The organism is Candidatus Neomarinimicrobiota bacterium, from assembly GCA_021157965.1.
Taxonomy (GTDB): domain Bacteria; phylum Fidelibacterota; class Fidelibacteria; order Fidelibacterales; family Fidelibacteraceae; genus Fidelibacter.
In genome coordinates this window covers 1-57,671 of record JAGGVO010000034.1, presented here as the reverse complement: position 1 = coordinate 57,671, position 57,671 = coordinate 1, and the positions used below count along the sequence as shown (strand labels likewise).

Sequence of the window (57,671 nt, the reverse complement as noted above, 5' to 3'; positions counted from 1 at the left end):
TTGACCAGCCGCCTGATTGTGGATATTGATCCAGTGACAGCCCTGACACGCCTGAGTATTTTAATTATCTCCATTTTCCTTCTGAAAAACTTCTTTCTCATTATCAAACGAATACTCTTCGGCCGGATGGAACTGAAGATCATTGTGGATACCCGGAATAAACTGTACAGCCACATTACCCGACAAACTATGTCCTACTATGATAATCACAAACAGGGTGATTTTATGTCCATCATCATGAATGATGTACTCATCTTTCGCCAAGCCATCAAAGTCATTTTTGATAAAACGTTAACCGAGCCGGCGAATATCATTATTACCATCAGCCTGCTTTTTATCATCAGCTGGAAATTTACTCTCTATGTTTTGATTATGTTTCCCATCTCCATTTTCATTTTTTGGATCGTGGGATCATCCATCCGCCGTAAAGGCCGCCGTACGCTGCGACAGATGAGTGTTATTACCTCTTTTCTGCAACAAATGCTGGGAGCATTCCGTCTGATTAAATCATACCACAAAGAATCGGATGAAATTCAAAATTTCAAAGACCGGAACCACAAGTTCTTCAAAATTCAGATGCGCCAACTTCGATTGACAGCCATTAATTCACCTCTTTCTGAAATGGTGGGTGTTATTACAGGTGCGATACTTTTTATGATTGGTGGCCAAATGGTGGTTACCGGGTCAGCCATGGATTCAGAGGATTTCCTCCGATATATCATTCTCCTTTTTTCAATTCTGAGTCCAATCAAAAGTTTAACATCTGTCAACGCCATCATACAAAATGGACTGGCAGCCGCAGAACGTATTTTTAATGTTTTGGAAACTCCCATTCAAAATCTGGAATCTCCCGATGCAGTTGAGAAAAACGACTTCAAAAAAGAAATTGAATTCAGAAATGTCTCCTTTGGTTATGAATCTCACAATGTATTAAAAAATATCAATTTGGTAATACCCAAGGGGAAATCTTATGCCATTGTAGGTGCCAGTGGCTCAGGGAAATCCACCCTGGCCGATTTATTGTGTCGGTTTTATTTGCCGAGAGAAGGCCAAATTCTCATAGACGGCACAGATATCCGGAATATCAAAGCGGAATCTCTGTATAAACTTATTGGAACTGTTTCGCAGGATGTCCAGATGCTGAATGAAACGATCCGGGACAATTTAACTTACGGATCCGACGGGACAGATGAGGACTCGATTGAACAGGCAGTTGAAATTGCCAATGCCGGGTTTATTCATGATCTTGAAAACGGATGGAACACCATTGCCGGAGATCAGGGAGTACGTTTATCAGGAGGACAAAAACAGCGGATTGCCATTGCCCGGGCCGTATTACGGAATCCGCCTATTCTAATTCTGGATGAAGCCACTTCTTCCCTGGATACTGAATCGGAACGCCTTGTCCAGAATTCCCTGAACCGCCTGATGAAAGGACGCACATCCCTTATCATTGCTCACCGCCTGTCCACTATTTTAGATGCAGATCAGATCGTCGTACTCAAGAATGGACAGATTGTTTGCCAGGGAACCCATCCCGAACTCTTACAATCCTGTCCGGACTACAAAAAACTGTACAAACAACAGATCCGGAATGATCTTGAAAAGGATTAAGCAGATTCTCATCCTTTTTGCTTTAACAGGATGTCTGATGTTGAATCCTTTGGAAGGCAGCGAGTATCTTTTTGATATATACTTTCGCGGAATCCCCGGAGGTAATGCAAGTTTAGTTGTTGATTATCAGGCAGATAGAGTATTTGCTTCATTTATAATACACTCATCAGGTTTTGTGGATACCTTTTACAAGGTCCGGGATACAACGACAATTATTGCTTCATACCCCGCTTTCCACACCCTTTATTATAATAAACGTATTCATGAAGGAAAATATCACAGCCGGCGTGAATTCGATGTACAACAGATCGAGACAGAAAAACTGAAGCATCCTGTTCGTGATGAATATACAACGATGATCATGTTGATGGATTCCCTCTATTTTTCCGTGGACTCGGTGACTGTGAGTCTTTGGAACCGGAAAGACAGTGTAGCCGTTCCGTTCCGGTTGTACAAGGGGAAAACAGATATTATTAACAGCCCTGCAGGAACCTACCCAACGCTGGTTTATAAGCCGGACAAACATTTTCGGGAGGTATTTGAAGACGAATCAAATCTTGTTATCTGGATAACGGAAACAATCCCGTCACTACCGGTCCAAATGCAAATAAGGCTTAAATATGGTCCTCTTTTATGTGTTTTAAAAAAGGTTATCCCGTGAATACGATCAATGCTCTTTTACGGGATTTTTCTGATATCCCCTACGAAAACCTTTCAAAAATACTCAGACTTTCTTTGGAAAGACATCAAAGGCCAAGGTCCCCGGAAACTCTTATATCCGAATTTCTTCAACACGGCCGGGGTGGAACCTGCTTTTCATTGAATTATGCTGTCATGAAATCTTTACGTCTGAACGGATACCCGGCCTGGCCTGTATCGGTGCATACCGGGAGGAATTCTTTTCCCCACTATGCCGTCATTTTCTCACTTAGGGATCAATCATATCTGGTTGATCCGGGATATTTGTTATACACCCCCTTATGTTTGAAAGACAAGGGTAGTGATTACGGAACAAACGGGGTTCTGGATTACGAATTATCTAAACAGAATGGGGAATATATTTTGTATTCTTTAGACTCGCGAAACCGTAAAAAGCGCTATACTTTTGCACCCGAACCGGTTAGTGACCGTCTTTTTATTCATCATTGGATCCGTTCATTCGATTACATTTCAGCCCTCGTTGCCTCCAGGATTGTAGACAACAGCATTTTATATATCAATGACGATTATGTCCGTTTTACCGATGCCCACAGCGTTCAGAAAAGCTACGATATTGACAAGGCAAATAGATATTTATCACAATATTTTGGATTTACACAAGAAGAAATTCTGGCGACAAGAAAAAAAATTACGACTCATCCCTCTCAACCCTAAACTCCTCAAGCATAACTTTTAACCTTTCCACCCGCCGGTCCGGTCGTCCGCCCCGACTCAGCCCATGGGATTCTTCCGGAAAAAGTACAAGTCTGACCGGTTTTTTATCGTGTTTCAGGCGAACGAAGAGCTGTTCTGCCTGTTCGACGGGGCAGCGGAGATCATTTTCGGAGTGGATAATGCAAAGGGGGGTTTCAATTTTATCTGCATAAGTTATGGGAGACCATTTCGCATAGAGTTCCGGGTTTTTCCAGGGGACATCGTGAAAATCGGCTTCCAAATCCCATCCCGTGTCGGATGTGCCGAAGAAAGATGACAGATCACAAATAGATCTTTGGGTCACTGCTGCTTTAAACCGATTCGTATGTGTAATGACCCAGTTGGTCATGTACCCTCCATAACTTCCTCCTGTAACAAAACATTGTTTCGGATCGACAAATCCCAGTTCAAGAATATAATCCACGGCGGCCATCAAATCATTCATGGCCGGTTCGGCCCATTTGCCGGTTATGGCATCGGCAAAAGTGTGGCCATATCCCTGGCTCCCCTGGGGATTGGTATACAATACAACAAATCCGGCTGCTGCAAAGACATGCATTTCATGAAACCAGGTATAGCCGTATTGTGCCCGAGGTCCGCCATGAATCTGCAATAACAGGGGATACTTATTCTTTGAACTGAATCCCGGTGGTTTTAAGAGCCAGCTTTGAATAACTGCATGATCTGATGGAATATAGTATTCTTCCGGAACATTGCAGGAAACGGAATTCATATAATCGTCATTCAGAAAAGTAATCCGTCGGAAATGTTTTTCACTATTCAGCTCTAATAGCCAGATTTCATCGGGTCTTTCCATTTGAGCGAGATGTACGGCGATTTTTTTTCCGTCACGGGACATGCTAAAAGACACAACACATTCAGGTCCGTCTAAAAGGGGTGTGATTTCTCCGGAAGGTACATTGCATTTCATCAAGGGATTGGCACCTTCTGAAGATACAGTAAACAAAAAGTCTTCGGGCGTTTGAAAAAGAGCCCTTTGTTTCACAAAGGAGGGCGTGATATCCCCCAGAGTAACCATATCCGTGGTCCTGTCCAAAGAAGCCGTAAGAGAATGGATTTCCCCGGTTTTCAGATTAAGTTGCTGTATTTCCGAATTGACGGCTCCCCAGCTGTGTCCGGGCTTAAAATGACCGGAAAAATAGAGGTGTTGACCTATGGAATCTGCCTGGACCCATCCCACGGGTCCGGCCGGCTTTTCGATTCTGACATGATGTTTTTCCTTTAGTGAATAAAAGAAAATGGAATCCTCGTCCATATGTCTGTCCGGATCTTCACGATCGTTTGTCACATAATATATGCCTGTCCCATCGTGACTCCAGACAAAGTCAGTCACATCCCGGGGAACATCGGTAATGGGAATTAGTCTTCCTCCCCTGCTTTTTACAATATATAGCTGAACAGCTCTTTTTTGGCGAAATCCTTCCCCATCAAGACGATAAAAGAGTCTGTCAATGTCCCGTTTCAGTGGTTTCTTTTTTCTGTCTTCTCCTGATACATCATATTTTTGAATGAGGACAGCCACCCATTTATCATCCGGTGAGAATGCAATATCTTGTATTTCACCGTCTTCCAGGCTGACCAATGGCATGGGTTCACCCAATCCGCCATAAAAGGATAACAATTCAGATTTATCTTTGGTGGAACGGATAAAAAGCAGTTGTTTTCCGTTCCGGTTCCAACGTGGTTTTGTATCATTTTGTTCACCCCGGGTGAATTGCACCACCGTGCCTCTCGCGGTATCCACGGAATACAGATTGGAATAGTATTTTTGATCTTTCTTATGAATCCACTTTTTGACAAAAACAACTTTTTTCCCATCCGGAGATATTTGCGGATCAGATGGAAACTGAAGATCATATATATCCTCAGGGCGAACAGTTTTTCCAAGTTTACTCATGGTATTATTCCTTCTTTAGAATTCCTGGTAATAAATGCGGGATGGCTTACCGGAGAAAAGATCAATACCATTTTCCACGCGAATCCACCCGTATTTTTCATAGTAATTGTCCGGATCCATGGTTATTGTGAAAACCAGTGATTCCGGCACATTGTGCTCCATGTTCAAGTAACAGGTTCCTGTATATATTTCCACATACTTCGTGAATGCAGTGGATTCCAACTTCAAACCCTTTTTTAACCTTTTTTACATTGATAATGTCAACCATCTATTTTTTTTCACCTATACTACTTTAAAAGAATCATTTTTTTGGATAAAACATGTTCCGGGGTACGTATCTGACAGATATAGACACCGGAACCTGCCGGAGAACCATCCTGACTAAAACCGTCCCAATTCAGTGTATGGACACCCCGGCTAAGTTCGGAAAACCGCCAGGAACAGACCTCACGGCCCCTCAGATCAAAGATCGTCAAATAAACGGGGGTTGTCATGGATAGGGTAAATTCTATTGTTGTAGAGGCGTTAAAGGGGTTTGGATAGTTTTTCAACCCAAAGTCATCCGGAAAAATTATGTGTTGATTCGTCAGACTTGTTGTACCTGCCTTGTTTTCATAATAACTGAATGTTCCTTCATAACATCCCAAAACCAGGTCCTGATCTCCGTCACCATCCATATCGATTAAAGCCGGCGACGTATTTTGTCCACCGGCAATTCCGGTAAAAAAAGTTGTATCTTCCTGCCACACACTGTCCTGAAAGGTAAAAAAATTCAATTCCCGCCACATATTTCCCGTCAGGACATCCAATCTGCCATTTCCGGTAAAATCTGCAACAGACGGAACACAGTTGGATCCCACATCAATACCGTTAAAATAGTCCGCAATTTCCACCCAGTCGGGATTATCCGGTGTCCCCTGATTCTCAAAATAAAACAGATTTCCCGCTTCATTTCCGGTAACCAGATCCAGATCGCCGTCACCGTCCATATCCACCAGTCGCGGTACAGACCAGCCGCCAAGAGAGATATGTGACAGGACATCGCTTTGGAGAATAAAGCCGCTTCCGGTATTTTTATGGAAATAGAGATTGCCGCTTAAATCACCTACGATGGCATCGGGCAGACTATCCTGATTGACGTCGCCGATTGTCACGGCAGCATAGATAGAATGCTTTAAGCCCGCAAAAGAACTGCTTTTCTCTTTCCATGCAGGAGAATAAGCGGTCCCGGTATTTTCATAATATTTGATATCACCCAGATTGCTTCCACTGAATAAATCCTGATCTCCGTCAAAATCATAGTCGTAAAAAACGGGGTTAGAGGCCCCTCCTACGTCTAAAGTACCGCCAAAAAGAGTTGTATTCCGTGTCCAGGCGGGTGTTTGTGCCGTACCTGTATTCCGAAAATAATTCAGAGGTCCCGATCCTGAACCATATACAAGGTCCAATTTGCCGTCTCCGTTTAAATCTGCAACCCCCGGTGAGTTAAAATACGTATCGCTCCCGATACCGTCAAAAGGGATAGCATCGGGATGCCAGACACCATTTGCAGCATCCCCTGTATTTCTATAATAGGCAAACCCGTGTCCGTCACGGCCTGTCAGGATATCCAAATTTCCATCGGTATCCATATCGCAAAAAACCGGATAAGCATAGAGTCCCACATCCCCGATAAAAAGGGTATTATTGTCTGAAAACCGGGCCACGGAATCATTCCCCGTGTTAAAATATATTTTTACCGAACCGTCTTCGCTGAATCCCAATACCAAATCCAAATCACCGTCGTTATCAACATCTCCCAAATCCGGTACAGGATAAGATCCGGCATTTATTCCGGAGAAATATCCTTCTTCTTTCACAAAAATGGGAAATTCAGGAACACCTGCATTTTTATAGAGATGCAGCCCGGTATATCCACCTGTAATAAAATCAGGTTTCCCATCTCCGTTTATATCGGCCATTACACCTGCTTCTGCGTCTAACGAAGATACAAGGGAAAAAATATCATCTGAACCGACCTGAAATTTCGGAGACGATGCCGTCCCAACATTCTCCAGGAAAAGAGGTTTATCACTCATATTCCCCAATATCATATCAAAATCCCCATCCTCATCCAAGTCGGCAAAACGGGGATGGGAAAACATCAGACTGGGTACGCCACTGGGATTGAAAATAGCATCATTCTGTTGCCATGGTTGTGCAATAAGCATAACATGCAAAAGCAGGATGAACGATAATGTTTTGAAGAAATGCTGCAAAGTTGTCCCTTTTTTGTTGTTGAAGACTGTAGAACCGTGTGTCCCTGGTGATGCCGGAAACCATGTGCGAAGTGGATGAAATTTTCAAAAGCAAGAAAACAATGATGAATTTTAGGACTTCAATTGATGCACCCAAGCAAACTCACAATTCAAAACTCTTACTCATTGCCCATCACTCAAAACACCCCGGCAATTCTTATTAATGCTTTTTCCAGTATTTTCCGTGGTGTGGGTACACACAAACGCTGAAAATACTCTGAACCGGCCCCAAACATCTTTCCGTCTTCAAGAAAGACATTGGCCCGGTTGTAAATCCGATTATGAATTTCCTCCGGTGACAGACCGGTTCCTGAAAAATCCAGCCATGCAATGTAAGTCCCTTCAGGACGGCGAAACCGTACATCCGGCAAATGTTTTTCTAAAAATGCTTCTAAAAAATCGAAGTTGCTGTCCAGGTATTCTTTCAGCTGTTCCAGCCACTCCTCCCCTTCATTGTAGGCAGCAATAAGTGCGGAAATGGCAAAAGGAGAAGGGCTTTGGATGCCCATCTCATTCATAAAGGCTTTCCGTAATTCAGGATTATCTATAATAATATTTGAACAATGGAGTCCGGCTGTATTGAAAGTTTTATTAATCGCCGTGCAAATAATGGCATTATCTGTATCTGTCACTTGTGCAAGGGGATAAAAGACAGCATTTTTCCGAATCAAATCCCCGTGAATTTCATCACTGACCAGTAAAACCCCGTTTTTTTGGCAAATGTCATCCATTTTCTGAAGTTCTTCAGGCGTCCAGATACGGCCAACAGGATTATGGGGACTGCACAGGATCATCATGGTTGTTGAGGGATCAGAAGCCAGGGTTTCCAACTGCTTAAAATTGATCCGATAATATCCCTTATCATTAATCAGTTCATTATTGGCGATAACCCGTCCGTTTTGCTCTACAGCCGATGTAAACGGCGCATAGACCGGACGTTGGATAATAACCTTATCTCCCGGACGGGTGAAAGCCCGGACGGCAACATGGAGGGCAAAAACGGTCCCGGGAGAATACACAACCGATTCGGGGTGTATTTGCCACCCATGCCGCCGTTTGAACCATCCCTGTAAAGCTTTGATATACCTGTCATCTGATAGATGGTAAGTATAGCCGAACATTTTTTGTTCCACTCTTGCATGCAGGGCAGCCAGAACCGGTTTGGGACATGTAAAATCCATATCCGCCAAAAAAAGAGGAATGGTTTCATCATCATACCGTTCTGTAAATCCAAGATTGATTAGCAATTTCCGGCTATCCCATTTCAGGGAGTTCGTACCGTGGCGGTCAATGATTTCATCAAAGTTATATTTCATGGCATTTCGACGTTTAACGGAATTTTACAGCTGATGGGCTGTATCCCTTATTATTTAATTTTAACTATGTTAGAAAATAATAACATAACTGACAAGTATCAAAAGCGTATATTGTATCAACCTCTCATGAGTTTACTCTTGCTTATCTTGATCGTAGATTATTTTATCGATGGTGAGTTTCAGCCATGTCCAGTCCCCATCCTCCAGTTTCCAGGTTGCATCCATTTCGACGGGAATTTTAACACCATCCATCACGGCATATTTCCGGACGGATATAATCCATTCATACCGCCTGGTATCTGATGTATTTTCCTTGTAACGCATGGCACTGAACCTGATAAAATCGCCCTTTTCATTAAAGTAAAATGTCCCGCTTCCTTCCGTTCCATTGTATCGCATTGTTGCTTTTGCCGAAAACTCATCGATGCTCTCCCAAGTGATATACGGACTCAGGGCTGCCGTAGGATACCAGACAATTTCTCCAAGATAGCGTTGAAGTGTCCCTTCATCAATCTTCTCTCCCGTCTCATGTACTACATTGATGAGGGAATTCATACGGATGCGCATTTCCCCTTTGCCATTTATAAATTTATCCCTGCCTTTAATTGAGATCAGAGGGTTCATCTTCATTCTCACAGTCCAGAGAAACGCAGGCGGATCCGTCGTAAAAAGCTGTTTTGCCTTTGCCGTATACCATTTTTTCTGATCCGGTTTCATTGTCATCTGTGCCGATTGACTGAGCCACCCCCGTCGGATTTCAGGTCTGCCCACAATTCCCGTGGTTTTCAGCCATTTTTTGACGGGTTCCGGCAAAGATTGAATGCGTTCTTCTGTAACAATTGGTGCTTCGCCTTCCTTAACGGAAGATAAGATCTCCGCTTTTTCCTGCTCTATCATCTTATGCATACTGCAGGACGCGAACAATAAAAGGAGGAATAAGGGATATTTCATGAAGAATCCTTTATAAATTTTGTGGTACGGCACATTTAAAACCGGAAACCTATAAAAAAGAGTGGCGGAAAATAGAAGAATGGATTCTCTTCAGCCCGTTCCTTAAAAGATTCAGGCTTCCCATCGGGATCCGAATAGAGTGCAAATCCAAAAGGCCACTGGACATTCAGAAAAAGGGGAATCTTTTTGACTTTAAAATCAAACGAATACCCCAGGCGGAATTCATTCCACAAATCAAAACCCACAGGATACGTTTTACTCTCTTCTTCAGAATAATAGCGATCCCACATAGGCATCAACTGGTAATCGATATGTAAATTTTTCCATAAATATCTGCGGTATCCTACAATGAATCCGGGAGCATCGGTATGCCCCACATCCTCATACTCAATGTTCATATAAGACGGAGCAATAATGAATTCACTTTCACGCGAGAACCGGTATGTGTAGTGGATTGCATAAATGCCCATTACCGGTGACAGGGGACAAAAATCAACTGCATGTTTATATTCAATAACGTCATCACTTTCCGATACTGTTTGACCGTATCCCGAGGATACAGCTGTTATCATGAGAAAAACAAGAACAAGAATCATACTCTTCATACGTATTTTCCCTTTTCTCCCTGTCTTTTATTCAACATCTTACATTCGTTTCCGAAAATTATGGGTTTAGATATGCAATTTCAAACAAAAGCTGTAGGGGTAATTCTTGAATTGCCCCCACGGTGGATATATCGGATTCATTGATGATAATAATACCGTGCACATGATTGGGCATGACGACGAATGCATCCACATCGATGCCTGGGTAATACACGGGGATTTCATCCCATACGGTTTGAATCATCCGTCCTACATCATTCAACATTATTTTTCCCATCAACAATTTCCCCAAACAAACATTCCCGGTTTTGGGTGCACATGGTTACAAAATACGCCCCGGCCTGTGAATAATCGTATCCCTTCAACCGGATGGAACGGCGGTGATGGTATTCGGGGTTGTTTTTTGTTGGTGTCATTCACCAAAATTATCGTCTGTTTTCCAATGTAACGGATTGTTGATGATGTAATGCCGAATACGGTTTAATTCATTTTCATTTCGGATAATGTGTTCGTAATAATTGCGTTGCCAAACGGATATTCCTGGTGTTTGACGTATTCTATTGATGGGTTTGGCAACATTCATTTTGAATCGTCCAATGATTTTCGGCAATAACATATTACGGCGTTGTTCACGTGAATGGGGCAATTCATGACGTAGGGGCAATTCATGCCGTAGGGGCAATTCATGAATTGCCCCTACGGTGGATATATCGGATTCATTGATGATAATAATACCATGCACATGATTCGGCATGACCACATATTCATCCAATTGTACATTTTGATAATGTTGCGGGATTTCCATCCAACATTGTTGGACAATTTGCCCGTATTCATTTAATCGCATTTTCCCATTCACAATTTCCCCAAATAAACATTCCCGGTTTTGGGTACACATGGTCACATAATACGCCCCGGCCTGTGAATAATCGTATCCCTTCAACCGGATGGAACGGCGGTGGTATTTTTCCCGATCGTATTTTCTCATGTCCGGCCCCTGATAAATTAACAGAAAACCCAATTCGCATACTATGATAATTTATACATACAAATACAAATTATCATTAAAAATATACATCATTAAATAGAGTGTTTGTGCAAAAAAAATATATTTTTAGCTTTTGACCCTCTAATAATAGTATACCGAATTTTTAGAACTTGTGCAAAAATAGTTCATACGAAATTTAATTATCACTTCATGAAATTCATTTTTAATTCATGATTAAGGGCTATTCAGGAATGTTTTTTAATAGCAGTGGCTTTATTACAGAAAGAATAATACGCTATCGATTTTACAAGGTTATATAAAACTGTCACCGATTTCCAACCTGATCAATAGTTTTTCGGATTGGATTAAATTAGGATAAAATTTTAAAAATTAACATTTCATCCATGTTGCTAAAAACACCATATCATAGTATTATATTTTTATCATACCCGTATTTATCCCGTTACTTCTATAAAAAATAGATACAAATATAACAAAGCCCCGGCCGTATCGACAGGGGCTTTATGTTTTGCCTGATTCTCATACGTGATTGATTGTCAGGACTTTACTTGTGTACCGAAGGCCGGACTTGAACCGGCACGGAGATAATCTCCGAGGGATTTTAAGTCCCTTGCGTCTGCCAATTCCGCCACTTCGGCAAACAAGAGGTGACGGCCGGATTCGAACCGGCGAATAAAGGTTTTGCAGACCTCCCCCTTAGCCACTTGGGTACGTCACCAACTTTTCAAAAGCTTGATAGCTTAACATTTCCTATCCTGAAAATCAATCTTTTATGAATTCTTTAAAAGCCATTTTTGACCTTTTGCAAAATCTATCTTTCTTTTTTTCTTCATGAAATGCTTCCATAAATTTGTCTGACTATCAGGAGATTCCATGGAAAAAAAACTCATACCTAAAATCATTCTTGAAGGCACCCGCCTGACATTCAAAACCGACATTGCCTTTCTTCTTAACGAACATCCTGAAATTGTCGGTCCAAGAAAATACAGATATCATAGTCCTCTTATTTCTGCCGAATGGTGCGCCTTTACCAATTTCCCCTGGGGACGCGGTCTTATTAATTTTTTACCCGAAGAGGCATCAAAAGCGATGGAAACCTATCAAACCTGGATCAGGCTTTTTGAACTTCAAAAGTATTACTCGTGGATCATCGACCGTTTTCACATATCTACACAGGTGTACCAGAAAATTCATCATGGAATTGACTATGATTTTAGCAACCTTGAAAAGCGACTGAATGCTTTGGGTTTTCACATGGTATTTCTTACCCGCTCTCCGGAATCTTTTGAATCAGCCAGAAAAGAACGGCTGACTGTTTCCGGTAATCCAAAACAATATGATGACCTCTCTGTTTTTCAAAAGGAACAGATGATTATGAAATCTTATATTGAAAGATCCATCCTTCCGGTGTTGACCCTGGATATTTCGGATAATGATAAAACCCGGGCGGTTGAATCTATCGCACAATGGCTAAAAGAAACCGGCGGCTTGTATAATCCTGAATAGCAAGGATACTTTTGTAACAAAAATGACAGAGATCTAATTTTTCAGAATAAATGTTATGTATTTTAATGTTTATCTGATCGATTTATTAATATTCGCTCTGAATACAGATATCTCTGATTAGTATATTGGCAATTTATTATAATCTTTCCCGAGAATGATTACCGTATTTGCTTTATCCCGTTCCTCTTTCAGCGGCTTAACGGTTTTGGCATTAACACCGATTAAATCAAGCCAGATATGGTCATCCGGATTATCGGACGTTGAAAAGATAACGGTTGAGGGATAATTGAAGTTATCCGCGTTCCTGCTGTCTACAACACGGATACCGTTGCGGGTGAGATAATCTTCCAACTTAGCGGCAATCCCTGGTACGCCGCACCCGTTTAGGATCAACACCCTGGGGACAAATATTTCAATAAGTTCCTGTGTTTGTGGGATATTTTCCGTTTGAGTCGTTTGGACTTCGTCCGGAACAACCGTCTGTGATGGCGTTTCTTCAACAGGCGCCATCTTATCCAGTTTTTCCTCTATCTGAGTTTGTATTTCCTCCTGATATGGGCGTCCCTGTGAACGATCATCCGACGGAGTGTCCAGAGATTCATAAATACCCGGTACACCTACAGGTTCCTCATTCCAGCGACTTTCCAAAAATCCGGTGATCCAGCGGTTGGCAATGAAAAAAGCAACCGCCAGCAGTGCAACAATACCAATAATTTTCCCGACTTTCGACGGAGCAGGCTCCATCGGTCCTTTCCTGCTCCTCTTCCCTTTTATATTCTCATCCTCTTGCTCAAGAAGATCTTCCAGGTTGTTGATACCGACTTTCAGTCCGGAAATCTGTTGCTGAAGAACGGTGAGAACTTTATGGGATGAGGCCTGGCGCTTGGTCAGTTCATCAATTTTGACCTCGAGGCCCCGGATTTTTTCCTCAATCTCACCATATCCATCCACATCCTGTGCATAAGGATCTTTATTTTTTAAATCTCGTTCCATTTCATTGAGTTTCTTCTTGATCTCAGAAAGTTCCTTTTGTTCAAAATTTTCCATTACTCACCTTTTCACTGCCTCTTTAGCCAGATGGTCCGCCCGTTCGTTCCACAGGTTCCCCGAATGACTTTTTACCTTGTTCCAGGTTATTTCCAGGGGAAGTTTTTGCACATATTCCCCATATTTCTGTGTCAGTTCTTTTTTTGCCCTCCAGGCTCCCGTCGCCCACTTTTCAATGCCTTCATAATCATAATGGATGGTACACCGGGATATATTATTTTTTATACACCACTGGAAAAATTTTACTGCCGCTGCCAATTCACCCCCCACCTGATGATGCTGATGATATTCAGGACGATTCACAACACCATTTATTTCCTTTAGCACCAGTCCTTTCTGAAGAATGACGAGTCCATAACCGACCTTCCCATTTATATAGCTTCCGTCAACAAAAGCATGAATATCCCCATTTTCCAGCTGATCTCCGTGATGAAATCCATGCCAGGCCATGAGGATTCTCTCTTTCTGTGCCGGATCCTGGCAGCGGACAATGGTAATTTTAGAGGATTTTCGTTTGGGACTGTACCACAGGGTGAAACGGAGGTTCATGGATTGCACATCTAAGGAGACGCAATAATCGCGAAAACTGTCCGGATCCAATTCCGCCCGAATGTTCAATTTATTTTTCAGATAACTTTGAAACTGACGGGCAACATGCTCCACTTCTTTCCGGTATTTTGTCATTTAACCCTTTCCATCCTTCAGAATACTCCGGTATATATCGTGTAATTTACTCTCTTCAAGCTCCCATGTAAACCGGTTTAAAAATGTTTCCCGGGCTGCTTTTTTCATGTCATTAAGTAACTCTCTGTCCGGAAAAGAAGATTGGATCAGGGTTGCAATTCCTTCGGCTTTTTCATCCTGAAAAATGAGTGCTGCCGGATTTTTCCAAAAGAGATGACGAATATTATAGAGGTCTGAAGAGACAAATGGGAGTCCGCAAGCCAGATATTCAAAGATTTTATTCGGCAGGCTGATGTTAAAAGGCGATATATCCGGTAATACCGACCATCCAATATGGGCTTCCTGCAGACAGGAAGGAATGTCCTGGTGGGGGATCTGTCCAAGATGCAGCATCTGTCCCCGGCTGTTGCGACAGCAATCCACCCAGTTTTCCACATCGCTTTTTTCTCCTTTTCCCAGTGTGACACCTACACAGGAGTAACCCCTTTTATTTAAAGCAGCTACCGTGTCGGCAAATAAAAAGAGATTCCTGTGGCGGGAAATATCCCCTGCATAGATGAGGACGATCCGGTTCCGGGCTAAATCCCGAATCTTCAGCGCTGTCTCTCCCCCCCCTGTCTGCCTGTTTTCAAACAGCTCCCTCCGTGGATAATTCCGGATTTCCGTCACCTGCTTGTTCCAGCGGGAAAACCGAGAAGTTAATTGCGGCACCACAGTGATGATATGACTGGCTTTACGGCTCAGGTGTTTTTCACGGAATGCCAGAGTGGTTCTGTGAATCTGCTTCTTCACCCATGATCCCGGCAAATAACATTTCACCAGAAGGGGAAAATGCTCATGAACATCATATATGAGAGGAATTTCAAGGTCATGAGCATATCGAAGCGCCTCTTTGAGAATAAACAAATCGTGGACATGCACCATTGCCGGTTTGAACTTCCGGGCTTCATTCATAATCGCCCGGATATTTGCCTTGTATCCCCCATCTTTCACGCCGATGGTTAATATATCCTGCAGAGTTTCCCGTTTGGCTGTACCAGATACACCGATGATGATTAAAGAATATGCTTTCTTCAAACTCAGACATTCCCGGTATAAAATCCGGTCATCATCCGGTGAATGGGTACATGAAATATGGAGAACCAAATCTGTGCTATTCACGTGTCAGTACCCTCCTGATTTGATTAAAGTCACCGATTTTAAAGAAGAAAAGTGAACCGGTGTACACAAGAAAGAGTCCGGCTTTTTCCGGAAGTGCCGTCAGATTTCCCAGATAATATGCCAACAGCACAATGATCAGCAATCCATAGGTTATGAATACTTTTTTCCAGTTATAGGGTATAGGATACCAGCGACGCACAACGAAATAGGTCAGCCCTGCCATCCACAAGTAAGATAAAAATGTTGCCCAGGCAGCACCGGTCATTCCAAAGAACTGTATAAGATAATAATTCAGAATAACATTCATTAAAGCGGCAGAACCGCTGATCAATGGAATCACACCGGTTTTTTCGGAAAAATAGATTGAAGGTAAAAAATTTATATACATTCCCAGAAAAATATAGGCTCCCAGAATGATAGGGACAATATGTTCAGATTGCCAATAATTTTGTCCAAAAATCGTGATTCCGAAAACCTTCAGTGTAATAAAATCATGGATAAAGAGGGTTACGCCCAGAAAAACGAGTGCCATCATCACATTGAAAACGGTGAAAATCCGCCCAAAGGTTTCCGGTGCCTGAGGATCATCTGCTTTATTAAGAAAAAAAGGCTGCCAGGCAAATTTATATCCCATCACTACAATGAGCATGAAAATACCTAATTTATAGCCTGCCGAATAGAGTCCCACCGTTTCATAATCCATCATAATTCGGAGCATATACCGGTCGATGAGTTCCAAAACCATGGAGGCTATACCGCCCGGTACAAAAGGCAGACCAAAGCGAAGCATTTTACGAAAGAGACGGGTATTAAAGACTGCCTTTAAATTCTTTTTCAGGACCGGTAAAAGCAGGATAAAACTCAATGTTGAAGCAGCAATATTCGCCCAGAAAATGCCTTCGAGTCCCATTCCTCTGAATCGTATGAGCCAAATATTCAAACTCATATTCAATACGACATTGGCCAGATTGATCAACGTAAATGAAACCGCTTTATCGTTCATTCTCAGGGTATGGAGTGGGATATTCACCAGGGTATCCATGAGGAGGATACCGGAAGACAGGCGAATTAGCTGCTCATACTGAGGGGAACCAAGAAATATCCGGCTTATCCACGTACTATTAAAAAAAAGGAAAAGAGAAAGTACAATCCCGGTGCACAGGAGAGATAAAAAGGCGGAAGTAAAGGCTTCTCCCCGGTCATAATCTCCTTTTTTGGTATAAAACCGGAGGAATGCGCTGTCCAGACCATAATGGTAGATAATATTCAAAAAAGCAATCCCGGAAAAAACGAGAGATGCCACTCCGTAAACCGAGGGGAGAAACAGGTGACTATAAAAGGGCAGAAGAAAAAAATTAAGCATACGGGTTACAATATAACCCGTCCCGTATATCAGGGTCTGACTTCCCAATTTTCGTATATCACCGGCCATTATTTCAAATCAAGGTAAAAGGTATCCCGGAAGATTCCGCCTGCTCCGAAAGACTCCTTAAAGCGGGCGAGTCCCAGGTTGGGTTCCATATTCACGGTAAAAATCCCGTAATCAAGATATGTAAATCCCCGGCGTATACTGTCCTCAATCACTTCCTTGAACAAGAGATTCACACCGCGGTATTCCTGATAGGCTTCATCATGGGAAATATAAAAAGCGAGTGTTACCCGCTCATTGGCATCAAACAGGACAATCCCGGCAATCATGGTTTCCTTTATAAAAGCTGCATACAGGCGGACACGGTCAGGATAGCGTTGTTTGATATCTTCCAGTTCTTTGAGTGTATGGGTAGGTTGGACATTATGCCGGATTTTCAGGTTCTTTTTGAGGATCTCATAAAATGATGCATAATCATCCGATTCACGGACCGTTACCCCTTTCTTCAGTGCTTTTCTAAAAGCGGTGCGTGTTGTCTGGCGAAATTTTGCAATATTTTTTTCGACAGAGTCCTCCAGGTACAATACAGAAGAAATATCCCGTTTCAGATATCGGAAGTGATTTCTGAATAAAGCAAATTCGGCATAATTGGACAGGCGTTTGTTATAAATAATGGGGGGTATGGTAATGATGACACGGCTGAAATTTGCCTGTTGAAGATAATGGATAAAGGATTCCGTGATTTTCAGGTGCAAATCCAGGGACATATCATGTGGCTGGACAAAACCACCATAACTGGAGCCCCGGTGCGAATGGAGAATTTTCATGCCGGCTTGTTCGTATTCCACAGCCGGAAGCAATGATACAGGTTTCTGGTCGTTCAGGAAAACCAGGGAGTGATCCGTAAAACGGTCTTTCGGATGATAATTCAGAAATGTGCGTTCATGAAAGAGAGTGCCATTATTGGAGTCAGCAACAAAAGAATCCCAAAAAGGGTGTTCGTCAGGATTAAAGCGTTCAACGGTAACGGCATATCTACCAGTCTTCATAAAATATACTTCCCCCCTTCTTTCGGTCATAGGGTTTAAAACTGCTTTCTCCCAGGAGTTCCACCATCTGAGTAATCATTTTCGGATGGCCGCAAAGAAAAACAGCTGTATTCACCGGAGTAATTTCAGAATGCCACAGATCATCAACTATACCTTCATTCCAAATATCCTGAACAAAACCGGTTCTGCCGTTCCAGGGGATTTTTTCACGATCCTGGTGACTTATGACGGGTACATAGGAAAAATTTTCACACAGGCGTTCCAAATGTTCCAGTTCGGCACGGAATCCCAAATCTCCGGAATTCAGGGCTCCGTGAATTACCGCGATTTTTCGTTTGTTACAGGGTGCGTCTGAACGAATCATGCTCATGTAGGGAGCCAGACCGGTTCCAGTGGCGATAAAGAGTATATTTTTATCGTCATCTACCGTATCCAGTGTGAGCATTCCCCGGAGCTTGGGGAACATATAGAGTTTATCTCCTGTTTTCAGAGCAAAAAGTCGAGGTGTCAGTTCACCGGAATAAACCAGGCGAATATAGAATTCAATATATTGCTCTTGATCTGCACTGGAGGATGCTGAATAGGGTCTACGGATCCACGCATCGGGGTTATCATTTTCAGGTGGTTCGGCTTCGGGGATACAGGGGGCTTTACCGGGCAGGGCCAGTATGGTAAACTGGCCGGGCGTAAAAGGGGACAACTCCCACCCTACGGGAACAACCCGCAGAATCATCAGAGAAGGGGATATATTGATTTTCTGGTCGACAACGGCATTATATTCCGTTTTCATCCTTAAAACCTCATGAGGCCTTGATACATTTTAATATAATTTTGTGCTGCTTTTTCCCATGAAAAATCCATGGACATTCCGGATTTCTGAATGCAGACCCACTCTTCTTTATTCAAAAAGGTCTGATATGCTCTGTCCAGTGTTCTTAAAAATGCCTGACAATGGTAGGACTCAAAGAGAAAACCGGTTTGCAGACCAGAAGTGTCGATGATAGTGTCAGCCAATCCACCGGTCCTGTGGGCTAAAGGTGGTGTACCATATTTCAAAGAATATATCTGGCTTAACCCGCAGGGCTCAAATGTGGACGGCATGAGAAACAAATCCACACCGGCCTGGATTTTATGTGACAGTTCCTCGTTGAAGGAGGTATTCAGGTAAAGGCGATCGTAATCCTTCCTGGCCAGAGATTCCCACAGTTTCTGTAATTCTTTATCACCGCTGGCAAGAATAATCAGTTTCACAGGGCGCTTTTTTATCTCTTCCCAACACTCCAGTAAAAGTTTAAACCCCTTTTGTTCTGTCATCCGGGCCACCATGCCGCAAATCATGGTTTTATCATCTGCTTCCATTCCCACCCGTTTCAAAAGCCCTTCCCGGTTGACAGCTTTATCCTCAAGGGTTTCAACCGTGTAATTTTTATAAATCAGAGTATCGGTCTCAGGATTCCAGTAGCTGTAGTCAGCCCCGTTCAGGATACCTTTAAATTTATAGCTTACTGCCTGAAGGACATCAAAGAGTCCATACGAATACTCGGGATTTTCCAGTAGTTCCTTTGTGTATTTTGGGCTTACCGTATTAATCACATCCGAAAATTCCATCCCGGTTTTGACAAAATTCGTTTTCCCGTAAAACTCAAAGGGACTCAGTGCATAGAAAGCATTTTCGCTGATGCCGCCTTTAAACAGGACCGATGCGTCGTAAACGCCCTGAAACAGAAAATTATGGAGTGTCAGGACGCATTTTGAATAGCTGAAATAAGGTGACATTTTAAAATTGGTACGTATCAGGGCAGGGATCAGGGCCGTATGATAATCGTGGACATGAACAATATCGGGATAAAGTTCAAGGCTTTCGACGGAACAAATGACTGCCAGCTGAAAAAACATCCACATTTCCCCTTCATCTTCAAAGGGAACATTGTTGGGGTGGGAATAAATACCGTCCCGGTTGAAATATCGGGGACAGTTCACTAAATAGACTATTGTAGAGGGAGTATCTGGAAGAACGTATTTATAAAGAGTAAAAGGGATAACATCATTCCCAAGGTGAATCCGGAGATCCTGATCCTGTAAAACCTGTTCGGAGGGGAATTGCATTTTATCGATACGGCTGTAAAAAGGAAGGAAAAGACAAATTTCATTGTCATAGAGAGGTAAATGACGTAATAACCCCCCGACCACATCCGCCAAACCTCCGACTTTGATAAATGGAACGGCTTCTGCACTGGCCATTACAATTTTCAAGAGTCAGACCTCCTGATTGGTTTTTAAAGATTATTAACTGAAAAGGAAAATGAGAGTTTTTGTGTTTTACCCGGTTCAATGCGAACATTCCAGAGAGGCAGAATGGTGGTACTCTGAAATATTTTTTCTTTGCCGGATGGTTTCTGAAGCATGGAATAGACCGGGTAGGTCATAAGACGGATAGGGCTGTCAAAAATAAACCGGACTTCAATACCGATGGCCTTGTTTACAATTCTCAGAGACTGAATGCCGTTTTCGTCGAGAATATCTTCAAGACCTATATTCTGCAATTTTTTATTCACTTCAAGGAAACGGTCTTCCGGAGTTCCTACATTCAGTGCCAGATTGAATTCAGGACCGAAGAGGAAAGAATTATCGGCAAAACCAATATTTGAAATGTTATAATTGGTTTGAAAACCGTTTTCATTCATCTGAATACTTTTTTTCAGGCTGCAGCGTTGCCAGTTGATCCATCCTTTACGGGCAAAAATCACCGTATCGGAATCAGCATCCTTTCGCAAATCCACTGGTTCGTTCAGGAAATCGCTGGCTTCCTCGTAGGCATTGTTCATGAGTCCCCGGGGATTGATTTCAAAATCAAAATACCGCTCAACCAGTGAGTGCCGGGGATAGGTATCATAGACATCATGGTCATCGGTATGACAATCATACTCCTTATAGCGGGCAATTGTATTGCAAATGTTGTAATTCATGGGCCTGTAGTCAAATTCCACAAGTGCTCCGGCATATTTGGCACTGAAAACAGCGTTTAAATTTCGGGATGAAAGGGATACTTCTACAAATCCGTTACGGTCAATATCCGATTCCTCCCGAAGAAAAGAATTATTCTCCTGATTGTACAGCCGTTTATCAATTTCTTTCTCCGCCCGGATCAAATAGGTCCACAAAGCAGTCCGCAAATGAGGCAGATATATTCCTCCTGAAATATTGTACCAATACCCGTTATTGCACATACTTTTCCACAAGTCTTCACGAATCTTGCGAAGACAGTCATTCCGTTTATACTTAGTGGACAGCAGATAGTATTTACGGCTCACCTGCTGCATGCGCTTCTGAAGCCAGTTGGATTCGGGATATTTTGTCAGGGAATTCCGCCAGACACCACCCTTTACAAAAGGACGGGCCAGATTATCAATCTTAATTTCCTCAAGGGTTTTCAGGACCTTTTCAAAGTCCTTACGGACCTGACAATTCAAGGACTGCCGTCCCAGGTCAAAATAACTGCAGGAGGGTAAATAAATGAGTCCCCTGGGTGGAAAGGATTTCCAGTACTCTTTCACGGTCTTTGTCGTGATGAACGGTGTTTCTTCCAGCAAAGTCATCAAACAATCCAGCCAGCCCTTTTCATAAACCCGCTCATAAGATCCGGCATGGAGTCCCAATTTTTCTCCGTCATCCATGACCGTTACGACATCCTGGGAATTGTCCGTCAGCAGGGATTTCAGATAATCAATAACGTCTTCCGGTTCGGCCCAGGGGATCATGGAACGAAGTTGATAGGAAATGGGAAATATTCCCAGGGTATGACCATCCTCTTCCGTATTGTAGTACCCTTTCAGTGGTTTTTCATATATGCCGGTAGACATAAAATTGAATTCATCAATAAAAGTATAATTCAGTCCCGATTGTTCGATACACCCGGCCAAATGGGGTTCCCAGACCCGTTCTGTCAGCCAGAGTCCGCGCGGTTCATACCCAAAATGGTTCCGGATGAACTGGTTTTGTTTGACAATCTGGCCGATACGGTCTTTTTCGGGAATTGCTGTTAAAACCGGTTCATAAAAACCACCTGAGATCAGTTCAACATTCCCTCTTCGGACCAGCTTTTTCATCATATTAATAAATTCCGGTTTTCGTTTCATCAACCATTCCAGCAAGGAACCGCTGTAATGGAGTGAAACGGCAACACGGGGATGTTTTTCCAGAACTTTTAAAAAGGGATAATAACTCTTTTCACAGGCTTCTTCAAAAACCGAATCGAAATTACCGACAGGCTGATGATTGTGTACGCCGAAAATGAACTGAATATTTTTTGTCATAGGATAAAACGGGGAGAGAGAGTTGTCTCTCTCCCCTGTTTATAAACGATTTATATTTTTGCCATTTTTTCAAGCAGGTCAACAACGCGGACGCTGTATCCCCATTCATTATCATACCAGGACAGGACTTTCACCATATTGCCAGCCATCATGGTTGATTTGGCATCAAAAATGGATGAGTGGGAATTTCCAATCACATCTACAGAAACAATGGGATCTTCCGTATATTCCAAAATGCCCTTCATGGAACCTTCTGAAGCCTTTTTCATTGCTGCGTTCACTTCTTCAATCGTGACTTCTTTTTTCAGTTCCACAGTTAAATCCACCAGAGAACCGTCCGGTGTAGGTACCCGAAGGGCCATACCATCCAGTTTCCCATCCAGATCGGGAATTACCTTGCCCACGGCTTTTGCCGCACCGGTTGTTGTGGGAATGATAGACATTGCGGCAGCTCTGCCCCGGCGAAGATCCTTATGGGGAAGATCCAGGATCTGCTGGTCATTTGTATAACTGTGGACCGTGGTCATTAATCCTTTAACGATTCCGAACTCATCATTCAGAACCTTGGCAACAGGTGCCAGACAGTTGGTTGTACAGGAAGCATTGGACACGATCTTATCATCGGGACGTAAAGAATCGTCATTCACACCCAAAACAACCATGTTGTCAATCTTATCTTTAGCCGGGACTGTAAGGATCACCTTCTTTGCACCGGCTTCAAGATGCTTGGCAATCAGATCTCTTTTGCGGAAAACACCAGTAGATTCAACGATATATTCCACACCCAGCTCTTTCCAGGGAAGATTGGCCGGATCTTTTTCAGCATAAATCTTAATCTCTTTTCCATTAACGACAATTGAATCCTCTTTGGCTTCAACAGTCCCCTGGAATTTCTTATGAACCGAATCATATTTCAGCAGATGAGCCAGTGTTTTGGCATCTGTCAAATCGTTAATACCCAGCACTTCAAAATCATCACGATTCAGCATTTCACGAAATACCAGTCTTCCGATTCGACCAAAACCATTGATACCTACTTTTACGCTCATGTATTCCTCCTTTATTTCTATATTCGAGCATCTTAATAATATACTTTTTTATCTCTTTTTCTGCTACCTTTTTATCCTGTCAGTCCTCCTTTTCTCCATATTCATTGACCACATTTTGAACATTTCCATAACTGAAGCCTTTTCGTGTGAGAATCCCCAAAACAGTTTCCCTTACATTGCCGGAATTCCGATTGAGTTTTTGCCTCTTTTTATGAAGGATTTCCCGTGCAATTTGTTCCCATTCTCCCGACGAAACAGTGTTTAGTTTGGCATCTGCAACTTGTCCCTCAACCCCTTTTTCCATCATCTTCTTTTTGATCATAAGGGGGCCATATTTCCGTTGGCGCATCAGTTCACTGAAATAGAGGGAAGCAAAACGTTCGTCATTCAGATAGCCGTTGGCAATCATTTGCTTCAGGATATCCTGAGCCAGAGAAGAAGAAAAGCCTTTCCGGATGAGTTTCGTTCTCAACTCATGGGAACTGTGTTCCCTGTAAGAGAGTAATTCAATGGCCTTTTCAAAGGCGGATTGACGTTCGGCTTCATTTTTCAGAGTTAAAAATCGGTCTTCCCCAATGTCCAATGCCGGTTGCAGGCCATATTTTGTTTTCAGTTCATCACTAACGGAGAGCGTTTTCCCGTTATCGAAGATAAGCAGCCATTCTTTCCGGCGTTTTTGGTATTTCAGAGATTGAAGAATCATGATTCCTTTTCAGGCGGAAGCGGTGGTGTCATCCCCAGTGCAGATTTCACTTCATCTGCAATGGTTTTAAGCACTTCCGGATGTTCTGTAAGATAGGCTTTGGCATTTTCCCTGCCCTGCCCGATGCGTTCATCCCCATAGCTGTACCAGGAACCGGATTTTGTTACGATATCCAAGGTTGCCGCCAGATCCAGCACATCACCCTCATAGGATATTCCTTTTCCGTACATGATATCAAATTCACAGCTTTTGAAGGGTGGTGCCACTTTATTTTTCACGATTTTAACCTTGGTCCGGTTACCCAGCACATCTTCACCGCTTTTTATGGAACCGATACGGCGGACATCTATACGGACACTTGTATAAAATTTCAAAGCCCGGCCGCCGGTGGTGGTTTCAGGATTTCCGAACATCACGCCAATCTTTTCCCGAATCTGGTTAATAAAAATAACCGCTATGTTTGATTTACTGACAGCACCTGTCAGTTTCCGCAGAGCCTGACTCATGAGCCGAGCCTGTAATCCCACGTGGCTATCCCCCATTTCTCCTTCAATTTCCGCCCGGGGAACCAGGGCTGCAACCGAATCCACCACAATAATATCCAGAGCATTACTCCTGACAAGAGTTTCCGTGATTTCCAGGGCCTGTTCTCCATTGTCGGGCTGGGATACCAGGAGATTATTGATGTTGATGCCCAGATTCTGGGCATAAGTAATATCCAATGCGTGTTCCGCATCAATAAAGGCAGCATATCCACCGTTTTTCTGTGCTTCAGCAATACACTGCAGAGCGAGTGTTGTCTTGCCGGATGATTCAGGTCCGAAAATTTCCGTGATTCTTCCACGGGGAATACCACCTACACCAATGGCTGCATCAAGGCTCAGTGAACCGGTGGATATGACAGATACAGGTATAATAACCCTGTCTTCTCCCATTTTCATAATGGATCCCTTCCCGAACTGCCGATCAATCTGGGAAATGGCCATTTCCAATGCTTTTTCTCTGTCTTGAGAACCCATTTTACCTTCCTTTCTCCATGTTTAAAGGAATTCGCATTCGTTCTATATACTCTGGACCTGCTGACGATAATTGACTTTCATACCAAACAATATCTTTTGCCTGTAAAATCATGTCTTTGCATTTTAGATGGATAAACCGTTCAATGCATTCCTCCGTTGCCTTACCCTTAACCCGTGCGAGGGTCACATGGGGCTTGAACCTCCTTTCTTCCCGGGCATATCCATACGCTTTGAAAAGCAAATTCAGCTGTAGAACTATCTGTCGCAACGGTAGGGGAATGTGTCGGTTACCTATCCATAAAATTCTTGGATGGTTCCCTCGTGGAAATACCCCTGTCGTGTTTAATATAAGGGAGAAAGACGGGATTTGTCCAATACTCTGATGAAGATTTTCTTCTGTTTTTTCCAATAAATCCACCGGCGTTTTTCCCAGGAATTTTAATGTTATATGATATTCATGAGACAGGGTGGGTTTTATACCGGGACAGGCTTCCAGAAAGCTGAAATCATCTGCCAGTCTCCGGGAAAGATCTTCACCGCAGGAAAGGGCAAAAAACGACCGGATTTGGGGAATCTCATTCATGGCAGCAACATCCTCAGAAGATTCAGGGCAGCCTGAGATGCAAAAAGTTTATTCAAGTGCCGCCCTTTATTAAAAATGAGCCTGTACGTTTCTTCTTTTTCCGGTGTCAAGGCACAGATCCATACGGTACCGACTGGCTTTTCCCGAGTCCCTCCTGCCGGTCCGGCAATACCGCTTACACTCACGGCGGTATCCGTACCCGATCTCTGACGGATACCACGGGCCATTTCAATCACCGTCTCTTTACTTACGGCACCAAATTCTTTCAACGTATCGGCAGAAACACCCAGAAGACGCATCTTGGCTTCATTACTGTATGTAACCAGCCCTTCAGTAAAAACCTGTGAAATCCCCGGAACTTCCGTTATACGGTGACTTATAAGGCCTCCGGTACATGATTCGGCGACAGAAAGGGTCCATCCCCGGGCTATCAGCTTTTCAGCGATTATTTCCGTGATATCCCTATCCCCCTCAGCATAAATGTAATCGCCTAACCGGGAGTATAAAAAATCTCTTAAACGGGATTCCACTGCCCCGGCCTCGTTTTCTTTCACCGTCATTTTTAAATTGACACCATAAACGGATGGATAATATCCTACTTTCACTGTGGGGAAATCTTGCAATCCTTCGTCAATCCTATCAACAATTTCCGATTCCATAATTCCGGTGGTTTTATAGATATAAACCCGGATTTTTTCGCCGGATATTTTTGTCAATTCGGAGCGTATCGATTCCCTGAAGATACTTTTCATCTCTTCAGGAACCCCCGGCATCAGATAAATGAGTTTACCTTTATCCTCAAAACACAAACCGGCAGCCGTCCCCATGGGATTTGGAAAAATTCTGGCATTGTCGGGAATCAGGGCCTGTTCCCGGTTACTTTCGGGAATGACCCGGTTTCTGTGCCGGAGTTTTTCCTGAATCTCCTGAAAAAGAGATTTCGAAAAGATTAGTTTTCCGCCAAAGTACTCTGTGACAGTTTTTTTTGTGATATCATCCCGGGTTGGTCCCAATCCCCCTGTTATGAGCACAATACCTGTTTCGTCAGAAAGGGTTTGAAGCACATGCAGGATTTCTTCCTTTTTATCGGAAATCGTATGTCTTCTCAAAACCGAAATATTCAGTGCAACCAATTCACCGGTCAGCCAGTGCGCATTGGTATCTAAGGTGGTACCGGCAAGAATTTCGTCACCAATTGTTATGATTTCAGCAATGGATTTCATGGTACAAAATAAAAATAAGCGGCATTCAGAATCCAGGCAGCCAATCCGGCCAGCAGGTCATCCAGCATAACGCCCCAGCCATCCGGTACTTTTTGAACACGGTTTATAACCCATGGTTTCCAGATATCAAAAATCCGGAACAGGACCATTCCACCAAAAACAGCGGAAAAACTTTTGGGGAGAAGAAAAACCGTGAGCATCATGCCCACCACTTCATCGATGACAATGAAGCCCGGATCTTCCCTTCCTGTTCCTTTTTCAATATGACGACTGGCTTTAACTCCTAAGAAAAAGAAAAACAAAATCATGAATATTTCCAGAACCGGCGCTGCTTCAAAAGGGTAGAGAAGTTTTATAAGCACAGCCGTGATAAAGGATGCCATGGTTCCCGGAAACCATGGGAAATATCCTATATAAAAAAAAGAACCCAGGATATACCAAAATAAGGACTTTTCAGGATTTTTTTGTAAAGACATGTTTATTCTCAAAGAGATATAAAATTCCACTGTACAATGTTATCATGGATGTAAGCAACATAAAAACCCATAGCAGGTGATGATCGATCAAGAGTCTGTCCAGAAAAGCATAGAACGTATCGAGAGCCTGTATATTTTTTACAGCAAGGAAAATCAGGATGAAATAGATCATAAACATCTGGATGCCGGTTTTGGTTTTGGCAAATTTACTGGTATGCATACTTTGTCCACGCCGGATCATCACACTGCGGAGAAGTGTGACAAAGATATCGCGGAAGAGAACAATGAAAATCATCCACCACGGGGCCAGGCCTTTGAGTCCGAAAGCTACAAACATGGTCATTACCAGAATCTTGTCGGCCAAAGGGTCAAGAAATTTCCCAAACTCGGTTGTTACATCATATTTCCGGGCATACCATCCATCTATGGCATCAGTAATAGATGCAATCAAAAATAGAATCATGGCATACAGGCTGTAATAGGGACCCGTACTGAGAATAAAATAAAGGCATGCCGGTGTAATGAGCACACGAAATACAGTGAGAATATTAGGAACAAATCGTTTACTGATCATGATGCCTTCCATTCATTTCAGACCTGCCTTCAAGGGCTTTGGTCAGGGTTGCTTCATCGGTAAATTCCAGATCACCGCCCACGGGAATTCCCCGGGCAAGGGATGTCATCCGGATATTCTGATGGCGGCTGATAATTTTTTGGAGGTAATAGGCCGTTGTATCACCCTCTACAGAAGGATTGACGGCCAGGATAATTTCTTCCACGTCATCCAGGCGTTCCACAAGTTGATCAATGGAGAGATCTTCAGGACCGATACCGTCCAGGGGACTGATTAATCCTCCCAGGACATGATATTTGCCATGAAAGGCAGCAGTTTTTTCTATGGAAATAACATCCAGGCTATCTTCTACAACACACAGAACAGATTTATCCCGTTTGGGATCCCGGCAGATAACACAGGGAGTTTCTTCTGTTATAAAATGACAAATGGGGCAATGGGTTATTTTATCTTTCAGGTCAATGAGTCCTTTAGCATACCGTACTATCTCTTCACGGGGCCGGTCCATCAAATAGAAACAGATGCGCTGAGCACTTTTCTTACCGATTCCCGGCAAAGCAGATAAAAGGTCCGTGAGTTCCTGTATCACTTTTGGAATGGATGTCATTACAGCCCGAATCCCGGTATTTTCCCTAATCCGCCCGTGAGTGACCCCAATCTCTCCTGTGCCAGTTCGTCTGCCTTTTTAAGACCCTGATTGACAGCAGCCATAATCAAATCTTCCAGCATTTCTATATCTTCAGTCGTAACTTCCGGGGCAATTTTTATGGATTTTACCGTTTTTTTTCCGGTCACCACAACGGTAACCATACCGCCACCGGCCGTGGCTTCCACGGTTTCATGTTCCAGTTCTTCTTTGGCCTGTTCCATTTGCTTCTGAAGTTTCTGGGCCTGTTTCATGATTTCCTGTAATCCGCCTTTTGGAAGCATCATCTCTCCTTTTGCACTTTATTGGACAATATCCCCTTCAAAAACATTTAAAACATTGTGGACACCTTTTTCCAGGGGTTTATCTTTTGTTTTATGTTCTGTCTTTTTATTTAAAGTGACGCGTAGTTTGATTTTTTCTTTGAAAAAACCATCCAATAGTTCTTGTATGTTCTCTTTGTTTCGTTCAATTTGCTGAAATGTGAATGATTCACCGCACTCAGCCTTGACAGAGTGTTCATCAATGGATGTCACCGTCACGGCCGACAGCAAGGATGATATTCTGGGACTCTCCTTTTTCACCTCTTTTAAAAACTTGTCCCAGCTTCCCTGATTCAGGTCCTGCAGGATTTTCCCTTCGCCCTTTTTTGTCGATTCAGGGTTTCGTGAGGCGGTTACAGGAACATGATTCCCCGAATGTTCAGATTGAGCCGAAGATGGACGGGTTCGGGGTTGCGGGCGTGCAACGGCTTGCCGGGGCAATTTTTCAAGAATCTTGTTCAAATCCACCAGATCATCCATGCGGGTCATTTTAAGCAGCAAGGACTCAATTAAAAGCCGGACATTTGAAGAGTTGCTTAATTGGGGAAGAAGGTTATGGATAAGCGAAAGCATTTGAATCAATTCATGTTCATTGCTTGTATCCGCCAGTTTTTTCATTACCTGTTTCATGGTATCCGTTGTTTCAATTTTTTCTGCTGACCCCGTCACTTTAACAATATACAGATCCCGTATAAAGGCAGAAAAGTTCCGGATGAACTCAGGCAAATCATGTCCACCGTTGGAAACATCCCGTATCTGGTCAAGTATGGCATTCACATCTTTATTCAGAACTGCTTTAGTAAGAGCGATAAAAACTTCATCGTGGACAATTCCCAAAAGATCCACAATTTTGTCATAGCTTATCTGGTTATCCGTTGAAAAAGCAACAGCCTGTTCCAGAATGCTCTGACTGTCCCGCATACTCCCGTCCCCCTTTTTCGTGATCAGGTGGAGGGACTCCTCATCGATGGTAATTTTCTCACTGTCACATATTTCTTTGAGCCTGTCAATAATATCTTCCGACGGAATCCGTCTGAATTCAAACCGCTGACAGCGACTTAAAATGGTGGGCGGCACTTTATTCAGTTCGGTTGTAGCAAAGATGAAAATGACATGTGGCGGCGGTTCTTCCAGTGTTTTCAGCAAAGCATTGAAGCCGTCTCTGGTAATCTGATGGAATTCATCAATGATATAAATCCTGAATTTTCCCCGTGTAGGAGGATATTTCACCATTTCCCGAATGGATTTAATATCTTCAATCCCCCGGTTTGATGCACCATCAATTTCCAGTACATCCATGGAACGACCATCTGTGATTTCCCGGCAATTTACACAATCATTGCAGGGATTATGTCCCTGGGGATTCTGACAATTCACCGCCTTGGCAAACAAACGGGCCGTGGATGTTTTTCCGGTCCCCCGTGGACCGCTGAAAATATATGCCTGTCCGATACGATTGCTTTTAATGGCATTAACCAGCGTCTCAGTAACATGGGTTTGACCGATGACTTCTTCAAATGTTTGTGGACGCCATTTCCGTGATATTACCTGGTAGCTCATTCAACCCTCATGAGGATAAAAAAGGACCCCAGGCTGACCGGCACATTGTTCTGATGCCTACCGCTGCTTCCTTCCGGACCTGACGGGATTCAGCATTTCCCAATTGCACGGGACCTGAGGCCTTAATCGTTTTTCGCACATCAGTTAATTTAATTGAAGTGGTTAATAAAGACAAATTAATTGTCCTTATGCCATATAATCTCAAAAGCATGTTTGCGGGGGATTTTTCTCAGGTAAGTCTGCCTGATCAACTCGACAAACAGCAGGAAAGTGACAGATGAAACGGTCGTTTTATAATATCTAACCGGCCCGGAATTCTCATGAAAAAGAAAATATCCCCCCAAGGCACCGAGCCCCAGAGCTCCCCCATAGATAAACTTGTCCAGAGATTGATTCCGGGTTCTGTACTCAACCCAATATCCTTTTTCAATCATGGGGTATGGAATCTTGTCATACCCGCTTTTACCTGATATGATCATCCCCTTCTCTTCGTGTGCAATTAATATACCTTTGACAAGTTTGTCATGGGATCTGTAGATTTTGACAGGATATCCCAGCGGAATTTTGCGGAAGTACCCAATTTGTTTTAACAGCAGATCGGTGCCGGTCAGTCTTTGAATATCTTTTTCTGTAGGACGTGGAGTCAGATCCACACGCCGTTTTAATGCTTCAAACTCCCCGGGACTTAATTTTTTCACTGTTTTCAGAAGCCGCCGAGAACCGGTATCCAGATACAGAATTTTCACTCCATAGCAAGAAGGATGCAAAAATAATATCTGAGCTGACCATAATTGTGGGATATCAGGAAAAATGCTATAATAGGCATTTTCCAGATAGCTGATTTCCGGTCCTACTTTATGACTCAATACAACAACATTGCCTCCCTGTGGCGTTTCGGCCGAAAGGGAGGCAATGATCAGGATAAGAAGGAAGAATTGCTTCAAAAAGTTCATTGAAACAGTATCAGAGTGTAATTCCTGTTTCAATAGTGGTGATTTTCAGAGATTCTTCTTTGGGTTGGATAACACCATCACCGTTTTTATCCCGGTAAGTTGTCATAAAATTCCAGATTATGGATACACCGGGACTCACTTCTGCGCCGACCCGGTATCCCCAAATCGTGTTTTCCGAAGGATCTTTGAACTTGAATGGATTTGGATCGTTATTGCGGATGTAATAGGCGGACAGTTCCGATAATTTAGGAACCAGTCCTTTCTGGATACCAGCCTGAGCATTAAAACTCCGGACTTCGTCCTGATCTTTCGACACCATGTGCATATAGGATGCCTGAGCGTAAGCCACGTTAAAGAGCTTTACACCGGCAGCACCATATATACCCTGGACCCCCGGAATGCTATCATTCAGAATCCGGTCGAATTTGGTCTTCGGAACAATGTTCCCCAGAGAATCTCTCTGCACATAAACCCGGTTGATGTCGTAATTTCTGTCAAAAAAGTTATAGCGGAAATTTTCCTGTGCCCAGCGGTATTCAACCCGTGCATCTATGATTTTGATGATATTGGCTGCCACGCCAAAAGGCGCTGCACCGAAAGCCATTTTATCCACCGTTCCTCCGGTATAACCCAGAATCGCTGCTTCGGAATAGACATTCAAGTTCAGGAATGACATATTCAAAACAGGTACCGTAACATCTGCACCTATGGAATATATTGTCGGGTGATCATCCATGAGTTTAGAAATCGTAGGAACTTCCATCAGGGTGCTTGTAGAATCAGGACCGTTTGTATATCCCAAAGATTTGAAATACTTATCCAGCGCATTGATTTCGGAAGGAGTCATATTCAGATTGGAATCATAATACCATCCTCCTGTTCCGGCAGGATCCACGTCCCTGTTGTCTGCCAGACCGTCACCATCCGTATCCCGGTAAGTTTCACTGTCATCGGGAAACATATCCATCAAATCGGAATACCCGTCATCATCCCGATCCCTGTCAAAAGCATTGTAAGGATTTACATCCGAAATAACACTTAATCCCACACTGACCGGCAGGATGAGTTTTGTGTTATAAGAAACCCTTCCTCCCAGCAAGCCGGGAATCAATGTTTCACCGCCCAGTTCATTCCAGTCTGCTATGAAGCCATTGAATCCGATTTTTCCGGTCCGGAATTTCAGGTAGGTTCCCAATCGTTTGACTTCAGGGTATTCCAACATGTTGGTGTAACCCGAAACAATGAGGCCGTTTGCCATGGTAACCTGGTCCAATCCACCGAGACGGACATAAAACGGATCCTCCATAAATCCCCAGCTGAGGAAATAAATCTTATCCAGGACATCGTCCATTGAGTTCCAGTTATCTTCCAGGATATTTCCTTCGCTGTCAATATAAAGAACCACATCCAAACCCACTCCAAGTTTTCCCAGTTGCAATGTGGGTCTTGCAGCGATCTGGTTGTAGAGTTTCCCATTGATGGTTACAGACCCCACTCCCAGACCAACGCCATAGTTTTTCCCTTCACCATCTTCAGGCTGTTTTTCCGGTTCTGCTTCTTCTTCTCCGGTTTCAACGGGCATTTCAGTTGTTTCCTCCATTTGAGGTGTCGTAATGGGTTGCGCAGGAGTAATGGTTGTTTCGGATCGATCCACAGGCTCTGTTTCCTCTTCAGGCTCTTTTTGAGGGGTATCTTCTTGCACAGGTTCTTCCATCATGGAATTAAATACCGATTCATCGGGAAGCTCTGAGGCTGAATAATTTCTGATCTGCATATCACCAACGGTTGTATTGATACATACCTGTCCCCGGGTGACGGTACCCGTCTGTCCTGACAGAGTGTTAAAAACCTCAACCGTACCCTCTGTTGTGAAAATCCTGTCCTCATTTTCCTGACAAACCACCCAGAACTTGGTCCCTTTTACTGATGCGACAGATACCGGAGTCTGGACCCTGAATTCCTTCAGGGCTCCGGGGGTTACTTCAAATAAACTTTCCCCTTTATCCATTTCCACCGTTCTGGAGGGTATCTCATCGTTGAGCGTGATTTGTGCATTCTCACGCAGCTTTAAAAGGGTTTTATCATCATTAAACATAATAACTGCAAAACCATCTGATGCCGTTTGAATTACATCCCCGTTCTCCAACTGTGTCCCGACTTCAACTGTCAGTAAATCAAAGCTGCCGGCAGGTAAAAGTTTTACATCACCTTTTGTCTTAATGACACTTGCAATGCCAGCCGACAACATGGACACCATCATGAACAGGAGCATTAATCCGTATATCAATCTTTTTCTCATCTATGACCTCCATTTTTAAGTTTTATTAAATATATGAATCCTGTATCAATTATCGTAGATAATTGTATAAAATCCTTGTTAACAGAGGTTTCATCATGACGATTATCACAAAAAGGTCCTGTTAAAAGAGAGCTTTATTCAGACTTTTCAAACATTTTATATAAGTTATGGCATGAAAACAGGAGATATTGTAATTGTGGGTGGCGGTCCGGCGGGGCTTATCGCCGCGGGAAAACTTGGTAAGGCAGGCCTGCCGGTTACATTGCTGGAAAAAATGGGAAAAACCGGCAATAAACTGCGTATAACAGGAAAAGGACGATGCAATGTGAGTAACAGCCGTCCTAAGGGAGAGTTTATCAAGGCCTTTGGAACACAGGGGAAATTTTTATATTCCGCTTTTTCGCGTTTTTTCACGGATGAGCTATTAGACTTTTTTCAGAATGAGCTGCATATCAGTTTGACAGAAGAACGGGGCGGACGGATTTTCCCTTCCTCCCAAAATGCCCATGAAATTGCGGATAAACTCACGGAATGGGCAATCAAACATCATGTAAATATCCTTTATCATCACGCGGCTGACTCTCTCATCATCAAAGATGGTATGATTCACGCCGTTTCATGCCGGACAACAAAAGGAGCACAACTTTACAATGCTTCGGCTGTACTTATTGCCACCGGCGGGGCCAGTTATCCTGCCACAGGATCAACGGGAGACGGGTTCAAACTGGCACTTCAGGCCGGTCATACCATCATCCCCCCTGCCCCGGCCCTGGTGCCTCTTGTCACCGAACAGGGAGATTTCTATGGACTTAAAGGACTCAGTATAAAAAATGCCCGGGTATCGGTATACACACAGGGGGAAAAAACTGCATCAATGTTCGGAGAATTTCTCTTTACACATTTCGGCCTGTCCGGTCCGGTGATTCTGACACTCAGCCGGGAAATTGTTTTGTCTCTTCGAAAAAACAAATGCATCTCTCTTGAAATAGATTTTAAACCGGCCCTGGATGAAAAAAGCCTGGACAGACGCCTGATCCGGGAATTTACAACACATGGAAATAAGAAACTCAAAAATGTCTTTCGATTCCTTCTGCCGGAAGCCCTGGGCCCCGTATGCCTTAGTCAGACAGGCTTATCCGGTGACATTCCATGCAATATGGTCCGCTCGGAGGACCGGAAAAAGATTCTCCATTGGATGAAGCATTTTACCTTGAAAATAAGTGGTTACAGATCCCTTGAAGAAGCCATCGTGACACAGGGAGGGGTCAATCTGAAAGAAGTGGAACCGGCAACACTCCGGTCAAAACTCATCCCGAACCTCTATTTTGCCGGTGAAGTACTGGATCTGGATGCCGATACCGGCGGCTATAACCTTCAGGCCGCATTTTCCACAGGCTGGTGTGCCGCTGAAGATATTATCCTGAGTTCAACTCAACCATGAACCCAATCCGGCAATATATCAACTAAAAAAATTACGTTGATCGAATAATCAGGGCTTTATCGACAGTTTATAGAGGGCATTTGTAACCGTTTCAGTGATGTAGAGAGATTTTTTATCCGGACTTATCACGCAATTTGTCACCCGTTTTCCCGGCAATTCCAAACTATCGGTGACAGTTTTAGTGACAATATCGATACTATACATTTTCCCGTTACCAAAATGAGCTACAAGGAGTGTTTTGTCATCATAAAATTCAATGCCATCCGGATCTCCACCGGGGAGCTTAACTAAAACTTCACGTTCTTCAGGATTTTTGAGGGACAAAACCGTTATCCGGTTCAGGGCTGATTCACACACATAGAGGTTTTCTCCTTCGGGGCCCACAGCAATCCCGTTTGGAAAAGCGAGTCCGCCTGTCAGCAATTTAATTTCTTCCGTTTCGGGATTCAGCATATAAATACAGCCGTCCCAAACGGTTTTTGAATAGGATTTCGGATCGGTAAAATATATCAACCCGTTATACAGAGTCATATCGTTCGGACGTGAAAAGCTTTCGCCGTCATTATTCAAAACCTTGAGAACCTTACCGGATGCATCAAATTTCAGGATTCGTCCCTGGTTAAATTCACAAACCCATAAATATCCGGGGGAAGTCCAACAGAGTCCATTGGGTTTGAAATCCTTGCCGGACAGATCGGCAAATGTATCCAGGCGTCCTTCTGCAGTCCACCGGCCGATCCACATACCATAGCAATTGGAAAAAAGCAAATCATCGCCGGCAAAAACCGGACCTTCGGGAAAATCGAGTCCTTCTGTTATTTTTACTAAATCCTCACTGAATTGAAAATCCTGTTTTGAACAGGCAGACAAAAGAAGCAGGAGAAACAGTACGGGGTAAAATTTACGAATCATCATCTACTTCCTCAAAACTCCCGTTTTCAAGGGATTCCAGATGTTCTAAATAATTGATATCCACCAGCACTTCCCGCGCTTTTGAGCCGGTAAAGGGTCCTACAATACCCTCCTGTTCCAATTCATCAATCAGTCGCGCCGCCCGGCTGTAACCCACGCGTAAACGGCGCTGAATCAGGGATATTGAGCCCTGTTGATGCATCACAACCAGTTTCAGAGCTTCTTCAAACAAGGGATCCCGTTCTGTCGAAAGTTCAAAATCACCACCCCCACCTTCTTCTTCTTCCTCCTTCACAGAAGGCAGGATAAAGTCATCCCCGGATCCTGGCTGTTCATTAATATGATCCATTACCCGTTCGATTTCCTCAAGGGTAATAAAGGCATTGTGAATACGGATGGGTTCTGAGCGCCCAGGAGAAAGAAAAAGCATATCCCCTTTGCCTAAAAGCTTTTCGGCACCTCCTGTATCGAGGATGGTTCGGCTGTCGATTTTTGTTGGGACCTGAAAACCGATACGGGCGGGAAAATTTGAACGAATCACGCCGGTAATCACATCCACGCTGGGGCGCTGAGTAGCGATTATAAGGTGAATCCCAACAGCACGGGCCATCTGGGCGAGCCGGGCTATCGGTTCTTCTATCTCTTTTCCTGCTGTCAGTATCAGATCTGCCAATTCATCGATCACAATCAGAAGATAAGGCAGATGTTCCCCTTCCACCAGGCCATCTGCCAGTTTCTTGTTGTATTCATCGATATTCCGGACCGTGGCATTTGCCAGTACGGTATAACGCCGTTCCATTTCCACCTCGGCACTCCGGAGAGCCAGGACGGCATTTTGAGGCCTTGTAATAACATGTTCCCCAATATCATCATTGGTGATGAGATGGTATTCTTTAAGAGCCTTATATACAGACAGTTCCAGCTTTTTGGGGTCAATCAGGATAAATTTAACTTCCGACGGCTTGGCACGATACAGAACAGACATAAGTAATGTATTGATGCAGACGGATTTTCCCGAGCCGGTGGTTCCGGCGATGAGAAGATGGGGCATTTTGGCCAGATTAAAAACAAAAGGTTCCCCATTGGCCGTCTTACCCAGGGCAATGACCAGCTTATCGTCGGCCATGGTAAACCGTTCGGAATTTATGATGGATTTAAAATAAACGATTTCCGGTTTCCGGTTGGGAATCTCGACACCGACTACCTTTTTTCCGGGAATGGGGGCAATGATACGAATTCGTTTGGCTGCCATCACACGGGCAATGTCGTCTGCCAGAGATGAAATTTTACTCACCCGGACTCCTGTGGCCGGTTCCACCTCATAGAGTGTTACAACCGGACCCGGGACAACTTTCACAACTTTACCGGTTACACCAAAATCAGCCAGGGTTTTTGTGAGTATATCTGCATTTTCCTTAAGTTCGTTGGGATCTATTTCATACCCGGGCGGTGGATCATTTAATAAATCCACGCTGGGAAAATGATATTCTTTTTTTTTCCCTTCTTCAATAAAATCATCGTAATCGATGCTGTCATCTGTTCGTTTTTCGCTGATTTCAAATCCGTAACGGCCTTGTTCGTCTATTGTTTCTTTTTCTCCCGTTTCCATCTTTTGAGGTTCATTCTTTTGAGCTGTCACATCCTGTGAATCATCCTCCCGGATTACAGGTTTCTGATCGTCATCCGGTTCCGGTTTTTCCGGTATTGTGCCTTCTTTACTTTTCTTGTTTTTTTTGTCTTTCTTTTTTTCTGTTTTCCCCTTCTTGGCAGCTTTGACCCTTTTTTCTTTCGATTTACGCTCTTTTCGTGATATCCTCCAGTTGTGACAGCTCTCTGTCCAGTATTTCCAGAGCCGGTTGAGGGGTTGATACATGCTCCATCTGAAATAAAGGCTCACTACGACAACTATGGCAACAGCAAGAATAAGAATGGATGGAATCAGTCCCAACCAATCCATCAGAAGAATACTGAGGGTCCCCCCGATAAAACCACTGATATTAAAATCAGGAGTTACAAGAGGCACTTGCCGGTTCAGAATGGTTGTCGTCAGCAATGCACTCAGAAGGATGAAAAGAAACCAGTAGAAGGTAAAACGCCAGGTTTTTCTATAATCCTTGGCAGCAAAGAAGGTCCATCCCCACACAAAGAGAAGTAAAACAAGTCCCCATGAAAAATAACCCATGCCGTATTTAATCAAAACATGTGCAATAAAAACACCGGCGATACCCATGGCATTTTCGATGAGAAAGAAGCGGGACATGGATAAAACATCGGAGGGCGAATAAGTGGCCAGACTAATACCCGTAAGTATAGCCGTTATCATAAAAAGAACGCCGATGGCTTCCTGCTTGAGTTTTTCTTTCATAGGAATTTAATAGGGTTTTGAATCCACGAAAGGGGTTTTTACAATTTCTGCACGAACTTTTTTGTTCCGGATACCGATTTCAAGGGAAGTGCCTGTTTTTGCAAGGTCCCGTCTGACATAGGCAAGGCCGATCGGTTGATTCAGGCTGGGGGATTGTGTCCCGCTGGTTACGACCCCCACTTCTTCGTCCTTAAAATATACTGGATATCCATGACGCGGTATTCCCCTTTCCCGGAGAATGAAGCCCGCCAGTTTCCTGGCAGGTTTGGATTCCTTGATCTTCATCAGCTCTTTTTTCCCGATAAAATCTTCTTTATCAAGTTTGGTTATCCATCCCAGTCCGGCTTCAAGCGGATTGGTCGTTTCATCAATATCATTCCCATAAAGGCAATATTTCATTTCAAGACGCAATGTATCCCGGGCTCCAAGTCCGGCAGGTTTTAAACCGTAAGGCTGCCCTGCTTCAAACAGCGCATCCCAGAGTTTTTCACTCTCTTCCGGTTTATGATAAAATTCAAATCCCGGTTCACCCGTATAGCCTGTGCGTGAAATGATCATGGATATCCCGGCCACAGATCCTTTCAAAAAATGGTAAAAACCAATTGTTTCAGGATTAAAATCAACCAATTGTTTCAGGATTTTTATGCTTTCAGGTCCCTGAAGAGCCAGTAAGGCATAGTCGTCAGAAGCATTTTTAACAGAGACTTTTCCTTTCAGATTTTTCTTAACCCAATCAAAATCTTTTTGAATGTTGCCGGCATTCACAACCATCATATACTTATTTTTTTCAAAGCGGTATATGATGAGATCATCCACGATTCCCCCCTCCGGATAACACATGGCGGAATACTGGGCTTGTTGATCATCCAGGGATGAAACGTTATTTAACGTTAGATAGTTTAGAAATGCTTCAGCATCATCTCCTTCCACGAGGAATTCGCCCATATGTGACACATCGAAGATACCGGCCTTGTGGCGGACCCCGAGGTGCTCATCTTTAATGGATGTATACATAACGGGCATTTGAAACCCGGCAAATTCCACAATTTTTGCCCCCAGGGAGAGGTGTTTTTCATAAAATGGAGTTTTTTTCAATGTTTTATTCATGGGATGATCCTTTATAACACAATGATGGAATTGATTCCTTCCCGGATACGCCGGACACCTTCTGCAAATGTATCAGGGCGTCCACCGTAACTTAAACGCATAAACCCTTTGGAGTACTCTCCAAACGCTTTACCCGGGACCGTTAAGATACCAAAATGATCTTTCAGATAGAAGGCAAAATCCACCTCGTCCATAGCTTTCAATACAGCATCAGGAATTTTAAATAACACGTAAAAAGAACCGAGGGTGGGAACGTATTCAAGCTTATTCTCTCTCAGTGCTTCTGTAATGATTTTCCTGTTATTTATCACCCTGTTCCGGTTGTCTTCCAGCCATTTTTTATAATCGAAGTCGGGAAAACGGCTGACTATCAACTGGGAGATGGTGGGAGCAATGGCAACCATGGCCTGATGTGCGGCAAGTATCTGATTTAATACGGAATGCCGTGTAAAAACCCACCCCAGGCGCAAACCCGGCAGTCCAAAACACTTTGTCAGAGAACTGATAATAATGGTCCTGTCTCCCACTGTATTCCAGTTGTGGCATACCGGTTTCTCAACATTACCGAAAAAACGATAAACTTCATCCACCAGGAGAAAGGTATCGTACTCATCACAAACCGCTTCTACCTGGCGGATATCCTCCTCCGTCATCATCAATCCTGAGGGATTGGCAGGGGTATTCAGAATCACAACAGCTGTTTTTTCACTGATATGCTCCCGGACACTCTCGGCTACGCTCCCTTTGCAAAAGGGCGGAATCGGATAGGTTTTCAAATCCATCCCCGTCATTTTACTAATTGTAGGATAAGTAAGAAAGTAAGGGGATGGAATGAGAAGCTCGTTCTTTTTCCCCTCCCAATACAACTTGACTCCGGCAATACCGGCACTGAGTCCTTCTTCTGCACCACACACAATACATACATTTTCAAAACTTCCGGGATACTCATTAATGGTCACCACCGCTTTTCTGGATTCGTCGGTCCCTGCTGTGGGCGAATAGGCAAAATTATTCATCACATCCCTGCTGATAAGGGAATGGAACCACTCCGGCATATCAAAAACAGGTTCACCAAGAGCTAAATTGATACTTCCTGAAGGAGCACCATCAAATATTTGACGAATTAAAGATTTCTGAACTGATGACATGGCTGGCCTTTCGTATTATCTTTTGCGTTTTCCAATTCGTTCAATAATCACCTGATCCGCATCTGTATCTGTTTCTTTTGGTTCGGCTATTGTTTCGGGAGGTTCCTCAACTTCCTCTTCAGGCACTTCGGACTTCTTCCATTCGGATATCCTTTCGCTTTTTTGTTTGATATCAGGGAGGGTTTCAAAATATTTGGTATCCTTTATTTCTATCTCTTCAAGGATTTTCCGGACATCTTTGTCAAAATCATCCAATGTTTTTTCAATCCGTTTGTAAAGAATATTAAACATTTTCTCACCATAGGATGATTTGACCATATCCAACATATCATTCAACACGGTCCCCAGATCCCTCGGTGCCTTATTCTCCTTTTTCCGATTATTTATATCCATTGTTTCTCCTTAATGGTCGTCAGTGGACAGTCTACAGGCATCAGCCTGTCGATCACCAGAGATCTCTCTTTTTAAAATCTTCGAAATGAATCAGTTGACGGTTGATTTCCTTCAAGGCTCCCCGGAGAACTCCCGTCACTTTGACTGGTTTTGCTTCACCGGGAGGCGATTTCTCCAGCTTTTGGATTAATTCTTTAAATTCCTGTAACTGATCATCATCCAGTTCAATGGTAATCTTGTTCAGCATGTCAGGACTCCCTTTTTAAATACATGCGATAATTATACGCATCCAGTTTTTCGATCACAATGACATCTCCCGGCTTGACATTCTTTTCCGTCATATAACGGGTTGTACCTTTTGTGTAACTGCGGTTCCTGAGTACATAGCGTTTATCCACAATATCGGTTTCTATTGAAAAACCGGCATCTGTTTCAATATTAATTGTCTTTACTTTATAACTTAAATTCACATTGTCGGCGGGATTCATGGCCCCGATAACATCATAGGGGAAAAAATCAATGTGGTCTGCCACCGAAAACTGCCGCTGCATGAAAAACAGATTCTGACGGGTTATTTCGATTTCAATGGAGTCTTTAAGTTTTATTCCAGTCCAGTTTTGTGTATCAAATTGCATCATATATACAAATTTCTTTTATTATTCATCCGGATTCACTATGTCAATGAGCCTGCCACACGTGCAAACTCTTTCCTGTTCAACCTGTATCCGATAAGAATGCCTGTTGATAATACGGGCATGACAATCGGGACAGTAGGTAGAGTTATCCACGCCCGAAATGTTGCCAATATACACATATTTCAATCCAATATCCAAGGCAAGCTCGCGAGCTTTTACCAGGGTCTCAGGAGAGGTAGGTGCGTGATATTGCCGTTTATATCCGGGATAAAAGGCGGACAAGTGTAAAGGTGTCAACTCGCCCGTATTTTGCAGTATCCATTCAAATTCGCACAGGAGCTCTTCACGGGAATCATTCAACCCCGGGATGATAAGAGTTGTGATTTCCAGGTGTTTTTTCAAAGTATGAATCGTCTTTATGGTTTCAAGAATTTCAGAAAAGGATGCTCCCGTATATTTTCTATAAAAGGAATCTGAAAAAGCTTTTAAATCGATATTGAAAGCATGGACATTTTCGTACAGTTCCGGGATGATGTCTGCCGAGACATAGCCATTTGTGACAGATATGGTTTTCAACCCCTTTTTCACGGCAATTTTGGCTATATCCCGCATATATTCGGCATAAACCGTAGGTTCATTGTAAGTAAACGCAATCAGTCGGAGTCCTGCCGATTCTGTTAACCGGACAATTTCTTCAGGTGAGTATGTTTCAGAAGAAGGTATTTTATCATATCCTGCCTGTGAAATCGTCCAATTCTGGCAAAAGTCACAGGACAGATTACATCCCATGGTCCCGATGCTGTAAACCAATTCACCGGGATAAAAATGATACAGAGGTTTCTTTTCCACCGGATCCACGTGAAGAGCCACAGGTCTTCCATAAGAGACGGAATAGAGGACTCCTGCACCATTTTTTCTGACTTTACAGCATCCATAGCGGTCCGGTGCAATAATACATTTATGAGGACACAGAGTACATTGAACACGGTTAGTATCATCACCGAGGGAACTCCACCAGTCCGCCCGATGCAGGAAATCAGAAGAGTTCATATAAACGTTTTTCATAATCTATTTTTTTCTTTACGATTGAATCAGGCTCAAAAAAATACTGAATGTTGATGTGCCGGTCCGCACGGTTAATGGATGTGACCAACAACTCATTGCCTGATATCCATTTTTGAGTATAAAACGGTTTTCCGGGCGAATAATTCTTTACATCATAAACGGCAATATAGGACGGATTTCCGTATTTCTTTCTGAGAATACCGGTGATCATCCGGTATTTTTTCAGCAATGCTTCTTCAGTTCTCATTTCGGGAAGATAGAGAAGCTGAAAAGAGGTAATGCCTTCATTCTGGTATCCCGGATAACAGTACAGGGTATCTTCGCCGATGGCAGAGATCCAGCGATCCAGGGTATCCTGTGCAAAACCACGAAGTGTTAAAAGAGCTTCCACCTGTTCCCGGGGAATACTCCACGGGATTGAAGAAAAAGTGAAAGCCTGTGCTTCCAGTTCTGAGAGAAAAAAAGAGCTTTGTATAAGTTGAAAATCAACTGTTTTATTAACCCCGCTATCTGTCCTTGTAATCAAAGTATCACTCAGCGCATCAACATTAAATTCCGGCAGGGTATCCTGAAAAACTGCCAGAGTATCCATATCCTGTGCAGATAGAGTTATCACACCTGTTATACACAAAATCAAACAGCAGAAAAATTTATTCATGACAGCACCAACCTTAATCGTTCTTTTAAGAGTCCTTTTGCAGCGTCATCGCTTTCGTAACTGATTAGTGAGATAATTCTTAATCCCCGGTTATAAAAAGTATTGTTTAATTTCATGAAATGCAAGTCAGCAGTCTATTTTTTCTGTTAATTCTTCGATAATTGAATCCAAAAGTATCCATCCTTCCAGTGTTGCCTTCAGAAAATTCCCCTCAATTTCCAGAAGTCTTGTCTCCGACTCAGTATTCAGGCGAGATATCGTATTATAAAAAGGTTCAGGATGCTTCAGGATAGATAGAGAATTCAGATTAAAACCTTTTTCTGTCCTGAGTTCAAGCATCAGCCGCTCGGTAAGCCATTGCCTGTCATTGATGGTTTCATACACCGGTTGACATGTATCGTTCAGATAGCTTTTTAAGTCGGGAGGATTCCAAAAGCGGGTTCTTTCCCACTTGGAATGGGCTGAGGGTCCTAATCCAAGATAATTGGAATTATCCCAGTACTTTGAATTATGACGGCTGTGACATCCGGGTTTGGCAAAATTGGACACTTCGTAATGGGAATATCCCTTATCTGTTAAATAATGATGGGCATACAGCCACAACTTGCTCACGTTTTCTTCTTCAGCAGGTTTCACCCGGCCATTTTGAATCCATTTATAAAGGGGGGTTCCCTTCTCGGCAGTCAATATATACACAGAAAGGTGTTCAGGAAAAAATTCCCACAGCATATCAAGACTCACCTGAAGATCTTCAACCGATTGTCCCGGAAGTCCCGTAATCACATCACAGGCCAGCGAAAAAGCATTGTAGGATCGAATCATGCGTAAAGCTTCGAGATTCTTTTCTGAATTGTGAATCCGTCCCAGGAAGGTCAGTTCTTCATCCCGGAAGGACTGGGTTCCCAGAGACAGGCGGTTGATTCCGGACCGGAGATATGCATTGAGATCTTCTGAGTTTATGAACTCGGGATTCAATTCCAGTGTAATTTCAGCATCGGATGTGATGGAAAAAGCCTGTTTCAGGGCATTCAGACATTCCAGTAAATCGGATGAGTCAAGACTATTGGGTGTCCCTCCGCCAATATAAACTGTATCAAAAATATGGGAGGAATAATACCGGGCTTTGTCTTCTATTTCCTTTTTAAGTTGCCGCATAAAACGGGAAGTCTCATCCGCTTCGGCAACCTGGCTGAAAAAATCACAGTATGGACACTTTTTCAGGCAAAAAGGGATATGGATATAGATTCCGGGATTTCCCATGGAAGAGTCTTAGGATACAGTATGAAAAATACGGTTCCAGCGAATTTTTTTGTAAAACTGTGTCCAGGGAACAGTTTTATCCCAGGAAAAGTAAAGAATCAATGGTGAACCCATCACATATTTATAGGGTACCAATCCCCAATAACGGCTGTCAAAACTGTTATCCCTGTTATCTCCCATCATGAAATAGTAGTCTTGTTTCACCTTGTATTTCGGTTCACCTTTTTCATAATAAATGCCATAATTATCTTTCGGACTGTGTCCGTCAAGAATCATGATATGGCGGATATACTCAACCTGTTTGTGTGATAGTCCTGACAGCTTAAAGATATCCCCTTTCCTGGGGACATAAATGGGATCATACTGATCCCTGTTCCCGTTTCCACTGGGAAATATCCGGGGTTCTTTATATGATTTTGGAAAGATATTATCATAATTCACAATTGAATGTTCAGGATCTTCGAAGCGTTCACCGTTTACATAGACTTTTTTATCCACAATTTTCACAGTATCTCCCGGCGTTCCCAGACACCTCTTTACATAGTTGGTCCAGGGATCCAGAGGAAATTTGAAAATCACCACATCCCCTACCTCAGGCTGTGTAAAAGCGGGAAAACGATAATAAGGAATATCAAAACCAACCCGGGTAAAAGGAATGCCGATCCAGTCCGGCGTACGGGCGCCATATAAAAATTTGTTTCCCAGTAAAAAATCTCCCACATTGATGGTTTTCTCCATGGAGCCTGTGGGAATCTGATATGCTTCAATAATGCCCGCCCGGATAAAAAAGACGGCAATAATTACAAGAGTCCAGGATTTGATTTCGTAGATGACCCGTTCTTTAGTAGAAGAAAAGATCTTTTTGTTCTGTTTTTTCTTTTCCCGATGTTTCTGAAAAAATTCCTTAATTGTCATTGTTATTCAACTCACTTTCTCCGCCGTAAATAATATCGGCATAATGTTTAATGACAGGATTCCGCCAGGATTCAGCCTGTACGGTGATCACATCCAGTCTTACATGATATTCCATATAGCCTAATTTATAGAAATACAACTCAGATAACCTGAGCATTTTTTTTATTTTTTGTTCTGTTATCCATTCTTCAGGCTTCCAGTGGTCATTTGGTCCGCAGGTTTTTACTTCAACAAGAACGAACTGTTCCCCCTTTTTCATCACCAGGTCAATTTCTCCGTAGTGTTGAAGCCTGACATTTCGTTCAATAAAGGTAAAACCATGCTTAAGCAACGTATACAAAGCCCAGTTTTCTCCCCAGAAACCCAGTATTTTTCGATCCGGATGATACGGAAAGGTAAAGGATTTGACAGGTTCAAAACTGAGCCGGTGCTCAGGAGATGGCAAATTTTCATGAAGGAGCCGGATATGTCTTGCCGTGCCATATCCTTTATGCTTTTCCAGTTCGTATACCGGATAACGGCGTGCACATTCTTCCACATACCGATCCCGGGATGTTTTGGCAAGTATAGATGCCGCCGCAATAGAAAATGAGCGCCGGTCTCCCCCTTTTACAGGGACACAACGGATTAATCCGTCGGGGATTCGGTTTCCGTCAATCAGAATTTTGTCGGGCCGGACAGCCAGCGCTTCAACAGCTTTTTTCATCCCATATAAGGTTGCCTGAAGGATATTCATCCGATCAATTTCCTGGTGATTCACAAATATCACCGACCATGCCAAAGCATGCTGCAGAATCCACTCACGGGCCTGATTTCTCTTTTTTTCACTGAGTTTTTTTGAATCCTTTATCAGGGGCTTGGCCTCAATGTGCAGTGGAAATATCACTGCAGCCACAGCCACCGGACCGAAAATTGGACCTCTTCCCGCTTCATCCACACCTGCAAGCAAATCTGCCGGATTATCCCGCATGCTGCGGTCAAATAAAATTAAAGGGTTATCCGTCACCATATTTTCAAATAAGCCTCCATTCCCATTTTTTTTAACTCCGCTTTAATGTTTTGTCTTTCCTGCAACTGACGGACGGTTAGAAATTTATCAGTTCCCGTTCGTAATTCACTGTACTTTTTTCGTGATATCACCAGGTCCACCCCATCCATTTTTTCTGCATATTCCATGAGTCCGCAGGTTTTCCCGTCCAACTTCAGTAAAGCATTTATTTTATTGTGATTCGGAAAAAGTGAAATCGATGTACTTCCATACGTCAATGATGTATCTTTCCTGACAATAACATCAGCCAGACCGAAAAAATCATCCGGAGCCATCACTACCAGGTCGGGATACTTCTTTTTTAATCGCAATACATTCTCGGGATTAATGAAAATTGGGTGTGTGACAAGAAAGTATTCCACGCCCACTCCGGTCAAGCGGAACCGTTTGAGAATTTGTTGTTCAAACTGATCCTGCCCGGCTCCATTCATCATAAATACTTTTTTCCCCTTTCGCAATATCAGAGCATTATCTTCTCCGGGAATAATGACAGATTGATACAATATTCCCGGAAAAAACCCTGTAACAAGAAGCAAAGTAGAGTATAACCAGTATTTATGCACTTTTTTCCCGGGAATATCAAAAAATAAAAGTGTGATAATAAACCAAAGAGACAGAACAAGAGGTACATTCCTGACCTGACGAACAAGCATATTGTCACACTGAGTAACAATAAATAAGATATGAAAAAACAAATCGGACAAGAAGGAATACACGTATGCACAAGCAGTTCCCAACAAGGGAAGAGCATGAAGAAACAGTTTGGCGATAATTGAAGCCAGCATCAGAAAAACCAGGGGGATCATGACCAGATTCAATACAATTGCCAGAGTTGAAAAGGTTCCGAAAACTATCACACCTGCCGGCATGATTCCCCAGGTGGCAGCAATAGAGACATAAAGCATTTGCAAAACATATCGGACGATTGGATGAAAGTTGCGTGTCTTTACCTCCATGGGAGGATAAAATATGAGGATTCCAAGGACCGCCAAATAGGAAAACCAAAAACCTACCTGATTCAGTAGTAACGGATCGCACATCAACATAATCAGCATGCTCAGAAAAACTATCTGAAAAATATGGATCTTTCGCTTCAGAATTGTTACGGTACTATAAAGCGTCACCATCAGCACAGTCCTGAAGATAGAGGATGAAAACGGTGTGAGAAAGGCATAAAAGATGGAAAGAATAGGTATAATCCATAAGATCAATCGGGGACGGCATCCGGCTTTTTTCAGAATGAAAGAGGTCAGCATCACAATAAATCCGACATGAAGTCCGGATACGGCAAACAGGTGACTGATACCGGCTCTGTTGATTTTATTCTTCAACGGAACAGGAATCATTTTTTTTTCTCCAAGAAAGAGTCCGCAAGCTATAAATCCGGCTCCTATGTTACTGTCTTTCAACAAGATAGATCTTATAACCTCACGTATATTTTCAAGGATATTTTGCAGATAGAATGATTTTTTTCCATAGCACTTAATCACATTTTCCGATGTTGAATACACGGATAGCCTTGGTAAAGAACCTGTCATTTGCAGATGTACCCTGGGCTGCCGTAGCAAACATGTTTGTCCGGAATTCAGAGTATCCGAGCCGTCAGAATAAAAGGTAACCGGCAGAGAAATTTTATCAGTTTGATATTCTGCCTTCCACCACACATTTTGTTTCCAGTCCGTATATTTTTTCTTCAAAAATATGGAAATAGGTTCTTCAGCTTGAGATATCTCTTCTTTATTCGGAACGTGGTGTTGTAATGAAAATATGACAAGACAGCATAGCATAACCAGGATGAAAACGGGGGATTTACAGATGTAAAAGCGGTATAACCATATTAAGAGGATTGAAATGAGAATAAAAGGTATCACGGAAAAACAACGGAAAAAAAGAATCAGCATAACGGACAGGATACTGAGCCGTAATGCAGGGGCCGGGCTGAATACACCGGTTAAAATGTTATAATTTTTGATCTTTGGTCATATACTTGTTAACAATGGGAATCCGACGCCCCATACCAAAGGACTTTTCCGTTACACGAAGCCCCGGTGGCGCCTGCCGACGTTTGTACTCTGCAAGATGTATCAGTCGGTTCAGGTGATAAACCAGTTCGGCATCATACCCTTCCTGAATAAGTTGTTCCGGACTTTTTTGATGTTCTATCAGAAATTCCACCAAAGGACTTACAATTTCGTAATCAAAGGGGTCTGTCTGACCTTCACGCAATTCTGCAGAAGGAACTTTTTCCAGGATATGCTGAGGGATTCTGTCATAACCCGCTTTTTCGTTGATATATCGGGACAAACGGTAAACATCTTCTTTGTTCAGGTCACTTATGACAGCCAGGGCACCGGCCATGTCGCCGTAAAGGGTTGAATATCCCAGGGCCAGTTCTGTTTTATTCCCCGTTGTAAGGACAAGCCTGTTAAATTTATTGGCCAGCGCCATTAAAATGATGCCGCGGCTCCGGGCCTGAATATTCTCTTCTGCCAGTCCGAAATCTGTCCCTTTAAACTGTTTTTCCAGGGTTTTAAGCACCACTTCAAAAATGGACTGAATAGAAATTATTTCATGATGAATACCGAGGTTTTGAGCCAGTTGCTGAGCATCCGAGATAGAATGTGCCGAGCTGAACCGAGATGGCATCAGAATTCCCCACACATGATCCGGTCCTAACGCTTCTGCTGCAATCACCGCAACCAAAGCCGAATCAATACCACCACTTAATCCGATTACGGCATCGGTAAAACCTGTTTTATAAAAATAGTCCCTGACACCGGTCTGTAAAGCCTGGAGGAGTTCCTCATCCGGTAAAATTTCAGGTTCTGGCAGAAGATCTTCACTTTTTGTGTTTCGTTCAATAGATGCGCAGGTAATCGTTTCATTAAAAGGTCCGTTATAGGCAAGCCACCCGCCCCGGGAATCCACCATAAAACTATTGCCGTCAAATATTAGTTCATCCTGACCTCCACAAAGGTTGACATAGCAAAAGGGGGTTTTGAGATGCCGTACTTTATTCAAAACAAGTTCTTTTCTTTTTTTGAATTTTCCATAGCTATAAGGAGAAGCACTGCAATTTATGAGAATTTCAGCACCCTGACGGACCAGTTCTTCAGAAACTTTAATATCATAATAATCATCCCACAGATCTTCGCAGATTTCGATACCCAGTTTTATACTTTTCCCTCCAATCTGACAACTTATGGGTCTCACTTTCGTTGCAGGCACAAAGTACCGTTTTTCATCAAACACATCATAGGTCGGAAGCAAGGTTTTATAGACAGTATCCAGCATCTTCCCCCCACTTATAACCGATACTGCATTATGATACACCTCTTTTGAGGGATTATCTATATATCCTACTAAAGAAGCGATTTTTAAATGGCGGGTTTCATGGGCAATTTTCTGGCATGCAATCAGATTTTTTTCCACAAAACCTGGTTCAAAGATCAAATCCTGTGGTGGATAACCGGGGACTGTCAGTTCGGGGAACACGACAAGGTCGGCGTTCTTTTCAGCAGCATCGTGAATTGAACGGATGATTTTCTTTGTATTTCCCGTTAAATCACCAACGGAAGTATTCAATTGGGCAAGGGCTATTTTCATTGGTATTCCCTATTTATCGGATTTCAAAATATCGAAAGTATTCATCTCTGTCCGGTGGTTCGATCCTCATACGATCCACCCGGGCATAAGATGGTCCCTCGGCGAGACCCCGTTCAAAAGATTCAATACATTCCTGTGAACCCTGGGCTACAACCAGAACGGATCCGTCAAACTGATTTTTGGCGAATCCTTTAATACCATATTCATCGGCCAGACGCTTTGTAAACCATCGGAAGCCGACACCCTGAACCCGGCCGGAAAGGACATATTTCCGGGTTATAATAGTTGTGTCTGTATCCATTCAAAAGCCTCCCGGGCATTTTCACATTCATGTACACCATCAATGCTCCAGGATTCCACGGAAGCAATCGGTTTTTTATAATTCAATGTGTGAGCAATTTCTGAGAGGGTCCCGTATTTACCTCCAAAAGCACATGCTGCATGACAAGCCAGGGCAAGAACCTCATTCCGGGCGTATCCGAGACCGGTTACCAGGGGGATGCTTACATATTTATTAGCCTCTCTATCATGCCCTTCCGGAAGAAGTCCAATAGAAATTCCTCCCCTCGAATCCACTCCCCGGCATACAGCTTCCATGATACCGCCTTTTCCCCCACAAATGATGATCCATCCTGCTTCTGCAGCCAGCTGTCCGAAAAGTTCCGCCTCTTTCAGTAACTTCTGTTCGGCTTTCCTCCCGCCAAATACGGCAATGATGTGTTTCTTACGCTTCATGACTCTAATTTAATCATTAATTACGCAAATAAGCAAAATAATATTAAAATTGATATATAGAGTGGGAGTTTTGAGTTAGCATTGTGCTGCTGTTGGGAATGCTGAATTTGAGGTTGATAAGTTGTACCCTTTTAGTTTGTTCTTTTATAGGAATACAAGACCTGATTTGCTCAAATATTTGGAATGAGACTTATAAAATAAAATATGTTTTCTTGTTTCATTTTAACATTGTTATTAAGAGAACGAACAGCTTATACATTTCATTCTCGCTCTTTCTCCCAACCAAACTCTAAACCCCCAACTCCAACTCATGACTCACCACTCATCACTTTCAACTCTTTAAGGATTTAGTCTCACCATTGTTCTTGGCCACGGGATACATTCCCGGATATGATGTAACCCACAGATCCACTGAACAGTCCGTTCGAGTCCCAAACCAAAGCCTGAATGGGGAACAGAACCATATCGCCGGACATCAATGAACCAGTTGAAGATTTCTTCCGGTAAATTCTCCTTTTTTATACGTGCCAGGAGTTTATTGATATCTTCCTCGCGCTGGCTTCCCCCGATAATTTCTCCGAACCCTTCAGGAGCAATCATATCCACACCCAGTACATAGCGTTCATTTTCCGGATCGCGTTTCATGTAAAAAGCCTTGGTTTCCGCAGGCCATTTCCAAATCATGACGGGTTTATCAAAATCTTCGGATATGGCTGTTTCATGAGGTGCTCCGAAATCGTTGCCCCATTCAAAATCCAGTCCCTTTTTATTTAAAATTGCCACGGCTTCATCATACGTAATACGGGGAAAAGGCGGAGTAATCTTTTCAAGTTTAGAGAGATCTCTTTCCAGAATATTTAATTCATCAGGACAATTTTTCACGACCCGCTGAACAAGATAAGACACAAATTCTTCTGCCAAATCCATGTTGTCATGAATATCGTAAAAAGCCATCTCCGGTTCGATCATCCAAAATTCCGTCAGATGGCGGCGCGTTTTGGATTTTTCCGCTCTGAAGCATGGACCGAAACAATATGTTTTATTGAAAGCCATAATGGCAGCTTCACTGTATAACTGACCGGATTGAGTCAGATAAGCCTTCCGGCCGAAATAGTCCGTTTCAAACAGGGTTGTGGTTCCTTCTGCTGCATTGGGTGTAAACATGGGCGAATCCACAAGAACAAAATCCCGTTCATCAAAAAAATTCCTGCAGGCTTTTTCCACTTCAGCACGGATCTTAAGAACGGCATTGGGTTTCCGGCTTCTAAGCCACAAATGCCGGTTGTCCAGGAGAAATTCAATGCCATGCTCTTTCAAGGCAATAGGATACTCTTCTGCAATCTGGTAGATCTTGATGTCTTTCACCAGGATCTCATAACCAAATTCCTGTCGTGGAGCCTTTTGCACACGGCCACGGATTTCGATGGAAGATTCTTGTGTAAGTGTGTTTTTCATCTCGAATACATTTTCACTTACTTCATTTTTCAAAACAACACACTGTATCCAGTTGGTTCCATCCCTGAAAATTAAAAACCAGATTTTTCCACTTTTACGAATATTATAAACCCATCCCCTGAGTGTGATCTCCTGATCGGCATATTTTGGTACATGTTTAACAAGGACATGGTCAGGCATACAAATTCTCCATTTTAGGCAGATTGCAAAATTAACTGCTGAATATAAGGAATTTATTGAGAATTGAGAATGGAAGAATGGGTGATTGAATGGGAGGAAAATTGTTCAGTTTGTGACACGGAGCAGAGTGTTACAACTGACCGGCTTGCCACAAGCCTTTATCATGCATGGTTTTCTGAATATCCATGATGATTTCGGTAGTTCTTTTTTTCCACACAGGAGCCACCAGATAGGAACCCGGTGATTCGGCAAAAAGGCGCTGAAAAATGATCTCAGGTTTTATTCTGGAAATAAAGTCTGTAACCAAATCGAGATATTCTTTGTATTCAAAGAGATGAAACGGATTATCAAGGTATTCTTTTTCAAGTCGTGCCCCTCGGATGACCTGGAGGTGATGCAATTTCAAAAAGCGTATTTTCCACTGATTGATCTCCCGGGTCATAGCCAGCATTTCTTCTCTTGTTTCAGTGGGTGAACCCAGAATGACGTGTGCTGTAACATCAAATGAATATTCTTCCAGTATCGCAAACGCTTGCAGCGTATCTTTCATCGTGTGACAGCGGTTCATCCAGAACAGAGTTTTATCATAGATGGATTCCACACCAATCTCGAGGTTCACGTAGGTATACCGGCTTATATCCTTCAGAAAATCAAGTACTTCCCTCTCCAGGCAGTCCGGCCGGGTTGAAACAGAGATGCCTACGACATCTTTATCGTCTAAAACCTGCCTGATTTTCTCCTTTAAAACTGATACCGGCCCATATGTATTCGTATAACTTTGAAAATAGGCAATAAATTTATCCGCGTGAAAACGTTCTTTCAGATACTGTTTCCCCTGCCTGATCTGTTCATTCAGGTCCCCTGTCACGGCATAAGGCGGCATAAATGAGTCGTTGTTGCAATAAATACACCCTCCCCACCCTTTCGAGCCGTCTCTGTTGGGACATGTGAATCCGGTTTCGACGGATAAACGCTGAACACGGGTGTGAAACATATCATCCAGAAAAAATTTGTAATGATTATATCTGAAACCGTTGCGGGCGTATGGGAGTAATGGCATGATGGGCAATTTATTTTTTTTAATTGAGAATTGGTGGGGAGTCTTCAGTCGGCAGTTGTCAGTCGTTAGAATATTGTACTGTTTACGACGTTTATTTTGAGAAATTCCGGTAGAATTCCATGTAATTATTGATGATCAACTTCCGTCCTTCACGGGTAATGAGTCCTTTATTTTCCAGCATTTTCAACATCCGGGAGACTGTTTCCCGTGATGTCCCGGCCATGTTGGCAATATCCTGCTGCAGGGGAATATCATTGATCGTAACATAACCTTTCAGATGGACACCCAAATCTTCGGCGAGACGAATGATGGTATTGGCGACCCTGTGTTCGGCATCACTGAGAGATAGGCTTTCAATCTGCTGATCACTCCGGCGGAGCCTGCGGGCAAGTTCTTCTAGAAGATGGATGGATATCTTCGGATATTTCTCCAGCATTTCCAAAAAATCCTGCCGTTTCAACATAAATACTTCCGATTTCTCCAAGGCAATCACATTTGCAGAGCGTGACTCGCCATCCAGAATGGACATTTCACCAAAAAACTCACCATCAGATAAAATACTGAGAATTACTTCTTTCCCATCCTCGTTAATCCGGCTGATCTTAACAGCCCCCTGACTGATGATAAAAAGCGTATCCCCCAAATCTTCTTCCAGAAGAATCAGTTTGTTTTTCTCATAGGTTCGAACCTGAATAACCTTGGAGATTTGTTCAAGCTCCTGATCTTCAAGATCTTCAAAAAGGGGAATATTACGCAATAAAGAAATATCCATTTATTCATCCTCCTTATGATCGGTCTTTTTCGGGGCAAATCGATCCAGCAGATCAGGCACCAGATCAAGAACTTTACCTAATTGTTGTTCCTTCCCGGTAAGCATCATGAGTTTTGCATGATCTTTGTGAACCGCAATCACTGCAACCGGGTGGATATTCATCCCCCCTCCAAATCCTTCAACTACGGATTTATCGTTGTGATGCCCTTGTGCATTATGATCACCGCTTCCAAATCCCACCGATATCTTTGAAATGGGGATTAACGTGAGGTCATCTATGTGAATCGGATCACCGACAACCGTCTTGGTATTCAAAAATTCATGGGCTTTGTCAAGAAGCTTCTCCAGGGTCTGGTTCATGCTTAATCCTTCTTTGTAATGATGACAGTTTACGATAGTGCCACCAAATAATTAATAATCTAATAACAATACCATACAAATTCATAGAAAAATATAAATCAACGTTAAAATCCAGGGACTTTTTATCATAACAGAAGCAGGTTGACACTGCACCGGAGCTCCTTTTGGCAGCCATAAAAGGTTTCAGGGAGGCAACAGTTCCCTCAAGCCAGCCTGTCACGGCCGGATTTTCATTTCCATATACAAGATGAAGACAACGAATTTTTAGATGGAAATATGAAAAAATCCTACGAATCTGAGGTAAAAGTGTTTTTCGGATAAAAGGTTTATAAAAAGCAATCTTTTCTTTTATTCCCATAGATTCAGCTTCAGTATCCTTTGCCTCTACTCCTGTGTATTCTTTTTCTTCCGGAGACTCACTCCTTTTTTCCTGTGTTTTCATGTCATCCGGTTCTCTGTCAGATTTCATGGGTTCGGTCTTTACTTTTTCTTCAGATACTTTTTCATCAACTTTTTTCTTTTTTTCAATCTTTTTTAAAGGAATTTTTATAGTTATACCCAGGAATACCACAAATACATTCATCTTTTGATCCCTGTATTCAATCTTGGTCTTAAGCAACCAGGATATCCAGTAAGCTGCGCCTTTGAAACAGATATTTTTATTCTCTTTCGCTGCCTGCAATGTCATTTGGAAAGGAATAAAAAGAATGGAAGCCGTTATAAGTAACAAAAAAGTGATAATTATCAGGAGAATTTTCAGAATTAGGAAAAACATCAGTGGAATTTATAAAAATATTTAGATTACCGTGAACAATTTCAAAAAATATTTATGCAATTTTATTGACATTACAAAGAAATGAAAATAAATTTTCAGGCTATAAAAAAGAGAAAAGGAGTGATATGGCATATCCGTTATCAACAAAGAAAAGAATCCGTCAGGCTGAAAAACGCAATCAGCGCAACCGTCACTATAAATCCCTGGTAAAAACCGAGATCAAAAAATTCATGGATAACGATTCCAGGGAGAGTGGTCAGGAACAGTTAAAAAAGGTCTATTCCCTGGTAGATAAAGTTGCTCAAAAGGGAATTCTTCATAAAAACCGGGCGGCAAGTATTAAATCCCGCCTTTCCCGGCATTTAAATACGCTGAATTAATTTTTTCTAAATATCTTCATTTTCTACAAGCCTCCAGATGGAGGCTTTTTATTATATCTATATCACATTACCGTTTGGCTGTTTTTTGAAGGTAACCGCTCTTGATGATATTGAGGGCTTTCCGGATATCCTCGTACATTATTCTGTCTTTTTCCAGATGCGGAATATCCTGTCGAAGACGCTGATGTACTTTTTCCAAAACGGGACTTGATTTCAGGGGACGGTGATAGTCGATTCCTTCAGCAGCTGCCAGATATTCAATTGCCAGGACGGTTTCTGTATTTTCAATAATCTCCAACAGTTTTCGGGCAGACCGGTGTCCCATACTCACATGATCTTCCTGATTGGCAGATGTGGGAATACTATCAACGGATGCCGGCGTAGCCAGTCCTTTATTTTCAGAAACAAGGGCTGCCGCCGTCACGTGGGCTATCATAAATCCACTGTTCACCCCGCTGTCTTCCACAAGAAATGCCGGGAGTCTGGACATGTGAGTATCGACCAGTTCGGCAATCCGGCGTTCTGAAATATTGGCAATTTCACTGACGGCCATGGCCAGGTAATCAAGTGTCAGAGCTGGCGATTCACCATGGAAATTCCCACCACTCACAATCAGATCATCTTCCTTGAAAATGAGAGGATTATCCGAGACACCATTGGCTTCGCGGATAATAATATGTTTAACATGATCGTATGCTTCCCACACTGCCCCGCACACCTGGGGATAACACCGGAAACAGTAGGGGTCCTGAACTTTATCGCAGTGTTCGTGGGAACGGTTGATTTCACTTTTTTGCAAATAATAACGGATCCTGTCCGCACAGGCAGCATTGAAAGGAGAGCCTTTTGCCTCATGAATGGCCCGGTGGAAAGGTGACAAAGAGGCTTTCATGGCATCCAGAGACAATCCAAAAATCAGTTCACCGGAATACAGGATGTTCTCTGTACGGATCAGGGCCATCACACCATGGGCTGTCATGGACTGTGTCCCGTTGATTATGGCCAGACCTTCTTTAGCTTTTAAAGTCAGGGGGTTCCGGTTTAAAGACCTAAGCACTTCGGTCGCATCCCTTTCTCTCCCCTTTTCCATGACTTTCCCTTCGCCGATGAGGGGAAGGGTCATGTGAGCCAGGGGAGCCAGATCGCCGGATGCACCCACACTTCCTTTTGCCGGAATGCAGGGAAGAATGTCGTGATTCAAAAAGAAAACCATTTGTTCCACAACAAGAGGGCGCACACCGGAAAACCCTTGTATCAGGCTTTGAATTTTAACAAGCATCATAAGCCGGACAATATCCGCTTCTATATTGGGACCTACACCGGCAGCATGACTTCGAATCAAATTAACCTGGAGTTCATCCAGCCTCTCGTCGGGAATACGAACCTGAGCCAGATGGCCAAATCCCGTATTCACACCATACATCACTTTTCCGTTCCGGATTTGCTCCTCAATATAGGCACGTCCCTCCTGCAGGCGTGTTATAACCTTCTCATCCAAAGATATTTTCGGTCGGACCTGCAGGTAGTATTTGAAATCCTCAAGTGTCAGGGGATTTCCATCCAAACAAAGAGTGTTTTCTTTAAATTTCATACATGATTCCTGTCATTTTTACTTTAAATACACCATTTTCCCCTGGAGAAAACCCATCTTTTTATTATCGATCCGGTAAAAATACACACCGGAAGCGGCTGTCTGTCCCGATTCCGTTGTCCCGTCCCAATGAATAGTTTGAATTCCGGC

At 43.0% G+C, this 57,671-nt stretch carries 56 protein-coding genes, 2 tRNA genes and 1 other RNA gene (1 of these 59 running past the window's edge); 6 read left to right on the top strand and 53 right to left on the bottom strand.

The annotated features are described in order from the left end of the window. The 3 genes in view from J7K63_04210 to J7K63_04200 are tightly spaced (each overlapping or abutting the next) and all read left to right on the top strand, a layout consistent with a single transcriptional unit that may run on beyond the window. A protein-coding gene (locus J7K63_04210) for an ABC transporter ATP-binding protein (protein MCD6234226.1) crosses the window boundary here: on the top strand, positions 1-1,614 show its 3' portion. The gene continues 204 nt to the left of window position 1, outside the view; only the last 1,614 of its 1,818 coding nucleotides appear in the window; the start codon falls outside the window, past its left edge; the stop codon is at positions 1,612-1,614. After that, entirely contained in the window at positions 1,601-2,275 is a 675-nt protein-coding gene (locus tag J7K63_04205; GenBank protein ID MCD6234225.1) for a DUF3108 domain-containing protein, read from the top strand. Before J7K63_04210 ends, J7K63_04205 begins: the two co-directional genes overlap by 14 nt. Beyond that, positions 2,272-2,988 carry an arylamine N-acetyltransferase gene (locus tag J7K63_04200; GenBank protein ID MCD6234224.1) on the top strand — a complete coding sequence of 239 codons (717 nt, stop codon included), beginning with the start codon at positions 2,272-2,274 and terminating at the stop codon, positions 2,986-2,988. The genes J7K63_04205 and J7K63_04200 overlap by 4 nt, the downstream gene beginning before the upstream one ends. On the opposite strand, the gene J7K63_04195 is transcribed toward J7K63_04200, so the two are convergent. The 10 genes from J7K63_04195 to J7K63_04150 all read right to left on the bottom strand — a co-directional run bounded on the left by J7K63_04195 (position 2,963) and on the right by J7K63_04150 (position 11,841). Next, complete coding sequence (locus tag J7K63_04195) at positions 2,963-4,945, bottom strand: S9 family peptidase (protein MCD6234223.1); 1,983 nt, start codon at positions 4,943-4,945, stop codon at positions 2,963-2,965. The two genes, J7K63_04200 and J7K63_04195, sit on opposite strands and share 26 nt — an antisense overlap. A 287-nt stretch (positions 4,946-5,232) precedes the next feature. Beyond that, positions 5,233-7,155 (bottom strand): T9SS type A sorting domain-containing protein, encoded by a 1,923-nt coding sequence (locus J7K63_04190; protein ID MCD6234222.1) that lies wholly within the window; start codon positions 7,153-7,155, stop codon positions 5,233-5,235. A 224-nt stretch (positions 7,156-7,379) separates the two neighbouring features. Then, a complete protein-coding gene (locus tag J7K63_04185; GenBank protein MCD6234221.1) occupies positions 7,380-8,558 on the bottom strand; it encodes a pyridoxal phosphate-dependent aminotransferase in 1,179 nt (392 codons plus the stop codon). A 132-nt stretch (positions 8,559-8,690) separates the two neighbouring features. Continuing rightward, positions 8,691-9,509 carry a hypothetical protein gene (locus J7K63_04180; GenBank protein ID MCD6234220.1) on the bottom strand — a complete coding sequence of 273 codons (819 nt, stop codon included), beginning with the start codon at positions 9,507-9,509 and terminating at the stop codon, positions 8,691-8,693. 35 nt (positions 9,510-9,544) lie between these two features. After that, on the bottom strand, positions 9,545-10,114 hold the full coding sequence (locus J7K63_04175; protein MCD6234219.1) for a hypothetical protein: 570 nt from the start codon (positions 10,112-10,114) through the stop codon (positions 9,545-9,547). A 58-nt stretch (positions 10,115-10,172) separates the two neighbouring features. Continuing rightward, a complete protein-coding gene (locus J7K63_04170) occupies positions 10,173-10,391 on the bottom strand; it encodes a hypothetical protein (GenBank protein MCD6234218.1) in 219 nt (72 codons plus the stop codon). Then, complete coding sequence (locus J7K63_04165) at positions 10,369-10,530, bottom strand: hypothetical protein (protein ID MCD6234217.1); 162 nt, start codon at positions 10,528-10,530, stop codon at positions 10,369-10,371. Before J7K63_04165 ends, J7K63_04170 begins: the two co-directional genes overlap by 23 nt. Beyond that, positions 10,527-11,102, bottom strand: a complete 576-nt coding sequence (locus J7K63_04160) for a hypothetical protein (protein ID MCD6234216.1) — start codon at positions 11,100-11,102, stop codon at positions 10,527-10,529. The genes J7K63_04165 and J7K63_04160 overlap by 4 nt, the downstream gene beginning before the upstream one ends. Before the next feature lie 574 nt (positions 11,103-11,676). Then, a tRNA-Leu gene (locus J7K63_04155) sits at positions 11,677-11,761 on the bottom strand. A gap of 7 nt (positions 11,762-11,768) precedes the next feature. Beyond that, a tRNA-Cys gene (locus J7K63_04150) sits at positions 11,769-11,841 on the bottom strand. A 155-nt stretch (positions 11,842-11,996) separates the two neighbouring features. On the opposite strand from J7K63_04150, the gene J7K63_04145 reads away from it, so the two are divergent. Beyond that, entirely contained in the window at positions 11,997-12,629 is a 633-nt protein-coding gene (locus J7K63_04145) for a hypothetical protein (protein MCD6234215.1), read from the top strand. A 117-nt stretch (positions 12,630-12,746) separates the two neighbouring features. Here the strand turns inward: J7K63_04145 and J7K63_04140 are convergent, their stop codons facing one another. From J7K63_04140 to J7K63_04040, 21 genes are all read right to left on the bottom strand, one after another. Beyond that, positions 12,747-13,676 (bottom strand): LytR C-terminal domain-containing protein, encoded by a 930-nt coding sequence (locus tag J7K63_04140; GenBank protein ID MCD6234214.1) that lies wholly within the window; start codon positions 13,674-13,676, stop codon positions 12,747-12,749. A 3-nt stretch (positions 13,677-13,679) separates the two neighbouring features. After that, positions 13,680-14,360 carry a hypothetical protein gene (locus tag J7K63_04135; protein MCD6234213.1) on the bottom strand — a complete coding sequence of 227 codons (681 nt, stop codon included), beginning with the start codon at positions 14,358-14,360 and terminating at the stop codon, positions 13,680-13,682. Next, positions 14,361-15,521 (bottom strand): glycosyltransferase, encoded by a 1,161-nt coding sequence (locus J7K63_04130; GenBank protein MCD6234212.1) that lies wholly within the window; start codon positions 15,519-15,521, stop codon positions 14,361-14,363. Then, positions 15,514-16,953, bottom strand: a complete 1,440-nt coding sequence (locus J7K63_04125; protein MCD6234211.1) for an oligosaccharide flippase family protein — start codon at positions 16,951-16,953, stop codon at positions 15,514-15,516. The genes J7K63_04130 and J7K63_04125 overlap by 8 nt, the downstream gene beginning before the upstream one ends. Then, entirely contained in the window at positions 16,953-17,939 is a 987-nt protein-coding gene (locus tag J7K63_04120; protein MCD6234210.1) for a GNAT family N-acetyltransferase, read from the bottom strand. Before J7K63_04120 ends, J7K63_04125 begins: the two co-directional genes overlap by 1 nt. Then, the gene (locus J7K63_04115) at positions 17,926-18,729 is read right to left on the bottom strand and encodes a ferredoxin--NADP reductase (protein ID MCD6234209.1); all 804 of its coding nucleotides are present in this window, start codon (positions 18,727-18,729) and stop codon (positions 17,926-17,928) included. Before J7K63_04115 ends, J7K63_04120 begins: the two co-directional genes overlap by 14 nt. A gap of 2 nt (positions 18,730-18,731) precedes the next feature. Then, positions 18,732-20,192, bottom strand: a complete 1,461-nt coding sequence (locus J7K63_04110) for a glycogen synthase (protein MCD6234208.1) — start codon at positions 20,190-20,192, stop codon at positions 18,732-18,734. A gap of 23 nt (positions 20,193-20,215) precedes the next feature. Then, entirely contained in the window at positions 20,216-22,252 is a 2,037-nt protein-coding gene (locus J7K63_04105; GenBank protein ID MCD6234207.1) for a DUF1926 domain-containing protein, read from the bottom strand. A 50-nt stretch (positions 22,253-22,302) separates the two neighbouring features. Further along, positions 22,303-23,301 (bottom strand): type I glyceraldehyde-3-phosphate dehydrogenase, encoded by a 999-nt coding sequence (gap, locus tag J7K63_04100; GenBank protein ID MCD6234206.1) that lies wholly within the window; start codon positions 23,299-23,301, stop codon positions 22,303-22,305. A gap of 79 nt (positions 23,302-23,380) precedes the next feature. Further along, positions 23,381-24,004: a RecX family transcriptional regulator gene (locus J7K63_04095; GenBank protein ID MCD6234205.1), complete on the bottom strand. Its 624-nt coding sequence runs from the start codon at positions 24,002-24,004 to the stop codon at positions 23,381-23,383. Then, the gene (recA, locus tag J7K63_04090; GenBank protein ID MCD6234204.1) at positions 24,001-25,023 is read right to left on the bottom strand and encodes a recombinase RecA; all 1,023 of its coding nucleotides are present in this window, start codon (positions 25,021-25,023) and stop codon (positions 24,001-24,003) included. The genes J7K63_04095 and recA overlap by 4 nt, the downstream gene beginning before the upstream one ends. Before the next feature lies 1 nt (position 25,024). Beyond that, positions 25,025-25,606, bottom strand: a complete 582-nt coding sequence (gene thpR, locus J7K63_04085; GenBank protein MCD6234203.1) for an RNA 2',3'-cyclic phosphodiesterase — start codon at positions 25,604-25,606, stop codon at positions 25,025-25,027. Further along, positions 25,603-26,829: a competence/damage-inducible protein A gene (locus J7K63_04080; GenBank protein ID MCD6234202.1), complete on the bottom strand. Its 1,227-nt coding sequence runs from the start codon at positions 26,827-26,829 to the stop codon at positions 25,603-25,605. Before J7K63_04080 ends, thpR begins: the two co-directional genes overlap by 4 nt. Then, positions 26,826-27,305, bottom strand: coding sequence for a phosphatidylglycerophosphatase A (locus J7K63_04075; GenBank protein ID MCD6234201.1), 480 nt, complete (start codon positions 27,303-27,305; stop codon positions 26,826-26,828). Before J7K63_04075 ends, J7K63_04080 begins: the two co-directional genes overlap by 4 nt. Then, positions 27,283-27,879, bottom strand: a complete 597-nt coding sequence (gene pgsA, locus J7K63_04070) for a CDP-diacylglycerol--glycerol-3-phosphate 3-phosphatidyltransferase (GenBank protein MCD6234200.1) — start codon at positions 27,877-27,879, stop codon at positions 27,283-27,285. The genes J7K63_04075 and pgsA overlap by 23 nt, the downstream gene beginning before the upstream one ends. After that, complete coding sequence (gene recR, locus J7K63_04065) at positions 27,869-28,486, bottom strand: recombination protein RecR (GenBank protein ID MCD6234199.1); 618 nt, start codon at positions 28,484-28,486, stop codon at positions 27,869-27,871. Before recR ends, pgsA begins: the two co-directional genes overlap by 11 nt. Further along, positions 28,486-28,812 carry a YbaB/EbfC family nucleoid-associated protein gene (locus tag J7K63_04060; protein MCD6234198.1) on the bottom strand — a complete coding sequence of 109 codons (327 nt, stop codon included), beginning with the start codon at positions 28,810-28,812 and terminating at the stop codon, positions 28,486-28,488. Before J7K63_04060 ends, recR begins: the two co-directional genes overlap by 1 nt. A 15-nt stretch (positions 28,813-28,827) precedes the next feature. Next, entirely contained in the window at positions 28,828-30,408 is a 1,581-nt protein-coding gene (gene dnaX / locus J7K63_04055) for a DNA polymerase III subunit gamma/tau (GenBank protein MCD6234197.1), read from the bottom strand. Between the two features lie 23 nt (positions 30,409-30,431). After that, an RNA gene (gene ffs, locus J7K63_04050) (signal recognition particle sRNA small type) lies at positions 30,432-30,528 on the bottom strand. 56 nt (positions 30,529-30,584) lie between these two features. After that, a complete protein-coding gene (locus J7K63_04045) occupies positions 30,585-31,361 on the bottom strand; it encodes a hypothetical protein (GenBank protein ID MCD6234196.1) in 777 nt (258 codons plus the stop codon). Positions 31,362-31,371: 10 nt separating this feature from the next. After that, the gene (locus tag J7K63_04040) at positions 31,372-33,660 is read right to left on the bottom strand and encodes a FecR domain-containing protein (GenBank protein MCD6234195.1); all 2,289 of its coding nucleotides are present in this window, start codon (positions 33,658-33,660) and stop codon (positions 31,372-31,374) included. A gap of 172 nt (positions 33,661-33,832) precedes the next feature. Between J7K63_04040 and J7K63_04035 the strand changes: the two genes are divergently transcribed. Further along, the gene (locus J7K63_04035) at positions 33,833-35,101 is read left to right on the top strand and encodes an NAD(P)/FAD-dependent oxidoreductase (GenBank protein ID MCD6234194.1); all 1,269 of its coding nucleotides are present in this window, start codon (positions 33,833-33,835) and stop codon (positions 35,099-35,101) included. A 48-nt stretch (positions 35,102-35,149) separates the two neighbouring features. On the opposite strand, the gene J7K63_04030 is transcribed toward J7K63_04035, so the two are convergent. The 21 genes from J7K63_04030 to J7K63_03930 form a co-directional block, all read right to left on the bottom strand. Beyond that, complete coding sequence (locus tag J7K63_04030; protein ID MCD6234193.1) at positions 35,150-36,013, bottom strand: SMP-30/gluconolactonase/LRE family protein; 864 nt, start codon at positions 36,011-36,013, stop codon at positions 35,150-35,152. Continuing rightward, positions 36,003-37,970 (bottom strand): DNA translocase FtsK, encoded by a 1,968-nt coding sequence (locus J7K63_04025; protein ID MCD6234192.1) that lies wholly within the window; start codon positions 37,968-37,970, stop codon positions 36,003-36,005. Before J7K63_04025 ends, J7K63_04030 begins: the two co-directional genes overlap by 11 nt. Positions 37,971-38,384: 414 nt before the next feature. After that, entirely contained in the window at positions 38,385-39,485 is a 1,101-nt protein-coding gene (gene gcvT / locus J7K63_04020) for a glycine cleavage system aminomethyltransferase GcvT (GenBank protein MCD6234191.1), read from the bottom strand. 11 nt (positions 39,486-39,496) lie between these two features. Beyond that, positions 39,497-40,633, bottom strand: a complete 1,137-nt coding sequence (locus tag J7K63_04015; protein ID MCD6234190.1) for a pyridoxal phosphate-dependent aminotransferase — start codon at positions 40,631-40,633, stop codon at positions 39,497-39,499. A gap of 15 nt (positions 40,634-40,648) precedes the next feature. Beyond that, complete coding sequence (locus J7K63_04010) at positions 40,649-41,026, bottom strand: hypothetical protein (protein ID MCD6234189.1); 378 nt, start codon at positions 41,024-41,026, stop codon at positions 40,649-40,651. A gap of 52 nt (positions 41,027-41,078) precedes the next feature. Next, positions 41,079-41,273, bottom strand: coding sequence for a hypothetical protein (locus J7K63_04005; protein ID MCD6234188.1), 195 nt, complete (start codon positions 41,271-41,273; stop codon positions 41,079-41,081). Position 41,274: 1 nt separating this feature from the next. Further along, positions 41,275-41,664 (bottom strand): hypothetical protein, encoded by a 390-nt coding sequence (locus J7K63_04000; GenBank protein ID MCD6234187.1) that lies wholly within the window; start codon positions 41,662-41,664, stop codon positions 41,275-41,277. 18 nt (positions 41,665-41,682) lie between these two features. Further along, a complete protein-coding gene (amrS, locus tag J7K63_03995) occupies positions 41,683-42,711 on the bottom strand; it encodes an AmmeMemoRadiSam system radical SAM enzyme (protein MCD6234186.1) in 1,029 nt (342 codons plus the stop codon). Next, the gene (locus tag J7K63_03990; GenBank protein ID MCD6234185.1) at positions 42,698-43,384 is read right to left on the bottom strand and encodes a hypothetical protein; all 687 of its coding nucleotides are present in this window, start codon (positions 43,382-43,384) and stop codon (positions 42,698-42,700) included. Before J7K63_03990 ends, amrS begins: the two co-directional genes overlap by 14 nt. A 126-nt stretch (positions 43,385-43,510) precedes the next feature. Next, on the bottom strand, positions 43,511-44,644 hold the full coding sequence (hemW, locus tag J7K63_03985; GenBank protein ID MCD6234184.1) for a radical SAM family heme chaperone HemW: 1,134 nt from the start codon (positions 44,642-44,644) through the stop codon (positions 43,511-43,513). Between the two features lie 9 nt (positions 44,645-44,653). Then, entirely contained in the window at positions 44,654-45,559 is a 906-nt protein-coding gene (lepB, locus tag J7K63_03980; protein MCD6234183.1) for a signal peptidase I, read from the bottom strand. Continuing rightward, a complete protein-coding gene (locus tag J7K63_03975; GenBank protein ID MCD6234182.1) occupies positions 45,549-46,568 on the bottom strand; it encodes a ribonuclease HII in 1,020 nt (339 codons plus the stop codon). Before J7K63_03975 ends, lepB begins: the two co-directional genes overlap by 11 nt. Then, positions 46,562-48,271 carry a ComEC/Rec2 family competence protein gene (locus tag J7K63_03970; protein ID MCD6234181.1) on the bottom strand — a complete coding sequence of 570 codons (1,710 nt, stop codon included), beginning with the start codon at positions 48,269-48,271 and terminating at the stop codon, positions 46,562-46,564. Before J7K63_03970 ends, J7K63_03975 begins: the two co-directional genes overlap by 7 nt. A 295-nt stretch (positions 48,272-48,566) precedes the next feature. Next, positions 48,567-50,213: an NAD+ synthase gene (locus tag J7K63_03965; GenBank protein ID MCD6234180.1), complete on the bottom strand. Its 1,647-nt coding sequence runs from the start codon at positions 50,211-50,213 to the stop codon at positions 48,567-48,569. A 13-nt stretch (positions 50,214-50,226) separates the two neighbouring features. After that, positions 50,227-50,514: an acylphosphatase gene (locus tag J7K63_03960; protein ID MCD6234179.1), complete on the bottom strand. Its 288-nt coding sequence runs from the start codon at positions 50,512-50,514 to the stop codon at positions 50,227-50,229. After that, the gene (locus J7K63_03955; protein ID MCD6234178.1) at positions 50,490-50,948 is read right to left on the bottom strand and encodes a TIGR00725 family protein; all 459 of its coding nucleotides are present in this window, start codon (positions 50,946-50,948) and stop codon (positions 50,490-50,492) included. Before J7K63_03955 ends, J7K63_03960 begins: the two co-directional genes overlap by 25 nt. A 339-nt stretch (positions 50,949-51,287) precedes the next feature. Then, positions 51,288-52,583 (bottom strand): asparagine--tRNA ligase, encoded by a 1,296-nt coding sequence (gene asnS, locus J7K63_03950; protein MCD6234177.1) that lies wholly within the window; start codon positions 52,581-52,583, stop codon positions 51,288-51,290. A gap of 130 nt (positions 52,584-52,713) precedes the next feature. Next, positions 52,714-53,577 carry a TIGR01212 family radical SAM protein gene (locus tag J7K63_03945; GenBank protein ID MCD6234176.1) on the bottom strand — a complete coding sequence of 288 codons (864 nt, stop codon included), beginning with the start codon at positions 53,575-53,577 and terminating at the stop codon, positions 52,714-52,716. Between the two features lie 157 nt (positions 53,578-53,734). After that, on the bottom strand, positions 53,735-54,415 hold the full coding sequence (locus J7K63_03940; protein MCD6234175.1) for a Crp/Fnr family transcriptional regulator: 681 nt from the start codon (positions 54,413-54,415) through the stop codon (positions 53,735-53,737). Next, positions 54,416-54,775 carry a hypothetical protein gene (locus J7K63_03935; protein MCD6234174.1) on the bottom strand — a complete coding sequence of 120 codons (360 nt, stop codon included), beginning with the start codon at positions 54,773-54,775 and terminating at the stop codon, positions 54,416-54,418. Then, positions 54,747-55,358 carry a hypothetical protein gene (locus J7K63_03930; protein ID MCD6234173.1) on the bottom strand — a complete coding sequence of 204 codons (612 nt, stop codon included), beginning with the start codon at positions 55,356-55,358 and terminating at the stop codon, positions 54,747-54,749. The genes J7K63_03935 and J7K63_03930 overlap by 29 nt, the downstream gene beginning before the upstream one ends. A gap of 317 nt (positions 55,359-55,675) precedes the next feature. Between J7K63_03930 and rpsT the strand changes: the two genes are divergently transcribed. After that, complete coding sequence (gene rpsT / locus J7K63_03925) at positions 55,676-55,930, top strand: 30S ribosomal protein S20 (GenBank protein MCD6234172.1); 255 nt, start codon at positions 55,676-55,678, stop codon at positions 55,928-55,930. Between the two features lie 67 nt (positions 55,931-55,997). Here the strand turns inward: rpsT and hutH are convergent, their stop codons facing one another. Then, positions 55,998-57,521, bottom strand: coding sequence for a histidine ammonia-lyase (gene hutH / locus J7K63_03920; GenBank protein MCD6234171.1), 1,524 nt, complete (start codon positions 57,519-57,521; stop codon positions 55,998-56,000). Positions 57,522-57,671: the final 150 nt, after the last annotated feature.

Bases quoted from the DNA above. Each gene is read 5' to 3' on its own strand.
- J7K63_04195 (MCD6234223.1), bottom strand. From the start codon at position 4,945: ATGAGTAAACTTGGAAAAACTGTTCGCCCTGAGGATATATATGATCTT.
- J7K63_04190 (MCD6234222.1), bottom strand. From the start codon at position 7,155: ATGCTTATTGCACAACCATGGCAACAGAATGATGCTATTTTCAATCCC.
- J7K63_04185 (MCD6234221.1), bottom strand. From the start codon at position 8,558: ATGAAATATAACTTTGATGAAATCATTGACCGCCACGGTACGAACTCC.
- J7K63_04180 (MCD6234220.1), bottom strand. From the start codon at position 9,509: ATGAAATATCCCTTATTCCTCCTTTTATTGTTCGCGTCCTGCAGTATG.
- J7K63_04175 (MCD6234219.1), bottom strand. From the start codon at position 10,114: ATGAAGAGTATGATTCTTGTTCTTGTTTTTCTCATGATAACAGCTGTA.
- J7K63_04170 (MCD6234218.1), bottom strand. From the start codon at position 10,391: ATGGGAAAAATAATGTTGAATGATGTAGGACGGATGATTCAAACCGTA.
- J7K63_04165 (MCD6234217.1), bottom strand. From the start codon at position 10,530: ATGACACCAACAAAAAACAACCCCGAATACCATCACCGCCGTTCCATC.
- J7K63_04160 (MCD6234216.1), bottom strand. From the start codon at position 11,102: ATGAGAAAATACGATCGGGAAAAATACCACCGCCGTTCCATCCGGTTG.
- J7K63_04145 (MCD6234215.1), top strand. From the start codon at position 11,997: ATGGAAAAAAAACTCATACCTAAAATCATTCTTGAAGGCACCCGCCTG.
- J7K63_04140 (MCD6234214.1), bottom strand. From the start codon at position 13,676: ATGGAAAATTTTGAACAAAAGGAACTTTCTGAGATCAAGAAGAAACTC.
- J7K63_04135 (MCD6234213.1), bottom strand. From the start codon at position 14,360: ATGACAAAATACCGGAAAGAAGTGGAGCATGTTGCCCGTCAGTTTCAA.
- J7K63_04125 (MCD6234211.1), bottom strand. From the start codon at position 16,953: ATGGCCGGTGATATACGAAAATTGGGAAGTCAGACCCTGATATACGGG.
- J7K63_04120 (MCD6234210.1), bottom strand. From the start codon at position 17,939: ATGAAGACTGGTAGATATGCCGTTACCGTTGAACGCTTTAATCCTGAC.
- J7K63_04115 (MCD6234209.1), bottom strand. From the start codon at position 18,729: ATGAAAACGGAATATAATGCCGTTGTCGACCAGAAAATCAATATATCC.
- J7K63_04105 (MCD6234207.1), bottom strand. From the start codon at position 22,252: ATGACAAAAAATATTCAGTTCATTTTCGGCGTACACAATCATCAGCCT.
- gap (MCD6234206.1), bottom strand. From the start codon at position 23,301: ATGAGCGTAAAAGTAGGTATCAATGGTTTTGGTCGAATCGGAAGACTG.
- J7K63_04095 (MCD6234205.1), bottom strand. From the start codon at position 24,004: ATGATTCTTCAATCTCTGAAATACCAAAAACGCCGGAAAGAATGGCTG.
- recA (MCD6234204.1), bottom strand. From the start codon at position 25,023: ATGGGTTCTCAAGACAGAGAAAAAGCATTGGAAATGGCCATTTCCCAG.
- thpR (MCD6234203.1), bottom strand. From the start codon at position 25,606: ATGAATGAGATTCCCCAAATCCGGTCGTTTTTTGCCCTTTCCTGCGGT.
- J7K63_04080 (MCD6234202.1), bottom strand. From the start codon at position 26,829: ATGAAATCCATTGCTGAAATCATAACAATTGGTGACGAAATTCTTGCC.
- J7K63_04075 (MCD6234201.1), bottom strand. From the start codon at position 27,305: ATGTCTTTACAAAAAAATCCTGAAAAGTCCTTATTTTGGTATATCCTG.
- pgsA (MCD6234200.1), bottom strand. From the start codon at position 27,879: ATGATCAGTAAACGATTTGTTCCTAATATTCTCACTGTATTTCGTGTG.
- recR (MCD6234199.1), bottom strand. From the start codon at position 28,486: ATGACATCCATTCCAAAAGTGATACAGGAACTCACGGACCTTTTATCT.
- J7K63_04060 (MCD6234198.1), bottom strand. From the start codon at position 28,812: ATGATGCTTCCAAAAGGCGGATTACAGGAAATCATGAAACAGGCCCAG.
- dnaX (MCD6234197.1), bottom strand. From the start codon at position 30,408: ATGAGCTACCAGGTAATATCACGGAAATGGCGTCCACAAACATTTGAA.
- J7K63_04045 (MCD6234196.1), bottom strand. From the start codon at position 31,361: ATGAACTTTTTGAAGCAATTCTTCCTTCTTATCCTGATCATTGCCTCC.
- J7K63_04040 (MCD6234195.1), bottom strand. From the start codon at position 33,660: ATGAGAAAAAGATTGATATACGGATTAATGCTCCTGTTCATGATGGTG.
- J7K63_04035 (MCD6234194.1), top strand. From the start codon at position 33,833: ATGAAAACAGGAGATATTGTAATTGTGGGTGGCGGTCCGGCGGGGCTT.
- J7K63_04030 (MCD6234193.1), bottom strand. From the start codon at position 36,013: ATGATTCGTAAATTTTACCCCGTACTGTTTCTCCTGCTTCTTTTGTCT.
- J7K63_04025 (MCD6234192.1), bottom strand. From the start codon at position 37,970: ATGGATTGGTTGGGACTGATTCCATCCATTCTTATTCTTGCTGTTGCC.
- gcvT (MCD6234191.1), bottom strand. From the start codon at position 39,485: ATGAATAAAACATTGAAAAAAACTCCATTTTATGAAAAACACCTCTCC.
- J7K63_04015 (MCD6234190.1), bottom strand. From the start codon at position 40,633: ATGTCATCAGTTCAGAAATCTTTAATTCGTCAAATATTTGATGGTGCT.
- J7K63_04010 (MCD6234189.1), bottom strand. From the start codon at position 41,026: ATGGATATAAATAATCGGAAAAAGGAGAATAAGGCACCGAGGGATCTG.
- J7K63_04005 (MCD6234188.1), bottom strand. From the start codon at position 41,273: ATGCTGAACAAGATTACCATTGAACTGGATGATGATCAGTTACAGGAA.
- J7K63_04000 (MCD6234187.1), bottom strand. From the start codon at position 41,664: ATGATGCAATTTGATACACAAAACTGGACTGGAATAAAACTTAAAGAC.
- amrS (MCD6234186.1), bottom strand. From the start codon at position 42,711: ATGAACTCTTCTGATTTCCTGCATCGGGCGGACTGGTGGAGTTCCCTC.
- J7K63_03990 (MCD6234185.1), bottom strand. From the start codon at position 43,384: ATGAATAAATTTTTCTGCTGTTTGATTTTGTGTATAACAGGTGTGATA.
- hemW (MCD6234184.1), bottom strand. From the start codon at position 44,644: ATGGGAAATCCCGGAATCTATATCCATATCCCTTTTTGCCTGAAAAAG.
- lepB (MCD6234183.1), bottom strand. From the start codon at position 45,559: ATGACAATTAAGGAATTTTTTCAGAAACATCGGGAAAAGAAAAAACAG.
- J7K63_03975 (MCD6234182.1), bottom strand. From the start codon at position 46,568: ATGGTGACGGATAACCCTTTAATTTTATTTGACCGCAGCATGCGGGAT.
- J7K63_03965 (MCD6234180.1), bottom strand. From the start codon at position 50,213: ATGAAAATAGCCCTTGCCCAATTGAATACTTCCGTTGGTGATTTAACG.
- J7K63_03960 (MCD6234179.1), bottom strand. From the start codon at position 50,514: ATGGATACAGACACAACTATTATAACCCGGAAATATGTCCTTTCCGGC.
- J7K63_03955 (MCD6234178.1), bottom strand. From the start codon at position 50,948: ATGAAGCGTAAGAAACACATCATTGCCGTATTTGGCGGGAGGAAAGCC.
- asnS (MCD6234177.1), bottom strand. From the start codon at position 52,583: ATGCCTGACCATGTCCTTGTTAAACATGTACCAAAATATGCCGATCAG.
- J7K63_03945 (MCD6234176.1), bottom strand. From the start codon at position 53,577: ATGTTTCACACCCGTGTTCAGCGTTTATCCGTCGAAACCGGATTCACA.
- J7K63_03940 (MCD6234175.1), bottom strand. From the start codon at position 54,415: ATGGATATTTCTTTATTGCGTAATATTCCCCTTTTTGAAGATCTTGAA.
- J7K63_03935 (MCD6234174.1), bottom strand. From the start codon at position 54,775: ATGAACCAGACCCTGGAGAAGCTTCTTGACAAAGCCCATGAATTTTTG.
- J7K63_03930 (MCD6234173.1), bottom strand. From the start codon at position 55,358: ATGAATGTATTTGTGGTATTCCTGGGTATAACTATAAAAATTCCTTTA.
- rpsT (MCD6234172.1), top strand. From the start codon at position 55,676: ATGGCATATCCGTTATCAACAAAGAAAAGAATCCGTCAGGCTGAAAAA.
- hutH (MCD6234171.1), bottom strand. From the start codon at position 57,521: ATGAAATTTAAAGAAAACACTCTTTGTTTGGATGGAAATCCCCTGACA.